Consider the following 57,671-nt stretch of genomic DNA (forward strand, 5'->3'; position numbering starts at 1 on the left):
AATCGCAGTAACCGATCTTTATACAAAACAACAACCTTTTCAACCTGATTTTGAGATATTCGCCTGATCAATTCCTGGAGCCCTTTTTTCTTATAATTAATTCCGGAACCGATATCACTTATTATCTCAAACGGCTGTCCTTTTGCCAGAAGATATGTTTTAACATTATCAATCTGTCGTTCCAGATTATCTTTCTGTTTATGACTGGAAACACGACAATACCCAATTGTAATGCGGTTTTTAGGCTTTACATTTATTACCTGGTTGAGTTGCTCATCAGAATAATATCTATAGCCACTTACTGTAGTATGATGCGGATGAAGTTTTCCATTGGCATCCCAATTTCGTAATGTCTGGGCAGATACGCCTATAATTTTTGAAAATTCATGTATAGAATAATATTTACTCAAAGAATCAACTCCTTTCAATAATATTCTACTCTAATATCTTATAAAACTCAACATATACTTATATGATTTTATAATTTATATTTAACTGTTAATTTCCTCCATCCATAAAAACATATCATTAATAATATAATCCAAAGAAATCAGAGGAAAATAACTTCACCTCTGATTCCGTTCTGTCAATCCTATATATTAATACACCTTCACAATCTCATCCAATCCTTTACGTCTAGGCCTCTTTGGCTCCTCTGCTGCCACACCCACAGCAATCACTGCCACTACCGTTTCCTCTTCCGGAATATCCAGCACCTTCCGAAGCTGCTCTCCATCTCTCAAACCCATGATCAAAGTTCCATACCCCAGTTCTGCTGCCTTCAGAACAAAATTTTCATTCTGCAATCCCAGGTCATAGCATCCCCAACCATTGCCCAATTCATTATCCGCAGTTTTGTCATTCTGGAAACCAGCTTTATCTTTTACAAAAGTAGTTACAACCAGTACTGCATTTTCAGCCTTACGGGCATTTCCCTCAGGCAGACATTCTCTGCGTACTCTCTCTGTCATCTCCTCAGACAATACACAATAATATCTCCCTGTCTCAGTATTCTTCCAGGAAGGAGCCTCCTGTGCAGCGCCAATCATCTCCATCAGTTCTTCTTTTGTGACCTTTTTGTCTGTTGCATATTTTCGAATACTTCTTCTTACTTCTATCAATTTCTGAAATTCCATCATCCAGTTCCTCCTGTTGTATTTTGGATTAAGCTGTTTTTAATATATAATAATGGGATATCCACCGTCAATATTTTCATAAATAATTGCAGCCTCTTCTTCCGGCAGATTGATACATCCATGACTTCCGTTTCCTGTCTTATAACGGTTTCCTCCAAAAGCCGACTGCCAGGGCGCATCATGCAGCCCCTGCCCGTAGACAAAGGGCATCCAGTATTTTACCTTGATATCATATCCGTATGCATCGCTGGTGAGCGTAAAAGGACTTGCTTTATAGGCAATGGGCCAGGCTCCCGTATAGGTATGTCTTTCCTCTGTAGGCGCCCCACTGACAATGTCTGTTTCCGTCACCAGCCCTCCATCTTTGTACAGCCAAAGGTGCTGTGCATCCAGACTTACCTCTATATAACTGCCTGCCAGATCATCCGTTCCGTTTCTCTGCATCCCCTTGCTGCTGTATACCGGTTCACGGACCACATTCTTGCCGCTTTTCAGATCAGAAAGCAGCTGGCTTAGCTCTCCGCTCTGATCAATCCTGTAACCATATTCATTATCCTCCACAGTCACATCCGTACCCATAGAGGTATGAAAGGTTCTGGGAACATAAATGGTATTGTATTTATTGGCAAGCTGTGAAATAAAGGTACCTGCCTGCTCCTGATCAATTATGATCTTTGTTCCCTGAATACTGATCCAGGAATTTACAGTTTTGGAATCCAGAGTCTCTGTCGTATTTCCAAAGGTATAGGTTATGGTAGCCTTGCGGTATTTTTTCAATTGTCCGTTTAGGCTTTTCAATTCCTTTTTCAATTCTTTTGAAGCCTTTACAGAAGGCTGCTTATATGCCTGCTGGTTCAGATCTATCTTGACTTCACCGGTGAGCAGCTGATCCTGAAACTCTGCTTCCAGCGTCTTGTCCACGTAATTTCGAAGACGTTCTTCATCAATCTGTGTCCCTGCCACCTGCTTTACTATAACAAATTTCTTGTTCTTCTTGCTATATCTGATCTCAGCATTTTGGGCTTCCGTTCTTTCTTTCTCTCCAAAATGATCTTCTGTCAAAGCAGCTTGTTCTGCTATCTCATCTTTGTTTACCTGATATTCTATTTCGTAATTTTTCCAAGAGGCCAGAAACGTCCTTGTCTGGTCACGCTGCTGTTTCAAAGCTGTAAGTGCAGACTGAAGTGTTCCCTCATCCAGAGAATATCCCAGTTCCCCTACAGTTGTCTGATATACCTGACTGCCATCCTCCCGGAAAACAACCTTTTTATCCTGAAATGCTTTCCGGATGGTCTGTCCGGCCTTCTCCACATTCTGACCGGATACATCCAGACCATATATGGTAATTTTTCTCCCCAGTGTGTCCGTATCCACTTTATGTATATAAGCCAACAATCCTCCTCCCAGAAATAAAAATACTGAAATACATATCCCCAGGATAACTTTTATCTTTTTCTTTCTGTTTTTTTCTTTATTATCCATTTCCCGCCCCTGTTCTTTTGTACTCTTTTTGAGCCTAATAAGTTTCAGGCAGGCTATAAAAAATGTTTTACAGTCTGCCTGAAAAATTATACCAGAAAAATATATGATTTTGTAATTTTTATTTATACCAAAATATTTGCATTACCTGGAATCCTCCCGGATTGCTTTTACCAGTTGATCCCCTCCCTGTTCATACCATTTGCTTACGAATTCATCAAAATAGGATATGGGGCGCTTCCCCATAATAATCTGGATAAAAGTATTCTTCTCCAGAGTACCAAGAGTCTGAGGAATTTCCAGATTTGAAGTTTGCAGATAGATTTTCTCAGGAGTCCTGTAATCCGATTTCACCAGAAGACCTACTGCAGAAATGCGGGACTTGTAAGCTGCCCAGTCCTCCACTGTCACATTCTGCCCCTCCATATAATTTCTGCAGGCCTGATAGTAGGATTTCTCAATAGCACTGAGTTTCTCTTCTTCCATATCTCCTGCAATTACCTTCTGAATATGCTCTGTCACACGATAAGTGGCTTCATTGTAATCCACATTGATCACCAACGGCCTTGCTGTAGGATCCACATTCAGGGCAAAATAGCTGTTCATTTCATCTGCATCCTTTGCTTCATACCTGGTATAATCAAAAAGTACACTCAAAATCTTCATTACAATTTCAGGATGCTCATAACCTTTTCGCACCACTACATATTTGTTGTCTCTGAATGTAGAATAGGTTTCTGCCGTTTTCTGTATTTCTGCCGGAAAATAATATGGCTCCCAGTCAGAGTCCGGATCTTCTTCATACTCATCCATAAGAGGATTATTAGGCGTCCACCACAATCCGAAAAACGCCCCGCACTTTCCGCTGACTACCAGATCCCTTAGATTATTCTGGGCCCGCAGTGCAAAATTCTCATCCAGAATTCCCCTTTCATAAAGCTGGTTCAAATATTCCAGTGCATTCTTCGTCTCTTCTGTAAGAGAACCATATACCACTTCTCCATTCTCACCCTTTTGCCATCTCTGGGGATTGGCTCCGAATTTCTGAAAAATAGGGTCAACAGAATAACTACTACTCGTAGTTCCCACCAGTGAAGTATCACATACCAGTCCGATAGAATCTTCTCCAGGTGCTGCACCCATTCTGTTTTTCTGAAAAGCTTCAATAACATCAAAAGCTTCTTCCAGAGTCTGCGGTTCTTCTAATCCCAGCTTATCCATCCAGTCCTTACGAAGCCAGAGCAGGCAGGGACCATGATCAATAACAGTCTCAGGCATTGCCATCAGCTTCCCGTCATATTTCACAGAATCCAGAAGCTCGGTTCCATAACTGGAATACATAGCTTTGATTCTGTCTGTAGTACAGGATTCATACACCTCTGTCAAATCTTCTATCAGATCGTTTTCCACCATTTCATCCAGCATTTTCTTGTCCGAGATCACCATGACATCAGGGAGCATCCGATCTTTCACAATCACATTGACAAATTCATCATATCTGTCTTCACTTTCCATGTATGTGTTCTCATTCTGGATATTCAGCATCTTTTTCAGATAACGGGTATATTCATTATTTTCATAAGTCTGTCCCTGGGGCAGATTAGAATTATTGGCACCATTCATCTGGGCAAGAGTATAGGTCACAGTTTCAGGATACTTTCCATAGGGAGTTGTCCGGGCTTCTTCCCAGTCCCCGGATTCAGTTTTTTTCTTTTCCTCAACCCCATCCGCTTTTTCTGCTTTCTGCTGTGTCTCCTTTGTTGCTTTATTACATCCGCTTTGAAGCAAAGTTATTCCCAGAATCAGAATTACAAAAAGCTTTTTTCCTGCCTTTGTCACACTCTGTATCATCATGATGTTTCTCCCTTTGGAATCCGCATTTCTACTACTGTTCCCTTACCTACACTGCTGGTGATACGAATTTTATATTCCTCTCCGTAAAGCAGACAGATTCGATCGTTCACATTTTTCAGCCCATACCCTTCTGCCTGGTAAGTAACCAACGATTCTGCCACTGACTGTTCCATTCCCATTCCATTATCTTCTACCCGGAGAAGTACTGCATCCCCGGCATCCAGAAAGGACAGCTGCAGGATTTTATCTCCTTCTTCTTTTACATCCAGTCCATGCTCTAATGCATTTTCTACCACTGGCTGCAGGATCAGTTTAGGGACTTTTTCTGCTTTTACCTGCGGATCAATCTTCCACTCTACTGTAAAATCATTGTCATGCATCACCAACTGAATAGACAGATAAGCTTCAATATTACGGATACAATTCTCCACAGTTACCATATCCTCTCCCTTGCTCAGAGCTGTACGATAAAAAGTAGATAAATCCAGAGTCACCTTACTGATTTCTTTCTGACCGCTCTTAATAGCCATCCAGTTAATAATGGAAAGAGAATTATACAGAAAATGGGGATTGATCTGTGCAGTAAGCGCTTTCAGCTCAAATTCCTTAAGAGCTATTTTGTTTTCGTAAACTTCACTGATCAGACGGTCAATCTCCCCCATCATCCTGCGGAAGCTTCTGATCAGAACCCCCACCTCATCCTCTGCATCGCTGGTAACCGTAACCTCTCTGCTTCCATGATTTACCTGATCCATATTTTCCGTAAGCATTTCGATCTTGCGGGTAAATAATCTGGAGAAAGCCATACCCAGAATAAAAATGATCAGTACACAACCTGCGATCAGCGGAATCTCAGCAAACAACATCTGATAAACTGATTTTTCTACAGATTTTTTAGTTTTATACAGATAAAACTTCCAGCCCGTATTCTGACTGGTACTATTTACTGCTACATATTCTTTGCTGATCTGCTCTAAAATTTTATCCGATTCCCCTAAATCTGCCAGGTCATTATCCTGAATGTTCTCATCGCGGTACACAATATTCTGGCTCTGATCCAGCACCATAGTTCCAGATTCTTCTGAGATAATATTTTTCAACGGTTTGAATATTTTATTGTAATCCAGAGTAATACACAGAACCGCCGTGCGGTTTCTTCCGTCGTAAATATTTCTCACTGCCGCAATCTCCGGTTTTTCCGTATTTACCAGCCACTGTACCTGCACTTCATCATTCAGCTGGCTGCTCCACCATTCCTGTCCTATCTCATCCATAGGTACAAGAGTATATTCATGTCTCACTTTAATACTGTCTGCAAAAATCTGTATCTGATTGATAGCATCATGATAGGATTTAGGCACTGTGAGAAGAGGATCCACAATCTGGGTATATTTGGCATATGCCACATAATTATCCATGTTTTTCTCATTGATCATTTCTTCAATATCCGGAGAATAGGTAAGATAATTGATCAGTCCTGTATATACTTCGATCTGGCTGTCAATACTTTCTCTGGTCTGTTCCAGGATGGATGAGGTATCCTCCACTTCATTATGGCGCACCAGCCTGCTCATACTGTTATGGCTGTACAGAGCAAGCATCGTCATAGGCACCAGACTGGATGTCACCAGCAGGATTGTAAGCTTATGACGGTATTTCATATCTCTAAATTTCTTTCGGATTCTCTTCATCGTCACCTGTTCCTTTCCTGTAGGACTCAGGGCTGCTTCCGTAATATTCCCGGAAGCTTCGACAAAAATAGGATACATTGGAGAATCCTACTTTTTCACTTACCTGTGCCACCTTCATATTTGTGCTGCACAGAAGCTCCTTTGCCTTCTCCATACGGAATACCCGGATAAAACGGTTCAGGTTCATTCCTGTTTCCTTTTTGAAAATAAAACTCAGATATCCTGAGGACAAATATACCTTTTCTGCCAGCATCTCCAGGCTCAGATCCTCTCCGTAGTGCTGATAGATGTAATTTTTCACTGCAGCCACCTCATTTCTGGATTCACTCATAGAACGTTCCAGAAAATTTTCATACTCCCGGATATTCTCCTCAGTAACCTGAAGAATCTGTGAAATATCACTGCAGTTGTACAGTCTGTCAATCTCCTTATCCAGGCGGCGTTCCTCTGAAAACTGTGTTTCCTCAAACAATGCCTGGATCACATTGGAAAATACAAATTTAATATACATAGCCGAAAACTGGGTACTGCTTTTGTATTTGTCCGTAAGGCACTGAAAATGGACTTTCAGCTGCTGAATGTCCTTTCTGCTGATGTCCTCAGAAATTCTCTGCATCAGCTGGGAATCCTGGACAGCCTTGTCCACATGACTGTACTCTTCCTCCTCATTGGAGAATACATGATTCTCCGGATGATAAAATCGCTCCTCCATCTGCTGTTCCAGCTCTGTCATGATCTCAGGCAATGCTTCACAGCCCTCAAACTTCCTGCTTACTGCCAGATGAAAGCTTCCCGGATACTGGCGCTTCATCACAGTATACAGCTGATTAGCTACCAACAGATAATCGCAATATACATCGTTAAACAAAAACAGAGACTGTCTGGCATTCAGATTCAGATAGAAAAATATTCTCCGCAGTTCCTTGCGCATATCCTCTGCCAGATTCTCATCTGCAGTATCAAAAAAATTCTGGGAGGATTCCACCAGAATGGCACAGTGCCACTGATTCCAGGTATCCAGGTTGATCATTTCTCCGGCTTTTTCCAGAATTTCTTTTTTTCCTGTGTAAATATAATTCTGGAGAAAATACTGCTGGAGAAAATCCTGTTCCTTCTGATCTCTGATCTTGCGGTTTTTATTTTTGTCAATTTCACTGCGTACCTTTTCCAGTGTTTCACTGAAAATATCAGGATCCACCGGTTTTAAAACATACTCCTTCACTCCATAACGGATTGCCTCCTGGGCAAAGGAAAAATCGTTATAGCCACTAAAGATCACGATCTGCAGCTCCTCTTTTTTCTCTTTTGCCTTCTTTGCCAGTTCCAGGCCATCCATATGAGGCATTTTAATATCTGTCAGTAGTATATCTATCTCCTCATTTCTCAAGATTTCCAATGCCTGGCGCCCGTTGGAAGCCTCAGAAATCTCAAATTCTCCCTCTTCCCTGGAAAGCAGAAATTTAATTCCCTCTCTCTCTATTTTTTCATCATCAACCACTAATACACGATACATAGCTTCTAACCTCCTACCCCCTTATATATACAAATAAAGATAGTTCCTGCAATTATGGAACTATCTTTATTTTCAGTCACTTATTATCCATATCAGCCTGCGTCTGATACTATTTTATCATCCTTTTACTGCACCTGCAACAACACCTTCAATAATATATTTCTGGCATACCAGGTAAACAATAACGATCGGGATAATATCGATCATAATACTTGCCATCATCGGTCCCATCTGTACATGACCGAAGCTTCCGCGGAAGTACTGTACTGCCATAGGAATTGTACGATATTTCTTAATATCCAGTACCAGGGTCGGCAGAAGATAGTCATTCCATACCCACATCAGCTGAAGGATTGCAGTGGAGATAATGGTAGGCTTCAGAATCGGGATCAGGATCTTGAAAAATACCTGTAACGGATTACATCCATCGATCAGGGCAGCCTCTTCAATTTCCAGCGGGATTCCCTTTACAAAACCGGTGAACATAAATACTGCCAGTCCTGCACCAAATCCCAGATAAATAATACAGATATTATAAGGAGTGTTCAGTTTCAGTGTATCTGCTGTCTTTGCCAGAGTGAACATAACCATCTGGAAAGGAACTACCATACTAAATATGAACAGATAGTATAAAATCTTGGAAAGCACTCCATTTACACGGACAATGTACCATGCACACATAGAGCAGCACAGCAGGATCAATACTACTGACATAACTGAGATTACAAGGCTGTACCAGAAAGATTTCAGGAAATCCATCTGTGTTACGCTGGCTACATAGTTTGTAAATCCATTCCATATTTCACCCAGAGGAAGTTCAAATACTCCTGTAGTTGTAATGGCTGATTCCTTTTTTAAAGAGTTTAAAAGGATCAGTATAATAGGATAAATCCAGAAAAGGGACAGTATGGTTAATATAATTGTAGGAATAATACTTTTCTTTTTATTGTTTTCCATTACTGCTGCACCTCCTTAGATGATGTTGCTTTAAGCTGAATCAGAGCAATGGCTACAACCAGAATAAAGAATACAACTGCTTTTGCCTGACCGATTCCCTTCCACTGTGGTCCGCTTCGTGCATAGAATGTATCATAAATATTCAAGGCAAGGAGCTGAGACTGCTTGGCAGGATCTCCACCTGTAAGAGAAAGGTTCTGGTCGAACATTTTAAATCCATTTGTCAGTGTAAGGAAAGTACAGATTGTAACAGACGGCATGATCATCGGTAATTTAATCTTGAACAGAATCTGTCTGGATGTAGCTCCGTCAATCTGTGCCGCTTCGATAAGGTCAGGTGAAACATTATTCAGACCTGCCACATAAATGATCATCATATATCCGATCTGCTGCCAGCACAGAAGGATCAGCATACCGATAAATCCGTTCTTTGCAGACAAAGCCAGCAGCGGTTGTCCCCATTTGGATAACAGACCATTTAATAAGGTCTGCCAGATGTATCCAAGAACAATACCACCAATCAGGTTTGGCATAAAGAATACAGTTCTGAATGCATTGGTGCCCTTGAATCCCTTTGTCAGTGCCAGTGCAATGGCAAATGCCAGAACATTGATCAGAATACTGGATATAAAGGCAAATATCACAGTCAGCCAGAACGCATGACTGAAAGTATTGTCAAGTAATATTTTCTGATAGTTTGAAAATCCTACAAAAGTAACATCCTGCACTGTGGTAAATTTACAAAATGAAAGGTAAATTCCCCAGATAAACGGCCATAAAAATCCGATTATAAATGCAGCCAGTGTAGGCAGGACGAAAATCGGCCACCACTTTTTGATTGTTTTTCCTACCATGGTAAATCTCTCCTCTTCTTCCCATTCTCTGCTTAGAATCTATAAAAGGGAGACAGGAATCTCTGCCTCCCTTATTTTTTTATTCATTATTCGGAAAGTGCCTTCTCTGTTGCCCAGTTGTCAACAAACGCACTCTTAACATCATCCCAGGAGCCAGATCCTGCTGCATATGCTGTAAGAGCAGATCCAAGAGTATTTTTCCACTCTTCAGATGGCATTGTTGTAAAGTTCCATGATACAGGTGTCAGACCAGCTTCTGTATATTCTGCATCCTGTTTTACAAATACATTGCTTGGTGCCTCTGCTGTTTTGAAAGGAATTGTGAATCCCATGTCTTCAGCCATGGATTTTGTTCCTGCTTCAGAGGTTACACACCAGTTCATGAAATCAAGTGTTGCTTTTACATCAGCTTCAGATGCATTCTTATTTACACACCAGTAATTCTCTGTACCGGTTGCAAGACCTTCGTTTGCATCATCTACACCAAAGTAGATTGGGATCATAGCCAGCTCGTCATCTTTGAATGTTTTGGAAAGTTCACTATATTCCCAGGAACCATTCTGATAGAATACTGCTTCACCATTTACAAATTCATTTCTGGAGTCATCTGCTGTTTTTGCAGAAAGCTCAGAACCGTCACAGGTAGAATCTGTAATGTAAAGATCAAATACGTTCTTGTAGTTATCAAGGTATGTACCTTTAATCGCATCTGTATCATCGATTCCGTCTTCTTTATACTCATAGTAGATTGGAAGGTTTGCAAGATGTGTTTTAAATCTCCAGTCAGAGGATCCGTCCATACCTGCAGAAGTAAATGCTCCCTTAATTCCCAGATCATCTTTTTTGCTCTGGATATCATCAGCAACTTTCTTTAAATCATCAAAGGATTTAATATCGTCCAGAGTATATCCTGCTTTTTCAAGTAAGGTCTTATTTACGATCAGACCATAGGATTCGATTACATATGCGATTCCGTCCACTGCATCTCCATCCTTTAAGCTGTAGGAATCAGATGTCAGCTGTGAGTAAATATCGGAATCTTTCAGATCATAGCAGTAATCTTTCCAGTTTTTCAAACCAACCGGTCCGTTTACCTGGAATAAAGTAGGTGCATCACTCTTTGCCATTTCTGACTGAAGTGTTGTCTCATACTGTCCGGAAGCTGCTGTAACAACAGTTACCTCTGTACCAGTTTCCTCTGTGTATTCTTTTGCCAGGTTCTGCCAGTCTTCATCCTGCTCTGGTTTGAAGTTTAAGTAATAAACCTTTCCGGCGTCATCAGCCATTGCCGGTACTGCCGGGATCATAGTTGCTGCCATAAGTACTGCCATTCCCATTGCTGTTACTTTCTTCATCTTCATAATCGTTTTCTCTCCTTTTCCTATGATGTTTTCTGTTTCTTAACTTGAGTATATTGTAAATTTTTCAGCAGGATTTCGCCATGATAAAAAATCAAGAAACATGATAAATTTTTCAGATATTGATTTTTTTATATATACATTTTTTTATATCATAAAAAAGAAGAAAAAAAACAGACCCCGTCAGGTCAATCCTGTCAGAGTCTGTTCTCTCTTTATGCCTTTATGTCTCAGGCTTTGTTAACTGATCCGAATAATTCCATTTTTTCCTTAACAGTAGCTTTGATTGCTTCGAAGCCAGGTGCAAGAAGTTTACGCGGATCGTATCCTTTACCCTGCTGATCTTTTCCTTCTTCGATGTATTTACGTGTAGCTGCTGCGAAAGAAAGCTGGCATTCTGTGTTTACATTGATCTTGGATACGCCAAGGTCGATAGCTTTCTTGATCATATCTGCCGGGATACCTGTGCCACCGTGAAGTACCAGAGGCATCTCTCCTGTCAGTTTCTGGATTGCATCCAGAGTTTCAAAGCTTAAGCCTTTCCAGTTAGCCGGATATTTTCCATGGATGTTACCGATACCTGCTGCAAGGAAATCAATACCAAGGTCTGCGATCATCTTGCATTCCTGAGGATCTGCGCATTCGCCCATTCCTACAACACCGTCTTCTTCACCACCGATGGAGCCAACTTCTGCTTCCAGAGACATTCCGTGTTCAGCAACGATCTTAACCAGTTCTTTAGTTTTTGCAACGTTTTCTTCGATCGGGTAATGAGATCCGTCGAACATGATGGATGAGAATCCTGCTTCAACGCATTTTAAGCATCCTTCATAGCTGCCGTGGTCAAGATGAAGAGCTACAGGAACAGTGATGTTCAGTTCTTCCATCATTCCGTTAACCATACCAACAACTGTTTTATAACCTGTCATATATTTACCAGCACCTTCGGATACACCAAGGATTACAGGAGAGTTCAGTTCCTGAGCAGTTAAAAGGATAGCCTTTGTCCACTCAAGGTTGTTGATGTTGAACTGTCCAACTGCATAATGACCTGCTTTTGCTTTTTTCAGCATTTCTGTTGCATTTACTAACATGATAAATTCCTCCTAATCTGTAGTAACTGTGTTCATTCTCAGTTACCCTAATCAATCTCCGATATGGAATTACATCTATATCCAGATATGGTTATATTACCAGATTTCTGCTTTTTCGTCTACTCTTTTGCCAAAAAAATGACAAACAAAATTCCCCGGAAGATATGCAAAAAAGTCCGGCAATACACAATATATAATAATTTTCTGCAATTTATAAAAAAGTGCTTGCATTATTTAAATATTTCATATATAATAAATTTCGGTTTAAGGATGGATTCCCGAGTGGCCAAAGGGGGCAGACTGTAAATCTGTTAGCAACGCTTTCGAAGGTTCGAATCCTTCTCCATCCATCAAAAGGTTCAGACATTTGTCTGAATCTTTTTTTTGTTATATTATAAAGCGGCAGCCCCTTCTTCCGCAAGAGGCTGCCGTCCGGGTCAGGCGGATAAGATCATCCGCTTCGCATTTTGTTAATTTTTATGATGTAAGACCACTGCGCCAAATGCCGGCATTGTGATCTTCAGAATTCCGGCTGCTGCTGTGTATTCTTTACATTCTTCCGTAAATCCCACTGCAGATGTCATGACAACACGTTTCAGCTTTGTATCTTCCAGACGGCTGATTCCTGCCTGTTCTAACCGTATCTCCACTTCCCTGCCTTCTTCCTGATTATTTACGATCACAATTATCTGTTCATCATGAGAAAATCTCGCATAACAAAGTCCCTGATAATCATTCCAGAGAAATCCCAGTGATCCCGTTTTTAACACTTCATATTTCTTATGGATACGGATCATTACCCTGTGGAAGTCGATCATCTGATAATCCTCACGTCCCCAGGGATAAGTACGTCTGTTATCCGGATCTGTGAATCCACAGAGTCCTGCCTCATCTCCGTAATATACAGTCGGTGCGCCCGGCCAGGTCATCTGGATGGTAACCGCCTCACGCATAACTGCCGGATTTACTCCCTCAGATGCCGCCTCCGGACCTGCATAGGAAATTCGTCCTACCCTGTGATTGGTTCTGGTCAGGAATCTGGAATGGTCATGATTTGACAATTCATTCATGGCTGTCTGAAGTGCAGACATATGAAGCGCTCTCATGTGCGTTTTCATAGCTCCGATAAAAGCCTCACTGTTTCCTAACAGGTCTTCACGATACTCGTCACTGTGCTTCTCCATACCTGTCAGGAACCAGGTCAGCGGCTCCATAAATGCGTCATAGTTCATGACTGTATCCCATTCATCACCTTTCAGCCAGCCTTCCGGATTACCGTAATGCTCTGCCAGGATAATGGCATTTGGATTGGCAGCTTTCACTGCCTTCCGGAAATCTTTCCAGAACTGATGGTTAAAATCATTGCTGTGTCCCAGATCCGCCGCCACATCCAGTCTCCAACCGTCTACATTATAAGGAGCAGATACCCATTTCTGTCCAACACGAAGAATATAATCATAAAGTTCTCTGGAACCCTCATAATTTAATTTAGGCAGTGTATCGTGTGCCCACCATCCATCATAGGAGGTGTTATATGGCCATGCATTAGGATCATTAAAGGAAAAGAAATTACGATAGGGACTGTCCGCAGAAACATAAGCTCCTTTCGGATATCCTTCCTGATTCTCATAAATACGTTCTCTGTCCATCCACTTATTAAAAGAACCGCAGTGATTGAACACACCATCCAGAATGATCTTCATTCCTCTTCTGTGGATCTCTGCTGTCAGTTTCGCAAAAAGCTCATTACTTGCTTCCAGATTCTTCTTATCTGTCACACGTTTGATATATTTCCATGCATGGGAATTATCATCGTCATCTCCAAGAAGGATTCCCTCATTACAATCTTCTACAATCCTGCCGTAATGTGGATCCACATAATCATAATCCTGACAGTCATACTTATGATTACTTGGAGAAACAAAGATCGGATTTAAATAAATAACCTCGACTCCCAGATCCTGCAGATAATCCAGTTTGTTCATAATTCCCTGCAGGTCACCGCCGTAAAATTCACGCACACCCATCACTGCCGGAATCTTATTCCACTGTTCTACCTGTACACTCTTATCTCCAATATAATGATATTCTCCGGTCACAACATCATTGGTAGGATCTCCGTTAAGAAAACGGTCTACATAAATCTGGTACATTACCGCACCTTTGGCCCACTTTGGAGTATCAAAGCCCGGATAAATCTCAAAATCCATCCTGCCCTCATGTTTCATACAGACTCCCTGATTATTGTAATAACAGGTTACCCATCCATACTGTATCTCAAAATAATAACGGAAGATGTCCTCTCCAATCGTCACCTGGGCAGAATAATAATCAAATCCGTTCTCTGTCCCGCAAATCTCCATCTGCACACGCTGCTCCTGGCTTACCAGATATACAGAATCCACATTATTTCTCTGGGTACGGAATTTGATCGTTACTGTATCTCCTGCCTTTGGTTCTGCAGGTATTCTGTAATATTCTGTTCCGTCACTGAAAAGCGCCTCTTTATTAAACACAGGACGCATATTCAGGATGTACTGCATTCTTTTTTTTATATCTGCTTTTTCATGTTCCATTTCCGTCCAGTCCTCTCTGTCATTTATCATTTTATTATTTTATCCTAAAATAAACCATCTGACAACCATCTGTTTTTCCCAAAAATACTTATATATTCAGTGATTCTGCACAACCATTCATTCTGTCACAGTATTTCGGACTGCCGGATTCCGGCGAAGCAGATATTTCATTGCTGAAAATAACGTAAACAGTAATGATATTTTAAGACAGTAAAAAAGCCAGCGGGATAAGCTGGCTTTTTTGGAGAAGGTATTTCTTCTTATGGGGTGTAGCAAAAACTATATAATGTATTGGGGGGTTTTTACGGTTTATATAATACCATGAGGCAAGAGAAAAGTGTGCACAAACTTCACAAAATTTGGCACACTTTTTTGTATACATTATATACTGTTGTTTTCTGTTTCCGGATTTTCTGTTGTAAAAAGTGCTTCAAATTCGTCTCTGTGCACCTTTTCCTTCTCGAGAAGAAGACTTGCACACTTGTGCAGAACATCCTCATGTTCCAGAATAATTTTCTTTGCCTGGTCATGACATTCACTGATAATACGGCGGATTTCTTCATCAATGGACTTGGCAACATCCTCACTGTAACTTCTGGTATGAGCCAGGTCTCTGCCGATAAATACCTCGTCATCGTCATCACCATAACAGATAAGACCAAGTTTATCAGACATTCCGTATTTCATAACCATACTTCTGGCTGTCGCAGTTGCACGTTTGATGTCATTGGATGCACCAGTCGTAATATCTCCGAAGATAATTTCCTCTGCTATGCGCCCGCCTAACAGTGTCATAATATCCTGAAGCATTTTTCCTTTGGTATTAAACATCTCATCATTATCCGGAAGAGGCATGGTGTAACCTGCTGCTCCCATTCCTGTCGGGATAATGGAAATCGTGTAGACAGGATCCATATCCGGAAGTACATGAAACAGGATCGCATGTCCGGATTCATGATACGCGGTGATCTTTTTCTCTTTCTCAGAGATCACCTTACTCTTCTTTTCTGCACCGATGCCTACTTTGATAAAAGCACCTTTGATATCAGACTGAAGGATAAATCCTCTTCCCTTTCTCGCTGCTTCAATGGCAGCTTCATTCAGAAGATTCTCCAGATCTGCACCTGTAAATCCTGCTGTTGTTCTGGCAATCTGAGCCAGATTTACATCCTCTCCAAGAGGTTTGTCCTTGGCATGAACGCGGAGAATTTCCTCTCTTCCCTTCACATCCGGACGTCCCACTGCAACCTTACGGTCAAAACGTCCCGGACGCAAAATTGCAGGATCCAGGATATCCACGCGGTTAGTCGCTGCCATCACAATGATTCCCTCATTCACACCAAAGCCATCCATCTCTACCAGAAGCTGGTTCAGTGTCTGCTCTCTCTCATCATGTCCGCCGCCCATACCGGTTCCACGCTGTCTTGCAACCGCATCGATCTCATCAATGAAAATAATACATGGTGCATGGCGTTTGCCTTCTTCAAAAAGATCTCGCACACGTGATGCACCTACACCGACAAACATTTCCACAAAGTCAGAACCGGAAATGGAGAAAAACGGAACTCCCGCTTCTCCTGCCACTGCCTTTGCCAGAAGTGTCTTACCAGTTCCGGGAGGGCCTACAAGCAGCACACCTTTCGGAATCCTTGCGCCTACTTTTGTATATTTCTGTGGAGATTTCAGGAAATCTACCACCTCTACCAGATCTTCCTTCTCCTCCTGCAGACCTGCTACCTTGTCAAAAGTAACTTTCTTATTATCATCCGGAGATGACATTCTTGCGCGGCTCTTGCCGAAATTCATCATCTTGGCATTTCCGCCGCCACCGCCACCTGCCATCTGGCGGTTCATCATCATGATCAGAAAGATCACAAGGGCACCTGTGAGAAGAACCGGAAGCAAGGTTGTCAGAAATACATTGTCTCCGGGTACATCCTGAGTTGTAATATCAATATCGTATTTATTCAACAGTTCGATTGCCTGATTGACATCTGTCACATAAACCTTCTTCTGACCGGAGTCAGTAGTATCTACGATCACAGAACCTGTAGGCACTTCTCTGTTCTGTTGAATTGTCGCATCAACCACTTTGTTGTCTTCAAGAGCCTGCTCCAGTTGCTTCTGTGTGTAATTACTCTGGGAAACCACCTGGTTATTCAGATAAAAATAACCGGCTACCAGTGCAATGATCAGCACCAGATACAGACCAATTCTGCTTGGCTGTTTATTCACTTACTTAAATCTCCTTTCAGTCTTCCCCCAGTTCCACTACTCCTATGAATGGAAGATTCCTGTATTTCTGTGCATAGTCCAGACCATAGCCAACTACAAACTCATCCGGGATGTTAAAGCAGCAATAATCAACTCTTACATCTCTGACTCTTCGCTCCGGTTTGTCCAGCAATGTACACAGACGGATGCTGTTTGGATTTCTCTGCTTCAGAATTTCGATGAGATAACTTAATGTTCTTCCTGAGTCAATGATATCCTCTACGATCAGAACGTCCTTTCCTTCCAGTGGCTGGTCAAGGTCTTTGACGATCTTTACAACACCGCTGGACTTGGTGTCATCACCATAACTGGATACAGACATAAAGTCAAGAGAAACCGGCACTGTGATTCTCTTTGCAAGTTCACAGGTAAAGAATACACCACCTTTTAATACACAGATTAAATGGATTTCCTTGCCTGCATAATCCTTGCTGACCTTTGCTGCGATCTGCTTAATACGGGAATCTACTTCCTCTTCGCTGAGTAAAACTTTGATTTTCTCACTCATTTTCGTTTCCTCCTTGGTAATTTAATACTAACACCTTCCTGGTTTGGGGGTTAATTTTATACCTCTCATTCATCCTGCTTCCCACCATCCAGAGGATTTCTTTTCCACATGCGATCAGCGGAATGCTGTCTCTGTATTCCGACGGGATTTTCTCATCAATCATACAGCGGTTCAGCTTCTTTGTGTTCCCCTGCGCATTGATAACCATATAATCTCCTGTCCGTCTGGTGCGAATATACGGATTCTTTTCTATTTTATCATAATCCATCCATTTCGTATACTTTTTTTCTTCAATCTTCTGACCTTCATACAAAAATATTTCTGCCGAAAAAATTCCCAGCGGACTGGTCACAGTCCCCGGAATTCTGATTTTCCATTCCCTGTCTGATATATTTTTTCCGCAAACTGTTTTTCCGTTTTGGATATCTGAACCTTTATGCTTTTCACCGATCATCCCGGCTGACTTCTCCTCTCCGTACCGACAAAGTCTTACTCCCTCGTAATCTCTTCTGGCTTCCATGTGATAAGGAAGGCTGATCCGTCTTCCAGTCTGCATTTCATAAAGTTCCAGAACCTTCTCATAGTGAACAGCCGCCAGATCCTTCCGTCTGCCTGCCAGCTGTTCCATCGCCTGTTGTAATGCATAAACCTGAATGATCTGAGGCTCCATAAAAAATTTTTCAGTAAAGTAATATTCCTTACCTTTCTGAAACTCGCCCAAAACCAGGCAGCTCTGCTGCGTAAGATATTCCTCTGCCTGGGAAATCCTTGCCGCAGTCTCTGCCATATGTGCCGCTGCCTTTCCATTGACCTGCTGTTCCAATATAGGAAGAATATGATGTCTGATTCGGTTTCTGGTATATTCATCTGACAGATTGGTGCTGTCCTGAATATGAGAAATCTTCTTTTCTTTCAGATACTCTGCAATTTTGTCCCGGCTTAAGCACAGAATCGGGCGGATAATCTCTCCGTCTACAGGGCGCATGGTGCATAGTCCCCGCAAACCTGTTCCTCTGCACAGATTATGAAGCATAGTTTCCGCAAGATCCTCCTGATTATGCGCTAATGCAATTTTTATCTCACTGTCCTTTCTCCCACAGACGGCAGCTTCCCTCTGAAAAGCTTCTTTTCTTACAATCCTTCCCGTCTCTTCCTCGCCCAGCTTCCACTCCCGGCTCAATCCCGGAACATCATAACAATAAACAGTACATGGAATCTGCCACTTCCGGCATATGTTTTCCACAAAGCTTTGGTCCCTGTCCGCTTCCTTTCCACGTATTCCATGATGTATATGGACCACTCTCAATGTAAAATCCAGTTTTCCCTGAAGCTCCTTTAAAATGCGGAGCATTGCCATAGAGTCACTTCCGCCGGACACTCCTGCCAGGACCACATCATTTTTTCCGATCATCCTGTTTTGCTTTATATAAGCAAGAATTTCTCTTTCCATTTTTATCCTGATTTCCTTTTCTATCTTAGAGCATGTCTGAAAAATCATTCCCGCAATCTGCACGCCCCACTTTGCGGGATATTTCACCCGAATTCAGTTGCCGTAGCCCGCTACGGCGCCCTCATCCGGGCAAAATATCCCACAAATTGTGACGCACATCTTGCAGAAAGCCTTTTTCAGACACGCTCTAGTATCCGCAGCATTATTTTTTCCACACGCCTGCCACCAGCACTGTCATATCATCCCGTGCATGATAATCGCTGTATCCCAGCACCCGTTCCAGTATTCCCCTGCCGAAATCTTTCGGTGATTCCTCATGAACATCCATAATGATTTCTTTCATGGTTTCCTCCTCTTTCTGGTCAGGCAATGCATCCAGGACTCCATCTGTCATCATGATCAGGTAATCCCCATGGTACAGCTTTCTGGTAGCTGTCTCAAAATCAATCTGCTGTACAAGCCCTGCGGCCAGACTTTCAGAAGTAATAGATTCCACCCAGTGATCTCTTTTGATAAATGTAGACGCTGCCCCCGCCTTCAGAAAATTGCAGATTCCTGTATACAGGTCCACTGCGCAGATATCCACTGTAGAAAACATACCCTCCTCTCCTTTGAGTACCAGAGCAGAATTTACCATCTTTGCTGCCGTTTCCTGGGAAAATCCTGACTCCATAAACTGTTCCAGAAGTTCCACAACTGTCTCGCTCTCCCTGCATGCTTCCATCCCTGAGCCCATGCCATCCGAAAGGCACATAACAAACCTGCCGCCATCCTCCTGTCTGCATATATAATTATCTCCGGAAACCTTCTCTTCTTCTCTGGTAAGCCTGGCTGTTCCATAGAGAACCTGATAGCTTACATCCTCAGCAAAATGTACAGTGTGATATTCTCCGTTTACAATACATCTGCTCCCATTTACAGGTACCATGGAAATTTCACAGTATTTTGAAAGAAGCTGTGCGATCTCTGTCATGGAAATACACTGACCGCTTCTGGCACGCATGGTGAGAAAAATCTGTTTACGTCCTTTCACCTTATTCATCATCCATGCCCTGCGAAGGATCACATGGCTCTTTCTCAGTCCCTTGCGAAGTTCTTCTTCAAACTGCGGCGTTACTCGCTCCAGGTCATACAGATCACTGGCTACGTTCTCCATGATATGTGAGACTTCCATAAGCTGCTGTGCTACTGCCAGCCGATTCTCGATCATACGGTTATCCCACATCAGGTTCTGCCTTTCTTTCTGAAAATTCTCTGCAACCGTCTCATAATACTGTACGGAACGGGGACATATGCCTGTCCAGTCAGCGCGGATGCCTCTGACATTTTCCTCGTTTCCACTCTCCATGGAACGTACCAGTGCCTCCACTCCTTTCACCAGTTCCTGACTGTGTTCTCCCCAGCAGATTTCCCTCTGATAGCATCTGCTGCATACCTTTGCATTTGTATCCTCAATGATCTGCTCAACCTGCCTGCTGCTCAGATAATCTTTCCGATAAGGCATCCCGTAGAAAGTATCTGCCAGTTTCTGAAAAGATGCCGCATACTTCTCCACCCTCTCTTTCTGAGGATGGCCCTCCTGCAGAGACGGCAGTTCTTCTGTATCCGGCAGATTTTCTGCTAAAATAGTTTTTGCCATGTCCCGTATGATCAGCATAATGCTGATAACGAGCATGGCAATCATCCATTCCTGCATATTCTCCCCTCCCCTTATTCATTCCCTGTATATAGCAGACTACTGCATTTTTATCAGAGAATTTCAATAACTGTTCAACAGTCCTCTCTTTCACAAAGTACTAAACAGTTACAGATATTATATGGAAGGGTTTCTGAAATATCTGTCAAACGCAGACGAATCCTTCGCAAAAGTTTTCGACATTTGTTACTGCTGTTTCTTAAAAACAGTCTCATTGTCCTTCACAAGTCCCAGTTTCTCTCTGGCAACCTCTTCTGCATATTCGTCTGTCTCCATATATTTCTTTAATTTATCAATTTCTTCTGTACGTGTCTGCTCATCTTCAATCTGTTGCTGAAGAGTGGCGGCCTTAGCATCATATCCTGTGAGGCGTTCCTTAAGGTCATTACTTTCTAGCATCAGTCCTCCCAGAAGGACTAAAACAACCAGCGCAATCGCAATCATTCCAAGAGAGTTATACCCTACTTTCTTTTTTTTCTTCCTTTTCTTAGAATTACCCAATTTGCCAGCCTTCCTTTTTTAGCACATTTATACGCTTTATACCACAGAAGTTTACATCTTTTGACCGGAAATAGCAACCATTTTATCAAAAATTTAATAATTATTACAGGAATCTCCATAAGTTTCGTACAGCATTTTACAAAAATATCTCCGAGGACCCTGTTGCAGATATACGCTCCGGATAAAAAGCCTAAAACCATAAAAAAACGCAGGATTCCTTCATTGCTCCTGTAAATCTCCGAAAAAACAAAAAAGGCACAACAAAGCCAGTACAAAATATCTTCCGTCCCGACAGCTTTATCCGAATGTGCAAAAACATTCCTGAATGCAGCCAGCAGATCATAACACAAAAGGAGAACAGCACCCACAGCTATTGTCCGGAGCAGCAGAAGTAATTCATGATGAATAAATGCACTCATCTCTCACCGGAACATCCTTTTAAATAAGGATTCATCCCTGTTATCTGTATTCTTTGACAGATAAGTAAGACTGTCCACTTTTCCTTCCAGATCTACTTCTCCCTTTTCCAGATCAAGCTGCTTCACATGAAGCTGTTCTCCCTTTATTACAAGTTTCCCTGCCTGTGTAAAAAGCAGGATTTCTTTTTCATCAAAGGATTTAATATCCTTTACCCCGGTAATTCTCCCGTTCTGACGGTTTTCCAGCATCAGGCTGTGAGTTGAAAGTATCTTCTTCTCTTCCACAGACGCCTCCCGGTCACAGCCTCCGGAAACTATGACCTGCCAATCTATTACTTATCAGTAGTTTATGTGCCGGAAAATGGAAATAGACAATAAAATGTTAAAAATTTATATGTTCCCACTGCATAAATGCAAAAAGCTGCAAATTACCATCCGGAATCAAAGATATTTGTACATACTCTCTACATCTTCTTTTTTGACAGTTTCTTTTACATCCAGTACTTCTACTTTGACATTCTTACTTCCGAACTGGATTTCAATAGTATCTCCCATCTTTACCTGTACAGATGCCTTGGCAGGCTTATCGTTGACAAGAACTCTTCCTGCATCACATGCTTCGTTTGCCACTGTACGGCGTTTGATCAGACGTGACACCTTTAAGTATTTATCTAATCTCATATTCTACTCCTGTAAATGTTCTGTAATGGATACTCACGAATTACTCCTCCGGAGTATCAAAAAAGGGGAACTTTCGTTCCCCCGGTTATCGCCTTTATTATTTACCGTTAACCATATCTTTTAATGCTTTTCCAGCTTTGAATTTCGGTGATTTAGAAGCTTCGATTTTCATAGTTTCACCAGTCTGAGGATTTCTTCCCTCGCGAGCAGCTCTTTCACTTACTTCAAATGTACCAAATCCTACTAACTGGATTTTTCCGCCATTTTTCAGTTCTTTAGAAACGACATCAACGAAAGATTTCAGAACGTCTTCTACGTCCTTCTTGGATAAGTTTGTCTCTTTCGCCATAGCTGCTACTAATTCTGTTTTATTCATGGTGTTTCCTCCTCTAATGATCTCTTTCTTGTTTGGTGGCATCTGCCAAAAGCGACAGAGCTCTATCCTCTATATATATACCTTTTTCCCCATATTGTCAAGGTTTTTCGTAACTGTTCAGCTCTGTGTTACTGAGGATAATCCCTGAAACATTCCTCTGCAAAATTCTCCCAGATTTCTCTCTGTCTGATAAGATTCTGAAGCTTTTCCACATTTTTCTCTGAAATCCACACCTTTTTGTGTGAATAATAATAATTTGCCAGTTTCCAGTATTTTTCAGGATAAGTGAAACGTACACGCAGATTTTTCCACTCTTCTGCCGAGATTGGACGGATTTTATGATATTCCCTGAGCATTTCCCCTGCCAGTTCCAGATTCCAGTTATATTTCTCCAGTATTTTTCTCATAAAACGATACAAATCTGCTACCTGAATATCAAAACTCCAGTGACCAAAATTTGTGACTGCCGTCCCCAAATGATCACCTTTCAGCATCAGAATATTATGCTGATTATATTCTCCATGACATACCTGTCCTTCCCGCCATGCCCTTTCCCTGAGATCATCATAATCCGTCTCGTCCAGAAGCTTTACTGCATACTGTGCCCTTTCAAGAAACTGCTCCACACTTGCCAGATAATTTTTCTCAAATACATTGGATGCTCCTTTGTTCCGTATAAATTTGCGTATCTTACGAAGCTCCTGATTGTGCCGAAGATATTCCTCCCTGAGAGATCTTTCCCTGTATTCCTCCACAGGTTCCATTTTCATTAAAATATGTAACCTTGCCAGTGTCCGGACACTTTTTAAAATATCTTCCCGGGATTTTGTGTCACACTCTTTTCCTTCATACCAATGCTGGAGTGTAAACCTTTGTTCAGTTTTATCTTTGCTGACCAGACTTTCCTGATTATTCCGCAGAAAATAATCGGTATTTATACCATTTTCCTGAAGTTTCATCAAAAGCTCCTGCTGTTTTTCCAGCTTTTTTTCAGAACCGTGAAATTCCCTCAGGATCAGAAGTCCCTGAGCTGTATAGCAGAGTAAAGCTCCTCTTGTCCTTGCAGAACGGTCTGCTGTCAGCTCATACTGAGCCAAAGTGCCAAGTCCGTAATCATACAATGACATATCCCCCTCTTAATCATCTTAATTCTTTCTATACATATGAAGAAAATCCGGTGGATATACCCCCGGATTTTCATAGAGCCACTGTTATTTACTATATTCTGATATACTGACCATTCCATAAAACTGCACTATTTCTCATCAAGCAGACCCAATAATATCTCTTTCTGATTCTTCTGTGGATCGGCAAGCACTACTTCCAGAAGATGGTTCAGCGTTTCTCCTATTTCACGCCCCGGCTTATAACCGGCTTCAATCAGATCTTTCCCTGTCACTGCCAGAGTTTTTAAAGATACACACTGATGTTCATTAATGATCGTCTCATAAGCCTCTTTCACCTTATCCAGACGTTCCTGCTTCTCTGTGCGTCTGTAATCACTCTGTGCCAGCATATCTGCCTGCTGCACTTCCAGATAATACGGGAAGAGATCCTCACCGATACGGTTCACTGCCCTGCGCACTGCCTTTGTCGTTCCATCCGGTCTGTCATCATGCCATTTTACCAGACGGGTTACCTTGCGGATCGTATCATTATCGAATTTCAGCCTGCGCAGGATCTGTGCAGCCATCTTTTCTCCCGCAATCCCATGCATCTTGAAATGATCTCTTCCATTCTCATCTGTTTTCCGGACAACCGGCTTTCCAATATCATGAAGCAGCATGGTAATCCTGAGAACTTTATCTGCGCGTACATGACAGAGACTGTGCAGGATATGCTCCCCTACTGTGTAACAGTGGTGCGGCGTATTCTGGGATGTTGTCATACATGCATCAAACTCCGGAAGAAATTCAGCTGTGATCCCGGCTTCATAAGCCACCCTGAGATAATCCGGATGAGGAGACATCAGAAGCTTCACAAGCTCTACCTGAATCCTCTCTGCACTGACATGCTTCAGATTCGGTGCCAGAACCTTCAGTGCCTTACGAGTCTCTTCTTCAATAGTAAAGCCCAACTGCGCACTGAAACGGACTGCACGCATGATCCGCAGTGCATCCTCTGTAAAACGCTCCAGCGGGTTTCCCACACAGCGGATGATTTTTCTTTCAATATCCTCCAGTCCGCCGAAAAGGTCCACCAGTCCTGAAGAAGGATTGTATGCCATTGCATTGATGGTAAAATCCCGGCGTTTCAGGTCTTCCTCAAGGCTTGCTGTAAAGGTGACCTCTTTGGGATGTCTGCCGTCCTCGTACTCACCATCTACACGATAAGTCGTGACCTCATATCCTTCTTTTTCCATAAGAACAGTCACTGTTCCATGTTGCAGACCTGTATCCACTGTTCTGTGAAACAAAGCCTTGACCTGCTCCGGCTTTGCGGATGTGGTGATGTCCCAGTCATCCGGGCTCCGTCCCAGAATGGAATCACGCACACAGCCGCCTACCACATAGGCTTCATAGCCTGCTTTTTCCAGTATATGCAAAATTGTTTCCGCGTTTTTCGGTATTTCCAGAATCATATGACCATCCTTATCTTCTTCTATTTATTCTTAACCCCGAAAACCGGCACTCAGATATCTCTGCTGCCGGTTTTCTTTATTTTCTTATTGATTAGTATGCTCTTCCCCAGTAAACCATCTTCTTGGCAGGTTTTCCACAGCATACGCAGACATCACTTAAATGTTCCTGCTCAAACGGCATACATCTGGATGTAGCCTGAACATCCTCTTTAATCTTGTCCTCACATGCGCGGTCACCGCACCACATAGCTTTTACGAAGCCTGGTTTGTTAACAATAGTATCTTTGAACTCTTCATAGTTTGTAGCAACATAAGTATGGGAATCTCTGTGCTTACGTGCACGCTCCAGCATATCTTTCTGGATTGTTTCCAGGATTTCCTGTACTTTTTCCACAAGCTCATCAAATGTAACAGTATATTTCTCTCTTGTATCACGACGGCAGATCACAGCCTGACCATTCTCGATATCCTTCGGACCGCACTCGATACGGATCGGGATACCACGCATTTCCTGCTCTGCGAATTTGAATCCCGGGCTCTTGTCTGTGTCGTCTACTTTTACGCGGACTCCTGCTGCTTTTAATGCTGCAAACATCTCATCTGCTTTCTCAAGAACGCCTTCTTTTCTCTGCTGGATCGGAATGATCACTGCCTGTACAGGGGCGATTCTCGGAGGCAGCACCAGACCACTGTTATCACCATGTACCATGATAATAGCACCGATCATACGTGTTGTCATTCCCCAGGATGTCTGATGTACATACTGAAGTTTATTTTCTTTATCTGTATACTGGATGCCGAATGCTCTTGCAAATCCATCGCCAAAGTTATGGCTTGTACCGGACTGAAGAGCTTTTCCATCATGCATCAAGGATTCAATTGTATAAGTAGCTTCTGCACCGGAGAATTTCTCCTTATCTGTTTTCTGTCCCTTGATAACCGGGATTGCAAGTACTTCCTCACAGAAATCTGCATACAGATTCAGCATCTGGATAGTACGCTCTTCTGCTTCCTCGGCTGTAGCATGAGCTGTATGGCCTTCCTGCCATAAGAACTCACGTGAACGAAGGAACGGACGTGTTGTCTTTTCCCAGCGCACTACAGAACACCACTGATTGTATACCTTCGGCAGGTCTCTGTGGGACTGGATTTCTTTTGCATAGAAATCACAGAATAATGTCTCTGATGTTGGACGTACGCACAGACGCTCCTGAAGCGGATCCAGACCACCATGAGTTACCCATGCAACCTCAGGTGCAAATCCTTCTACATGATCTTTCTCTTTCTGAAGAAGAGATTCCGGAATAAAGATTGGCATGTACACATTCTGTACGCCAGTCTCTTTAAATCTTCTGTCCAGTTCATGCTGGATATTTTCCCAGATTGCATATCCTGCAGGTTTGATTGCCATGCAGCCTTTAACGCTGGTATAACCGCAGAGTTCAGCTTTCTTTACAACGTCGGTATACCACTGGGCGAAATCCTCTTCCATGGATGTGATGGCTTCTACCAGTTTCTTGTTGTTTGCCATAATTGTTTCTCCTTTTTATGTGATATGTTGATCCTGACAGCGCATCAGGATATAGTCGCGGCGGAATGCATATTCTTCTTATTTTTCTTCTATAAATAAATTTCCTTATCTGCTTCACAGTACAAAAATCTGCTTTTTTATAATCCGGCAAAATCTGTCATATTATAAAAAACGAAAAAAAGAAGCCCAGCATCCCTCACAAGGGACCGAAAGGCTTCGGCGGTACCACCCTAATTAGCACTGTGCCCAAATGCCTGCACATTACTCGCTCTTCTTCCGATAACGCAGGAAAAACGCCGTACTTCAATTGTACGGAGCTCCGAGGCCGGTTCCATAATTCACGCACAGAATCCTTCCACCACTGTTTCACAGCCAACCGGCTGTTCTCCGGGACTCTTCTCTGGGATTGCTCCTTATGTACTATTCTCTTCATCGCTATATATATTTCGCATTTGATTATATTCTATTTGAAATAAATTGATGTGTCAAGAGTAAAATCGTTACTGTTCACACACCACTATTCCGCGAGGTGTTTTGGCATGAATATGCCAAAATCACACTTCTATTGTAATCTTACGTCCTGTCCGGTTATATTTATAATAACGGACCCCGGCTGCATCCAGCATTCTCTTAGAAGCGATCACTGCCGGCGTGTCTGCATATTTATCGCAGTCATAGACAATTGTCTTAATACCTGCCTGAATAATTGCCTTGGCACATTCATTACATGGAAAAAGGGAAACATAAAGCTTTGCACCTTCCAGACTTCCTCCCCTGTAATTAAGAATCGCATTCAATTCACTGTGGGTCACATAAAAATATTTCGTATGAAGACTGTCACCCTCTCTTGCCCATGGAAATTCATCATCTGAACAGCCCTTTGGAAAACCATTATAGCCCATGGACAGGATTTTATTATCCTCACTCACAATACAGGCTCCTACCTGAGAATTCGGATCCTTGGAACGCATCCCTGACATCATGGCAACTCCCATAAAATATTCATCCCATGATAAATAATCTGTGCGTTTATGATTTACATCCATTTCCCCAACCTCCCCTTCACATACTTCACCATTCATCCGCTTCATAAAATCAGCACATTGTCTGTTACTGTGAACGGAACGAACAGTAACCATTATCTGCTTATAACTGACACAGCCAGAACTTCACACTTTACTCTACAGTAATTCCCATTCATCATACATGTGAGAGAATTACTATAATCATGCAGGCTCTGGCTGTTTTATCATTTTTCTTATTTTATGACTTATTCAGTCTCTATCTGATTAATTCTTCTGATATGTCTCTCATCATTGGAAAACGGTGTATTCAAAAATGTATCCACAATCTTCAATGCCAGCCCAGGTCCTACCACTCTTCCGCCAAGTGCAAGGATATTGGCATCATTGTGAAGTCTTGTAGCCTCTGCTGTAAAACAATCTGTGCAGACTGCAGCTCTGATTCCTTTAAACTTGTTTGCTGTAATGGAAATTCCGATACCTGTTCCGCAGATCAGGATTCCCTTCTCACATTCGCCGTCAAGAATTGCATGTGCAACCTTCTTTGCATATACCGGATAATCTACGGAATCCAGACTGTCACATCCATAATCTTTATATTCAATTCCTTTCTCATCCAGATATTTCTTAATCTCCTGTTTTAATTCATATCCACCGTGATCACATCCTAGAGCTATCATTAATCTTCCTCCTGAAATTAATTTATTTTCTTTACCTCTTCAGCAGACTATTTAAATGAATCTTCATTATCCATCTGGCCATTACTGCTGATAAGATTATATAGTCAGGCATATATCTGCTTCACTACCTGATTATATCATACCACCTGTATGATCTTATGTCCCGCTGCTTTCAGCAGACGATTCATAATAGCCTGTCCCATTCTTGGTGTATAAAACGCTTCTGAATAAATAGACCTGACTGCACTCTGGTCAAAGTCTCGCAACACTTCATACAGATGATGCGCTATCGTCTCTTCTTCCTTCCGGCTTCCAATGCTGACTACCAGACCTTCCGAATATCTGTCCTTTGTCTCGTCCGTTGCAATAATTCCAACCTGCTCGCCGTGTGCTTTCGCCTCCGCAGCCAGCTCATTGATCTTCTTCACAACAGCTTCCTCCGGTCCCTCAACAATTGCCAGATCTGCCTTCGGTGCATAATGGCGATATTTCATACCCGGTGCTTTCGGACGCACTTTGCTGTCAGCCGCAATCAGCCCCTTGTCCATCCTTACATCCCCCAGAGTCTCCTGAAGCATCTCCAGAGAAATATAACCCGGACGCAAAACCACCGGCACATCCTCAGTAAAATCAACGATCGTAGACTCAAGACCGATTCCCACCTGGCCTCCGTCAATAATCATCTCAATCGCCTCGCCAAGATCCTCCTCTACATGCTGTGCAGTAGTCGGACTGGGTCTGCCTGAAGTGTTGGCACTGGGTGCTGCCACATAGCCGCCGGCAGCCTTGATCAGCTCCTGTGCAATCCTGTCGCTCGGAAACCGAACCGCCACACTGTCCAGACCACCCGTAGTCTCCTGTGGTACAAGATCCGACTTCGGAAGAATCATAGTCAGCGGACCCGGCCAGTACTTCTCTGCCAGGATCTTCGCCTTCTCCGGAACCTCCGCTACAATCGGAGCCAGCTTATCAAACTCTGCAATATGCACGATCAGCGGATTATCCGAAGGTCTTCCCTTCGCCGCATAAATTTTCATAGAAGCCTGCGGATTCAACGCATCTCCTCCAAGGCCATAGACAGTCTCCGTAGGAAATGCAACCAGACCACCCTGTTTCAAAATATCTCCACCACGCCGGATAGCTTCCATATCAAGCTTGTCCGCTTTCATGGATACAACTTCTGCTTTCATTATATTCCTGCCTTCTTTTCACTTCGTTAATTTCTTTTATTTATTACATTTTTACTATTCTACAACTGCTATTGTACACGATTTTTCAGGTTTTGTCTCTATATTTATTCATCTTTTACAAAGCTTGCAAATGAATCATAAAAGATTATGGATTTCTGTATCTGTAAATTTTACTTTTCTTCTCTTTACCGCCTAATAATTACTCTCCCAACCATTCCAACCAATAACCAGCGTAAAAAAATATTTCATTTCCTGTGCATTTGCAGGGTACTTAGATATTCTTAGCCGGCAAAAATCTGCGTTATGAGAAATCAGAGACACTGTCTGAGCCGCAGGCGAGTTTGGCTCTGATTTCTCATGCTTTTAGCAGATTTTTAGCGGCTTAGAATATCTTAGTGCCCGAAACCGCACAGGAAATGAAATATTTTTTTACGCGTCCCTTTTTGACCCAAACAAAAAATGGCGACACAAACTGCCGCCATTTTTCACTCCCTTACTTATTAACCTTAAGAATATAAGTACTATACACCTCATCCTGGAACACCACTTCTCCAAGTGACTTCAGCACATCCTCATTCAATGCCTCCCCATATTTCTCCCGTTCTTTCGATCCCACAAAAATATAAGAAACATCATACTCTTCCAGCAGCTCCTTCACATACTCCGCATCCAAAGAAGTATAAATACTCTCAATATCCGCGCTCTTCTCATTCAAGTCCGCAGTATCATCTCTCCACAGCCACTCATGCACATACCATCCCAGCACAGTCGGAAGCCCTGTCATAGCAGAAACACGCTCATAACCACTATAGCTGTCCCCGTTCGCCTCAAGCACAACCGGTGACCCTTTCACATTCTTCTTCAGCCATTTAATACCAGCCACATCCTCTGTGAAATCATTTGACAGGAAAGATGTCGCATTCAATCCTTTATATTCAGAAGGCTCCCATACCTTTCCAAACCACGCATACACACTGTTTCCAAAATAACCAAAGGTCCAGCAAAACAATACCAGGCCGATCACTGACACAACCTTAAACACTTTCTTACGTGCAGCCACCAGCATACGGAAAATACCATATCCCATGGTCATCCCAAACAGCATATACGCCTGATAAGTCAGCTTAAACATAGTATTCGCCCTGGCGTTTCCATTTTCGTAAATATCTCTTACATAAACCAACTCCGGAATCACGATCAGCCCGATTGCACAGAATCCCATGACAATCGCAAACAGATCCGGCACAGAGATTGCTTTCATCAGTTTATACAGACTTCTGTTCGCACCACCACGAAGCTTCTCCCAGATGATACAGATGATCAGCAGAACTGTCAGAACCACAGGCAGTCCCCACAAAATCAGCAGCTGATGGATCATAGAATGATTCTGCGCAATTCCCACACCTTTAAACATACTGTCAAACTGCAAAGTAAACGGCAGAGAAACAACGTATGAGATCACAATGATCTCCACTGCCTGAACCGCAGTCACTGCCAGAGTCCTCTTCACTTTACCATCAAACTGAACAATATTGGTAAACAACACCACTCCGCCGGTCACCACGAAATAAATAATAAAATCCCAGAAATTCGTAAACCGGAACATACCGATCATCACTGCAGCCAGCAGGATATGCGGAATCAACAGCTGTTTTTTCCAGAACTCTTTTCGTCCAGATTTCATGATCACTGCTTCTCTCATCCGCACACTTCGCATCCACGCATAAAGAAGTCCCACCAGAAACAGCACAAACATTACATTTACCACATGGGCATGGAGATCTCCCAGCACAAAGGAATAACATGGAAATTCATGGATTGTCTTGTCCGGCACATCCGGATTGTATCCAATATAACGGGTCGCATCCGGGAACCAGTAGCTGTCCGCTTCTCTTCCCTGCAGCTTCTGGAGCCATGGAATGATCTTACTGTAAACCACATAATGCATATTTCCCGCAATTGATACAGAAAGTCCTGCTATGATCCCGGACACAGCCGGCACACAACGTTTCTTTCCTGTCAGGCTTCCCTTAAGCCTGTCCACAGACATCTGGTGAACCAGTGAAAACGGAAGCACAAACGCAAATGCAGCCACAAAAGTACGCATCAGATTGTAAGTGAGTTCTACTTTACTGCCAGTCAGCTTCGTCAGAAATACTGCAAAATACTGTCCGCCATAATAATAATTGATCGTACCTTCTGAATACCACAGATCTCTTGCAGGAAGTGTCGTACTTCTCATCATGGCTTCCATGAAACCATAATCCATAAATTTCTCAGTTCCGTATGCCTGCGGACGGAATCCTGCAAAATAAGTCCACATCAGGAAAAATATAAAGAACAGAATTTCCTCTCCGTAAATCAGATCTACCTTTCCGGACGGAAAGCAGTCAATTCCATTTTTTCCCTGAAAATGATATAAAACCCCACAGCCAACAGCACATACAACAGACACACCGATACATGTCGCTGCAGTAAATGGCAGTATCTTCGCAGTTACCAGAAACCACGTAAGAAAACCTGTCACAGTAATCGCCAGCACTTTTGAAAACATCCAGCCTTTGTCCTCAAGTCCGGCAAACAGTCTCCCTGTCACAGGCATGGCAACCATTCCCATCAGAAATGCCAACAGCCACCAGGTCCAGAATGTCCATACATCTCCCTTTAACAGAAATGCAGACAGCCCTGCAAGAGCTGCTGCAAGAAGCACTCTCGGTGCCCATTTCTTCATCCGTACGTCCTCCTTAATCATTTATAAAATCATTGTGGTTACTATAATCTTACACATTCTCTCTTATCTCTGTAAATCTGTGATCACCCGGCTCATAATCATAAATCCGGAGTAATCCCCGTAATAATGCATTTGAGGATTATTCTGTTGTTTTATAGATCCGTATCCGTCCATCCTGAGTCTCATAAACCTTTTCATATGCTGCAGCAATTGTCTCCTCACGACATTCCTGCTGTTCAAATTCCGAACCTTCTTCAAACAGGATATATGTTATTTTTTCCTGTTGTACTGTTTTTTTCAATGTTTCACTGTCAGATGTAGTGTATATCGTTACAGCCTGTGCAGCCCTGTAATTCGTATCATAGCCTGCAGACCATGCGTAATATGGCCATCCACAGTAAAGCATAGCTCCGGACATCGTCACTTCATTCATGCTGTACTCAGGAGTAAGTAAAAGATCGTTTTTCTCCAGATTCTCCTCCAGCCATTGGGTCAGCTCGCTGTTCATATTTACAGTCACACGTCTGCCCGGACCATTTCCCTTTATGATCACCACAAAGTCATAAATCCCGGTCACACTCAGAGATATCACCAATACTATTGCCAGTATCTTTCCCATAGTTTTCTGTATCCCGGACTGCCCATTTCTCCCTTTCCAAAGACTGCATACTGCCCATGCCCAGAAAATCGTCAGAAACGCATATGATATCATGATATATTTATGGTTTACATTAATATCCGGTGTCATCAGAAGCACAAAAGCAGAAATCGCCGGAAACAGGAAACTCACAAGGATTGCTCTCTCCCGTCTTCTCATAAACCATACCATTAGTACCAGCCCAAGGAAAAAAACTCCACTCATCCAGAACAGATATTTCACAATTCCCGGGACAGTCTTATCCTCTGCCAGAAACCCCAGATAAATCTGAGGACTCATAGCACTTCCAACAATAAAAATCTTTGACTGAAGCCAGGAAAAGAAGATGGATACCCCCGCCATGACAGCGTAATCCACTTTTCCATCCGAGAAAATCGCAAAGCCACACAAAATCAGCAGACCACCGATCACTGCTGCCCCATTCCAGAACGCACACAGACCCAGAAACATTCCCATAAGCAGTGCCTGATCCAGATTTCTGCTTTTCCATCCTTCCTTCGAAAAGATTCTGTTTTTTATCCAGAGTATTCCTTTCTCTTCATGTGCCGTCCCGGCTTCCAGCCAGTCCATAAACAGATATAGTGCCAAAGTCACCATCAGAAGTCCAAATGCCAGATGCCTCTGATTAAGATAAACATTAAAGTTCCACAATCCCCAGTTCTCATTGACAGTATATCCGATAAAGGAAGTATTTTCTTCCAGGGTTTCCACAAGATTCCCTGCCTGGATATGCTCCCATACAAATCTGAAAAAAGCCATTCCGCTTCTGAAAAAGAACAGAAACAATGCCAGTACACCGCAGCACATTTTGCCTGTGATCCTAAGTGCAAGCTGATATAACAGCATAAGAAATCCCACAAGCGACAAGGTACTTACGATATTATAGGCAAAGTCCATACGCATTCCAAGATATTCCAGATTTCCTGTGAGAAACTGAAACATAAAATGATACTTTACATCTGCACCTCCATAATGAGGATACTGTGTGGGAAAATTATTTCCTGCAGAAAAAGAACGCATCATCGCCGTATGTGGTGCATAATCTCCATACACAGTCAGGCCGGAATACAGGATTCCGTCTTTTATATAGAATACATAAAACATCATATATGTAATAAATACAGTCAGCAGACCAAAGAGTAATATTTCCTTTTTTAATCTGCGCTTATCCTGTGTTTTATCAATATTCCATATCCTGTAACTTCCCTGTTTTCTGTATTTCTGTACGCTGAGCAGTATCATAATAACTGCTGCACCTGTCATCCCGATAATATTTCCATACAAAAGTGGATTTTCAGCTTTTCCCACAACACTGAAAAACCAGGAAATAATATATACCATCCAGGTCAGTAAAAGTGTTCCAACTCCAAAAGAAGCCGGAAGCATGAGCCAGATACGATTAATGCCTGACACACTCCTTCCCTCTCCTGTCAGCATTTTCGATGCTTCACAGCCCAGCATTCCTGCCAGAAGCAGATAAATAATTCCAAGCATAATTTCTCCCTGTACATTTCCCCGCCATGCAGATACTTCTATCCTCCCGGGGGATTTTATCAAACAAGTATCAGTATAGCAAAAATCCCTACTTATTAAAAGCAAGTTCACATAAATTAAACATTTTAAATTTTTTGTTGCTTCAGATATTGTTCAATCCCTTTCACTATAGCTTCCACTATTTTATTCTGATATTCTTCTTTGCAGAGAAGTCCGGCCTCTTCCGGATTTGTCAGAAAACCACACTCTACAATATTCAAAACACTTTCACTTCTTTTTAACAGATAATAGGTTTTATTACCTTTTGCCACACGAGGGCGTTTTACTTTCAGTCCCAGATTCAGTTCTTCCTGGATAAACTCTGCCAGATTCTTTCCCCGGACAGAATCTTCATAATAAAACACCTGGGGACCGCATACAGACGAATCCTGATAGCTGTTCTGATGAACACTTATGCACAGCACAGGTCTGTATTTCTTTATCATAGCAATCCTGCACTGCATATCCTGTGCTTTCTGATTTCTGCTGTCCTCCTCATAAAGGCCCTTATCTTCTTCCCTTGTCATGATTACAGAAAATCCTTGTTTTTCCAGAGAATCCTTTAATTTTACGGCAATCTGAAGATTTATCCCCTTTTCTTCCAGTCCGTTCACTCCGATCATTCCCGGATCCGCTCCACCATGTCCTGCATCTACCAGAATGGTTTTTGAATTTTCTGTTGAACTCATGGTCTCTGAAACTTCAGCTGCCTGTTTTGACAGAATGAGAAAACTGACAAGAAGCAGACACCCTAACATTAATTCCAGTCCATATTTTTTCAAACTAAAAACACCTCCTGAGACATCTTTTACAGTCTACGGGAAAATTCACTGTTCCTGTAGATTGGCTATAGCAATTCCATAAAATAATGCAATCAGTATTTCATAAAATTCTATATTAATATATGTTTCAGAAGATGTTTTTATAGCCTGCTGATGCAGAACTTTTAATTATTCAGATTGTCCGAAATTACCTGCCAGATTCCGCTGTTTTCAAATCCAAGCTTCCATGCAGAAACTCCTGCAAGGTCATATTTGGATACCAGCTTTACTTTCTCAGCAACTGACTGAGCATCCTCAAGCCAGATCTGATAGGTAGAATTATCTATATCATATTTTCCATAATTCTGGGAAGTGTTCTTATCCCAGTAGGTTTCCACATTATTATCTGCAATTGTCTGCTGTGCCTGATCCATACCGATTGCTTCACTGGTTACATTTCCCCCTGTGGTTCTCCACAGTCTGGTATAAAACGGAATAGCATTGATCACACGTTTAGCCGGAACCTCATCCAGTGTATCCTGGATTCCCTGTTCCACCCATGGAAGAGATGCCACAGAACCGGCTTCAGATCCTACATAATGCTCGTCATATCCCATGATGATCACATAATCTACAACCCTTCCCTGCTCAGCCCGGTCATAATGGCTTGTAAAATCCTCAGGAACCGGATTATCCACTGAAAGAACCAGATTATTCTTATGACACTCTATAGAAAGTTCTCTCAGAAATTCCAGAAAATGGATTCCCACATCCTCACTGAGAGATTCAAAATCCACATTAATGCCATCCATTCCCACATCTTTGGCTGCCTGAATCAACTGACTGATAATATTCTGTCTCGCCGCAGTGCTGGAAAGTGTTTCAGTTGTGCTTACTTCCTGTGTAAAGTTATCGATCAGCCCCCATACCTGAAGCCCCTTTTCATGAGCCTGTGATACATAATCTGCACTTGCGATGCTTGCAATGTTTCCTGAAGTATCTGTCAGATAGAACCAGGTAGGCGAGATCACATTCACACCTGTCATATTTGCTGTCGCATCCGCAAAATAAGCATTGGCATCTGTGGAAGTCACCTGATGCCACACCATATTAACCTTGCTGTCCATAGTAAGATAGGAGTACTGTTCCCTCTTAAAGCTTCGTTCAAATTTTGTCTTCTCTGCTTCTCCCACTTTCTTCTTATCTATATAACCGATATATCCGTCATCCGTAGCTACCTGATCCCAGTTCTCCATTTCTTCAATAAGACGAAGCTTTGTACCTTTCTTTACAGAAGTAAGAATAGCCGATTTAATTCCACCGCGGTAACGTATGCTTGTATTCTTCTTAACTGTGACTGTTTTTACATTTTTGAATTTATACTGTATGGCAATCCTGTATGGATCTTTTGTGATGTATGCATCAAGATCTGTAAATTCCTGCACATAAGTAAGATTCAGATACACTTTGTCATCTTTCACCCATACCTTATCTCCTGCCTCAGATGATGCACTCACAGAAGTCAGCTCCGAAGGTGTTGCATAAAGTATCTGCTGATTGGCAGAATCCCAGTAATATCTCTGGTTCAGATAAGTATTCACCACATCCAGTGGTAAATAGACTCTGTCTCCGTCCACCAGACCACGTTCTTCCAGTTTCTCAGTTCCAATGACCAGGGCAATCTCCCCATCTGCCATTTCTCCATAATATTCATTCAGATCCATTTTCTCAGAAGATGGTATGTACTTCATTACTACATGAGTGACAATTCCAAGAATCGCAACAAGAATGACCAAAACGGCAACTGCGATAACTGGTTTATACTTTTTATTCATAGTATTTTTCCTTTCAGTAAATATTGTGTTACCGGAAACAAAGCAGACAGTAACACGATCGCTATTGATACATCAGCTCACAGAAAGGTATTTCATATAGTTATTTTGAGTATGATGTACCAGTATTATCAACTGTATCGGTAACTTGATGATACTGGCTTAAGTATACCATAAAATATTACAATTGTATTGCAAAATCGTATTTTTCACAAATTTTTAAGATATGCGTAATTATATTCTTATGCTGCCCGAAGGCATTATGAACATCGGGGGGACTGGTTCAGAATCTGTTCGGGCAGCTTTCTCTTTTGTTATTTTTCTTTGACGAAATCAAAATCCACACGAGCGATCCGTCCTTTTTCATCTTCAACGTAATCACGCATGTATCCACCACCTTCTGCAATCTGACAGGCTTTTGCAATTGTTTTCGGATTACTGAGTATACCATTCAGATACAGAGAAATTCCCTGTTCACGATAACTCTTCAATTCTTTTTCCAGTGGTTTACGCATGCTCTTTTTGGTTGCCCGTGATATATTTTCCGTAAGCTTACCTCCCTTCTTTCATAAGATTTTTTAGAAAGCACCTTATCGGCTGTTGAAAAAACAATATCCCTGCACCTGTTTTATCGTTACTGTGAACGGAGTGAACAGTAACGTTTCAACTTCTTATCATCATGGAAATTTTACCTGTACATTGCCACAGCAGGAACGCTGCATGAAAAACGGCAATGAAGTTTAGAAATAAAAGATCACTTTGGTTAATGTTTCAGATCTTCGCTTATGTGAACCGCAGGTTTACTGCTTCTTCTGTTTTCATTATATCCATCTGGCAAACAGATGCAAGTGTTTTTCTTCATTTATGTATTTTTTTCTGTTTTGTTTCTAAAAATTTAATATTTTGGTTGATTACTTATCTTTACATTTTGCAGTTCTGTGTTATATAATATAGTGTATAAAATTTTATAAATTCACAGTCAGACAATAGAATTTTTGAAGTTACTTACAGCAATTTTCCAAAGACAGCGCATCTATGGCAATCCTTTAAAATTGCTGTTCAAAAAAACAATAGTAACTTTTAATTTATCCGTAATTGTCCGCAGCTTTCAAAAGTTAAATTTTCATTATCAGAAACACTTTTAATGGATTTTCACAGGCAATTATGAAGCTGCCAGATAATTCAATGTTATTCAGAATAGGATGTGACAACATGAAGATAGAAAAGATCAACGACAACCAGATACGCTGCACACTGACAAGAGAAGACCTGGAAAACCATCAGATCCGTATCAGTGAACTGGCTTACGGCACTGAGAAAGCCAAGAAACTTTTCCGCGATATGATGCAGCAGGCACAGATACAGTTTGGTTTTGAGGCAGATAATATTCCATTAATGATCGAGGCCATCCCGGTGAGTACCGAGAGCATCATCCTGATCATTACCAAAGTAGAGGATCCTGAAGAACTGGATACCCGTTTCTCCAAATTTGCTCCATTCAGAGGGAATGATAAGACAGATACTCTTCAGCTTGACGGTGCAGACAATATTATTGATATCTTCCAGAAGCTTTACGAAGCAAAGATGAAGAGTACTCAGACAAAAGATGGCAAATCTGCTCAGAATACCGGAGCAAAGGAAAATGACGATACTCAGGTTCCTGATGTAAATCTTATCCGTCTCTATGAGTTCGACACACTGGACGATGTGATTGCGGCCGCCCATGGACTGAACGGCTATTTTACCGGTACAAACACCCTGTACAAAGATCCGGCCGATGAGCTTTACAAACTGGTACTTCACCAGTCATCACTTTCTCCGGAGGATTTTAACAGGGTATGTAATATTCTTACGGAATATGGACAGGGAAAGGCTTTCTCTCTTTCAGGAGAAGCTTATCTGACAGAACATGGAGAACTGATTTCCGATTCTGCCCTTCAGCAGCTGATTCAGCTGTAATAATTTTCATAATTAAAAGAGCATTCAGTTTTCATCTGAAAGCTCTTTTCTTATACCATAGTAAATTACAGATTTCTCAAAAAAGGATGTCCTGAACTTATTCAGAACATCCTTTTTACATGTCAGTCTATGACAATTCAACAATTGTCATAGTCCATCATATGATTACCTTTCAGGAAGATTATTCTCCAAGAAAATCATTGATCTGGTTAACCAGTACATCAACATCCAGTCCATGAACCATAGCTGCTTCTTCGAGAGATTCCATCTGGGAAGATGGGCATCCAAGGCAATGCATTCCTGCTCTCATAAGAATCGGTGCGATATTTGCATCAATCTGAAGAAGCTGACCGATCAGCATGTCTTTTGATACTTTAGCCATTGTATATTTCCTCCTTAATTTTTCTTCATACTACTCAGCTTTTATAGCTTCTGATATTATAATACTATTTTACTCTGGAATCAACTGCAAACTTTTAATTTTATCGTTCCTCCCTGAAATACGGAAGTCCCAGCGCAGCAGGCGGCTGGTGTTCCTTTTTCTTTCGGAAGCTTGTGAATACCAGTACGATAATCGTTACCACATAAGGCAGTGCTTTAAATACTTCCTGCATGCTTCGTCCAAGTCCCGGGATATAAAGATACAGAATATAAAGAGCTCCGAACAGGAATGCTCCCCAGATTGCATTCAGTGGTTTCCATAATGCAAAGATTACCAGTGCAACAGCAAGCCAGCCACGATCTCCAAAACCATTGTCTGTCCAGGTTCCTCCTGAATATTCCATTACGAAATAGAGTCCGCCCAGACCTGCCAGACCTGCACCGATACAGGTTGACAAATATTTATATTTGATAACATTGATACCTGCTGCATCTGCAGTTCCCGGATTTTCACCGATTGCCCTGAGATTCAATCCCGCTCTTGTCTTGAACAGAAAAAACGATAACAGGACTGCTATAATAATACAGAGATATGTAAGAAAACCATAATTAAATAAAATACCTCCGATAACCGGAATCTTAGACAATCCCGGGATTTTTGCCGTATAGGCACTTCCTGTTACTTTTACGGAAATCTGTCCTACACCGCCTGCAAGCTTGGAAATAGAACCGCCAAAGAAGTTACCAAAACCTGTACCAAAAATGGTAAGTGCAAGACCTGTTACATTCTGATTTACACGAAGTGTGATAGTCAGGATACTGTAGATCAGACCACCGATTGCAGCACATGCAAATGCACACAAAAACGATATCAGTACACCCACAAGTGCATTGGGATCAGGATTATCCTTCTCATAGAGGAAAGCTCCCATCAAACCTGAAATGCCGCCCATATACATAATTCCCGGAATACCAAGATTCAGATTACCGGATTTCTCTGTCATAATCTCACCAAGCGCCCCATACAGAATACAGATGCCCTGGACAATTGCTTTTTGAATAAAAACTATCAGTACACTCATTGCCGCTACCTCCTATTTCTTTGCACGCTTTACTCTGTAGTTGATAAAGAATTCTGCACCGATCAGGAAAAACAGAATGATTCCCAGAAGAACATTGGAAGCATTCTCATTCAGTCCATACTGTGTTGCGATCTGTACGGCACCCTGGTTCATAAATACGATGCCAAAGGAAACTGCAACCATAATAAATGTATTAAACTTGGAAAGCCATGCGACAATGATCGCAGTAAATCCACGACCGCCTGCTGTTGCAGTGGAAATCGTATGGCTGGCTCCGCTGACAATAACAAAACCTGCAATACCACAGATTGCACCGGAAATTGCCATTGTACGGATAATAACCTTTTTCACCTGGATACCGGCATATCTGGCAGTATTCTCGCTCTCACCTACTACTGCGATCTCATAGCCCTGCTTACAGTATTTCAGATAAATAAACATTCCCACTGTCAGAATCAGGACAATGACTACATTCCAGCCATATTTCTGTCCGAACAATTCCGGAAGCCATCCGCCTTTTGTAGCCTGATTGATGATACCGACTGTATTGGAACCTTTCGGATTTTCCCAGAATACAATACAATAAGTTACTACCTGCATGGCAACATAATTCAACATCAGAGTAAACAGTGTCTCATTTGTATTCCAGTTTGCTTTAAATACAGCCGGGATCATTCCCCAGATCATTCCGCCAAGTGCACTTGCCACAAACATTACGATCAGGAGTAACCCTGTAGGCATCTTATCTCCTGCATAGATCATGACGGCAGCAGAGCAGGCACCACCGATCAGGATCTGACCTTCTGCACCGATGTTCCAGAATTTCATTTTAAATGCAGGTGCCAGACCAATGGAAATACACAGCAGTACCATTGTATCTCGTATAGTCTGCCACAGACGGCGATCCGAACCCATTGCTCCATCCCAGATTGCCTTATAGACATCCACCGGATTCATCTTTACCAGGGCAACGATCACCGCTCCGCACACGATCAATGCAAGGATCAATGCAATGAAACGGATCAGAAGACGTTCCTGCCATCTGGCTTTGTTTCTTCTTTTACTTACCTGTAAGAAAGGTTCTTTCTTCATGCCTGTGTCCCTCCTTTTTCATGCTTCGTCATAAGAATCCCGATTCCTTCTTTCGTTGCAGTTCTTCCATCCTCAATTCCGCTGATTTTACCTCCGCAGAACACTGCAATCCTGTCACACAGTTCAAGAACTACATCAAGATCCTCAATAACACAGACTACTGCAACCCCTTTTTTCTTCTGTTCATTCAGAAGACGGTAGATCACATGGGAGGTATTGACATCCACCCCTCGAGTCGGGAAAGCTACCAGAAGCACTTTCGGATTCTGGGCGATTTCTCTTCCTACCAGAACCTTCTGTACATTTCCTCCTGACATCTGACGGACAGGTGCAGAAATACTTGGAGTCATGACTTCAAGCTGTCCTTTAATTTTTAATGCCAGTGCCTTTGGACCTTTTCGATCCAGGAATGGACTTTTGCCATTGCGATAGCTTCTGAGCATCATATTATCGGTCATATCCATATCGCCCACAAGCCCCATACCAATACGGTCTTCCGGAACAAAAGCAAGACTGATCCCTGCTTTATTAATGGAGATAGAATCCATCCCTGCAAGCTCTATTCCTTTTCCATTATCATCAAGCAAGGTAATCGAACCACTCTCAATTGCCTGAAGTCCTGCAATCGCCTCCAGAAATTCTTTCTGACCGCTTCCTGAAATGCCGGCAATACCCAGAATCTCTCCTGCATTTACTGTCAGATCAACATCATCCAGAGTTTTTACCTCTTCTTTGTTTTTACAGTTCAACCCTTTGACCACTAATCGTTTCTTTACATTCTCCGGTTCAGGACGGTCAATATTAAGATCTACTCTGCCGCCTACCATCATCTCTGACAGACTCTGCGCATTCGCCTGAGCTGTTTCTACTGTATCAATATACTTTCCTTTTCTGAGGATTGCCACACGGTCTGATAATGCCAGAACTTCCTGAAGTTTGTGTGTGATGATCATAATGGAACATCCATCTTTTCTCATATTTCTTAAAATATCGAATAACCGGTCAGACTCCTGTGGTGTCAGAACTGCGGTCGGCTCATCCAGAATCAGAATCCTCGCGCCACGGTAGAGCATCTTTATGATCTCAACTGTCTGCTTCTGGGAAACGGACATTTCGTAGATCTTCTGTGACAGATCCAATTCAAAGCCATATTTATCTGCCAGCTTCTGAATATTCTCTGTGATCCTCTTCATGTCCAGCTTTCCCTTTCCCGGAAGTCCCAGAACAATATTCTCTGCTGCTGTCAGTACATCTACCAGTTTAAAATGCTGATGTACCATACCGATTCCCAGTTCATAGGAATCTTTCGGTGAACGGATCGTTACTTCTTTTCCATTTACAAAAATATGTCCTTCATCCGGATAATAAATTCCATAGATCATATTCATCAGAGTTGTCTTTCCGCTTCCGTTTTCCCCCAGAATTGCAAGAATCTCCGATTTTCTCAGTGTGAGATCTACATGATCATTCGCCTGGACCGAACCAAAACTCTTGGAAATATCTCTAAGTTCAAGTGCATAGTTTTCTCCCACTATCGTTTCCTCCTTTTATCTAATGATATCCAATCTACAGTAAAAGTCCTGTCTCTTTGACTGCCGATATCATTTAATCCTACTTCTGAATTATGGAATTGCTCTCCTGTATACTCCATAATACAGCAAAAGAAACCTTCTGTCAGAAGACTTCAAGACTTCTTTTGCACGTACGATATGAAAACAGCAGAGCTGCCGCCCGGGCAGCCCTGCTGTCGTAAATTGCTCCGCGCTTTGCAGCTCCAGCAATTTTCTTATTCTGTAATAGATGTAATTCCATCAATCGCAATATCAAATGCAGGTGCGGAACCATATTCAGATTCATGGAAGTATCCGTCAGAAATGTACTCTGTATCACCCTTCTTATAAGTATCAAGTTCCTTGCCGTCTACTGTAAATGCAGATGTATCAAATACATGAAGGGAACCATCAATGAGCGCATCTTCCACTTCTTTGACCTTTTCTTCTGTACCCTCTGCTACAGTTTTGTCATTGAGAGCTGTGATCTTATCTGCACCTTCCGCAAATCCTTTACACCAGTCAGTATCAATTGCTGTGCCGTCAAGCATACACTGTACTGCGTATGTATAATATACACCCCAGTCCATAGATGCAGAAGTAAGTGCTGTGTTCGGAGCAACAGATGTCATATCAATATTATAACCTACACATGGAACTCCTGCTGCTTCGCATGCTGTAGGAGCACCTGTTGTATCTGCATGCTGGCTGATCAGTACACAGCCGTCAGAGATCAGAGCATCTGCGCACTCTTTCTCAAGGTCAAAGCTTGCCCAGCTGTTTGTATATTTTACTTCCATTGTTACAGACGGGCATACGCTCTTCGCGCCAAGATAGAAAGCTGTATAACCGGAGATAACCTCTGCGTATGGGAATGCACCTACATAACCCATCTTGCATGCGTCTTCTTTTACTGTGCCGTCCTCGATCATTTCATTCAGTTTCAGACCTGCAACTACACCTGACACGTAACGTGCTTCATAAATATTTGTAAAATAGTTATGCATGTTGGAAAGTCCGCTGGATGCAGCCTGTGTTCCTGTTGCATGACAGAACTGAACCTCCGGATATTCCCCTGCCGCTTCCAGTATATAAGTCTCATGTCCAAAGCTGTTTGCAAAGATGATCTGACATCCCTGATCTGCAAGGTCTGCTGCCGCATCATAGCATCCTTCATCTTCACCGATGAGAGTTTTCTCAATAATCTGAGAATCGTCAAGCCCAAGCTTCTCTTCCATCTCATCAATTCCTTTCATATGAGCTGCTGTGTAACCTTCATTCTCATCACCGATATAGATCACTCCTACTTTCAGGTCCTCTTTTGCAATCCCTTTGCCTTCATCTTCTGCAAATACCGGTGCACTCATGGAAACCGCCATTACTGTTGCAAGTCCAATTGCCAATGCTTTCTTCATTCTTCATTCCTCCATTCTTTCTATTTGTTTTCTGATTCCTGCTACGGAACAAAAGAGGCACAACTTTCTGTGTTATGCCTCCTTGCAAGTATCTTTACTATAACCGTTTATGTCTGAATTGTCAATAAATTCAGCAAAAACGCACTTTCTTTTTGATACTCTTATTTTTTTTGTATATTAACAGACTATTTTCCATCACACAAATGCCTGTATTTTGGCAGGATAATTTCTCTGCTCGGACAGACATTCACATGTCCGTCAGCTATTTGTAATCTGCAGGTAAAGTAAGCAAATACTAACTTAATATTATTTTATAATGTATCTGATTTTATACTTGTAATTCAGACAAAGATATATTAAAATGTATGCAGAACCCCGAAAGGGGCCTAAAACGTTATTACGATAAGGAGGATTCTAATTATGGCATATGTAATTTCAGACGAATGTGTAAGCTGTGGAACATGCGAAAGCGAATGTCCTGCAGAAGCTATCTCTCAGGGAGATGAGCATTATGTAATCGACGCTGATGCATGCTTAGACTGCGGAACATGTGCAGATGCATGTCCAACAGAGGCTATTCATCCAGCAGAATAATTCATGATTTCAAAACAGCTTCATCTCTGTTTACCGCAGAGACGAAGCTGTTTTCTTTATGGATAACTTTTACAAATGTTTTCTTCTGATCCTCCTGCTTCTTTTTTCCAGTGCTGCAGCAGCCTCTTTTCTCGCAAGCTGTCTGTTACGGATCGTTTCATCCAGATCCCGACACTGGTCTTCTCCCTCTTTTTTCATATGTAACTCCTGGGCGATCAGACGTTCCATGATTTTCTGAAATTCAAGTATTTTTTCCCTCTCAGGCTGTTCATCTTCAAGAAGCTTCACTTTGCTCGCAGTAGTCCCGGGTGCAGTCCTTGAAATTCTTGGAACCAGTTCTTTGATTGCTCTCAGGGCAAGTCCTCTTTTCTTTAGTTCCTTTATATTAGCCAGAAGCGTAATATCATTTCCTGTATAGTAACGATGTCCCTGCTCATTCCTGCATATCCTCAGTTCCAGTTCTTCCTCCCAGTACCGGAGGACCGATGCCCTCACGCCAAGGATTTCTGCGGTCTGAGTCACAGTATACCGCTGCTCCATGCTGCCCCTCCTCCTTTTGAGTCCATTTTTTCATCAGAAACCACTGATGCATATCAACAACTCAATCTATCACCTGATATCATTGAACCACTGCACTGTAAAAACAGCTGTCGTAATCCTGATATCATGTATATTTATTATAAAACGCCATACCGAGATTGCAAGAAGTTTTGATTGACAAACTTCCCTATAAAACTTTATTTTGACACAAAAAACAGGGAAACAGTACCGGATTCTCCCCCTGATACTGTTTCCCTGTAAAATTTTTCTATAGCAATCCTCGTAAATAATACATTTAAGACAATTCAGCAGGATTTCACACTCTGATGGGCTGGATTAAGATGCATTATTTTAGAGGATTGCTATAATATTATTCCAGTCAAAGATCAAACTCCTCTGAGATAGCTTATTTCTTCATATTCACAAACTGTGTATATCTCGGCAGCCATACCAGTTCTACTGTTCCGATGGGACCGTTTCTCTGTTTGGCAATGATGATCTCTGCAATGTCCTTCTTCTCTGTATCCTTATGATAATAGTCATCTCTGTAGATAAACATTACCACATCGGCATCCTGTTCAATGGCTCCGGATTCTCGAAGATCCGAAAGCATTGGTCTGTGATCCGGACGCTGTTCCACCGCACGGCTGAGCTGAGACAATGCGATCACCGGCACATTCAACTCTCTGGCAAGAGCTTTCAGAGAACGGGAAATATCTGAAATTTCCTGCTGTCTGGAATCACTTTTTCCACTTCCGCTCATCAGCTGCAGATAGTCGATCATGATAATCCCGAGATTATGTTCCAGCTTATATTTCCTGCATTTGGAGCGCATTTCCGCAATAGAAATACCCGGCGTGTCATCAATGATCAGATTAGATTTACCGATAATATCTGCTCCTTCTACCAGTTTTGTCCAGTCCTCATCTTTCAGATTACCTGTTCTCATATTCTGGGAATCTACATGAGATTCCATTGCCAGAAGTCGGTTCACCAGCTGTTCCTTTGACATTTCCAGACTGAATATGGCAACTGTGACATCCTTTCGGAATGCCATATACTGTGCAATGTTCAGTACAAAGGCTGTTTTCCCCATGGAAGGACGGGCTGCGATCAGCACCAGATCAGAAGGATGCATACCGGATGTTTTATAATCCAGATCCATAAAGCCTGTGGGAATACCTGTTACAGAACCCTTAAGCTTAGACGCTTTCTCAATGTTATTAATGGCATTCAGAACTACCTGCTGGATTGGAACATATTCTTCATTGTTGCGTCTCTGGAGAATATTGAACAGTTTTTTTTCTGCTTCTTCCAGAATAATCTCTGTATTCTCCTTCTCCAGATAGCAGGTGTTGGCAATCTCTTCATTTGCCTTGATAAGTCTGCGAAGGACTGCTTTCTCACTGACGATCTTTGCGTAGTACTTCACATTTGCAGAAGTAGGAACCGCTGAAATCAGATCTCTTACATATTCCATACTGCTGATATCCGGCGGGAGTTCTTTCTCCTTTAAACGATTCTGAAGGGTCACCAGATCTACCGGTTTCCCTTCATTACACAATTCCACCATTGCATCAAAGATGATGCCATATTGTTTCTGATAAAAATCATCGCTGGTAAGTATCTCAGATGCCACAAGGATCGCATCTCTGTCCAGGATCATTGAGCCGATTACAGACTGCTCTGCCTCTATACTGTGGGGGAGTATTCTTTTAATCAGCGCTTCTTCCATTCTTTATCCCTCCGGAAGACTTATGCTTCTTTTACCCATACTTTAAGAGTTCCTGTTACCTTAGGATGTAATCTGACAGGCACCTGGGTAACACCAAGTGTACGGATTGGCTCAGGAAGCTGCAGTTTCTTTTTATCAATGTCAAGATTCAACTGTTTCTTTGCTGCTTCAGAGATTTCTTTGGAAGAAACGGAACCAAAGGTTCTTCCGCCTTCTCCTGTTTTCAGTGTAAGGATGATTTCTTTTGTCTCGAGATCCTTTGCAAATGCCTGTGCTGCTTCATATACTTCTTTTGCGACCTTCTCTTCGTTTGCTTTCTGAAGTTTCAGATCATTTAAATTCTTAGGAGTTGCCTCCAGCCCCAGTTTCTTAGGAAGGATCATGTTTCTTGCATATCCGTCACTTACATTTACAATCTGTCCCTTTTTTCCAAGTGCTTTTACGTCTTCAAGTAAGATTACTTTCATTTTGTGTTTTCCTCCTGATATTCCTGATCTATGATGTCTTTAAGCATTCTCTCCACCTCATCCGGAGAAGCCTTGACCTGGGCACCGGCAATATTCATATGACCGCCTCCGCCCATCTTTTCCATCATTACCTGTACATTGACTTCGTCAATAGCCCTGGCACTGATATAAACTTCATTATTGTACTGAGTCAGTACAAAGGATGCCTTAACCCCTGCAATATTCAGAAGCTCATTGGCTGCCTGTGCTCCTATAACTGTAGGACTGTCCAGATTTTCACTTGGACATCTGGCAATGGCATAGCATTCTCTGTAAATCTGTGCAGTTCTCACTGCTTCTGCACGTGCCTGATAAGATTTCAGATCATCCCTTAACAGTTTACGTACTCTGGTCACGTCTGCTCCACTCCTTCTTAAGAATGCAGCAGCCTCAAAGGTACGTACACCTGCTCTTGTAGTAAAATTGTTTGTATCGATCATAATTCCCGCATAGAGACAGTCAGCCTCCATATTGCGGATACGCAGGTCATCCGAGAAATACTGCAGGATCTCTGCTACCATCTCACAGGCTGAGGATGCATAAGGCTCCACATAGGAAAGCACCGCATTCTCTATCACTTCGCTTCCCCGCCTGTGATGATCCAGCACAACAATTGTCTTTGTCATGTGCAGAAGCTCCTCGCATTCCGTATAGCTTGGTCTGTTAGTATCAACTACAACCACCACTGTATTGTTATCTACCATATCTTTAGCCTGCTCGCTGTCCACAAACATAGATGGCTCGTAGTCTGGATTATTCACATATCCTGCGATCAACGGTCTGATAGATTTTGTCGGATCATTCACTACAATACTGACAGATTTTCCAAGTGTTTTACCTGCACGGAAAATACCGATTGCTGCTCCCAACGCATCCACATCTGTGATTTTATGTCCCATGACAACGACTCTGTCTTTCGTACTCATAAACTCTTTCAGTGCCTGCGCTTTTACCCTGGCTTTTACGCGGGTATTCTTCTCCATCTGCTGAGTCTTTCCGCCGTAATAGGTAATATTATTTCCATTCTTAATAACAACCTGATCACCGCCACGTCCAAGTGCCATCTCTATAGCAATACGTGAATACTCATAATTTTGAATATACGTGGAGGCATTCAGTCCCACACCAATACTCAAAGTGATTGCCATCTCATTTCCGATATTAACTGTTTTAACCTCGTCCAGAATATGAAATCTCTGTTCTTTCAGAGCCTCAAGCGAACTCTGGCGCATGATCAGGAAATATTTGTCCTTCTCAAGTTTCTTTACAAGACCATCGAAATTGGAAAAATATTTCGTAATCTTCCGGTCAATCAGAGCAATCAGAAGTGAACGTCTCACATCCTCTACACTCTCAAGTGCTTCCTCATAGTTATCCAGATAAGCCAACGCTACAACAAGCTTATTGTCTTCATTCTTTTTAATGTAAGACTTCAGTTCTGTATCGTCATACAGATACATGGCGATCAGGCTGACATTCCTGTTTGGATTCTCCAGAAACTCACTTTTGGCAACCACTTCACCAAGAGACACCCTCTGCATGGAAATACGATAAGTCTTCTCTCCAAATCGAGTACTGATCTCAGCAGTCTCTTTCTTATCTGCAACCGGTAATTTGTCAGCTGTTACATCCGGAAAAACAGTGCTGACATTTTTCTTATAAAACTGATCTTTACCTGTAAGCTCCGCAAATACTTTGTTGGACCAGATCATTCTGCCATTCATATCCATAATGGCATAGGGCAATGCCAGTTCTTCAAGGATTCTCTTTTCAAGCGAATCATACTGATTGGCAAAGGCTATCAGTTCATTTACAATGAACGGTCTGTGGCATCGGAGTATTATTACTGCACATCCCACATAAATCAGGATTCCACCTGACACAATAATACCAGCCTTCACGCTGACAAAATATACCCAGATATTAAGTACGATCAGTAAAGCCGAGAGAATCAGAGGCCACCGCATGAATGCTTTCATATGCCCTTTTAATTTCAGTTTATCACTCATATCTTTCTTTCCGTTCTTCATCATTCTATTTGTTTCGCCTGTACACAGCAAATGTGCTGCATATAGGCAGGTTCTGTGAAAAGCGCCCTTTGAATCATATTATAACAGATTTGAACAGAATTTACCATAGCAACAGAAGAACGCACAAAAATAATGGTTATTGTGTTACTGTTCATTCTGTTCTATAGCAATTCTCGTAAATGCAAAAATGCTGCTCCGCCAAATGCGGAGCAGCATTTATCATCTTCAGAATTAGTCCTGGATGTATGGCATCATAGACATATGACGTGCTCTCTTGATAGCAACTGTCAGTGCTCTCTGATGTTTTGCACAGTTTCCTGTGATTCTTCTTGGGAGGATTTTTCCTCTTTCAGAAACATATTTTCTTAATTTTGCTACATCCTTGTAGTCGATCTCGTTATTCTCTTTACCACAGAATACGCAAACTTTTTTTCTTCTGCGGCCGCCTCTTCTCTTCATTGGAGAGTCTGGTCTTTCGCCTCTATTGTAAGCCATGATTGCTTTCCTCCTATTTTATTCTATCAGTTTGTACTAATTAAACGGCAGTTCTTCATCAATTCCATCCGGAATGTTCATGAAACCGTCTGCACTGGCTGCTCCCGGAGCCGGCATGGATGGTGCAGGTGCTGATGTCTGAGGATGGGAAGCTACGTAATTATCGCTGGCTGCCTTGCTCTCAGCAAACTCCTGTTCCTCAACTACTACCTCTGTGGTGTAAACCTTCTGGCCATCACGATTGGTGTAGCTGCCTGTCTGAATGCGTCCTGAAACAACAATTCTAAGTCCCTGACGGAAATACTTCTCTGCAAACTCGGCTGTACGTCCAAAGGATACACAGCTGATAAAGTCTGCTGTTGCTTCACCGTCACGGCGGAATCTTCTGTCTACTGCCAGTGTATATCTGGCAATTGCCAATGCATTCTCTCCTGCGGAATATCTCACCTCAGGATCTCTTGTTAAGCGTCCCATTAAAATTACTTTGTTCATATAAATACCTCTTCGTTTCTGCTTTGAATGGTTGAACGGATCAATTAATGGTGCCTTCTAAAATCCACCCTGTATAAGATTATGCGTCTTTTCTTACGACTAAGTATCTTAATACATTGTCCATGATGCGAACGTGTCTTTCAACTTCCGCCGGGCACTGTGCGTCTGCTTCAAACTGAATGAAATAGTAGAAGCCTTCATGCATTTTCTGAATTTCGTAAGCTAATTTTTTCTTACCCCATTCTTCTACTTCTGTGATAGTGCCGTTGTAACGTGTGATGTATCCTTTTGCTTTCTCAACAACTGCATCACGTACTTCGTCTTCAACTTTTGCACTAACAACTAATGCTAACTCGTACTTGTTCATGTCTTGCTTTACCTCCTTATGGTCTGTTGGCCCTTTGCCTGTCAAAGAGCAAGGATATAAAATATATCACGAGTGTTGATTCTAACATAGTTTTTCGTGTCTGTAAAGTACTATTTTTCTTTTTTTATCAAATTTTTAGTATTTTTCTCAACCATCTTGCGCGGTACCATGATCTGATGTCCGCATCCTGTACATTTCAGGCGGAAATCAGCACCTACCCTTAAGATTTCCCAGTCTCTGCTTCCACAGGGATGGACTTTCTTTAATGTAACAATATCACCAACTTCATAGGGAAGTCCCATAATCTCTTACTCCTCTTATATAACTTTGACAGTAACTGTCCTGTACTTCGCCAAATAGCGAACCGCTGAACAGTTACCCTTGATTTTTCAGACACGCTAGCAATGAATCTGTGAAAATACCTGTCCGATCGGCTCCTGGATCAGAAGGTCTGCATATCTGTCTCTCGGAGTCGGGGATTTGTTGATCACTACAAGGTGCTCTCCCCGGAAGTAATCGATCAGTCCTGCTGCCGGGTAAACAGCCAGGGAAGTTCCCCCTATAATCAGCACCTGTGCCTCTGAGATTGCCTTCACTGCTTCATTGATCGTCTGATTGTCCAGACCTTCTTCATACAATACCACATCCGGCTTGATAATTCCACCACATTCGCATCTCGGAACACCTGTGGATGCTTTCATGTGGGCAAAATCATAAAATCTGTGACACTTCATGCAGTAATTGCGGTATACACTTCCATGAAGCTCCAACACCTTCTTACTGCCTGCCATCTGATGCAGATTGTCGATATTCTGGGTAATAACTGCTTTCAGTTTGCCTGCCTGCTCCAGTTCTGCCAGCTTCAGATGTGCTGCATTTGGTTTTGCAGTGTCACAAAGCATCTTGTCTCTGTAGAATTTGAAAAATTCTTCCGGCTTTCTCATAAAGAATGTATGGCTTAAGATCGTTTCCGGAGGATAGTCATATTTCTGATGATAAAGTCCGTCCTGACTTCTGAAATCCGGGATTCCGCTCTCTGTGGAAACACCTGCGCCGCCGAAGAAGACAATATTGTCATATTTGTCTACAAATTCCTGTAATCTCTCAACTTCTCCTGCCATTTAGAATTCCTCCTTTATTTTTTCCAAACACTGTTACTGCAATTTTATCATCTGCTTTTACAGCAATACACCTTTCTTCTGATTCAGACAACTGTTCTTTAACCGAATCAAGTAGCAAAGCGGATGATCTTATCCTCTTAACTTCTACTTTTCAACATCAAGTGTATCTACACGTTTTCCCTGGACAACATAACGGGTTGCCTCGTTTCCTGTACAGGTAGACAGAGTAATGATCTTGTCCTTTATGTTCATTCCTTCTGCATCTGTCCGGATCTCGGAATATCCTCTGATCTTTTCCAGATATTTTTCAAATTCCTCACCCGGTCCCTTAAACAGGGTATAGGTATCACTGTTCACACCTGTGGTGTACGCAGAAATAATCTCATACCTGTAGTTTTTCTCAGGTGTAAAGATCCAGAAATATTTGCTCTTCTTATAAGTCTCTTCATCCTGTGTAAACTTCTTAAGCTGAGCAAACATGGAACCATTTTTCATATTATGGCCATACACGATCGTATTACAGTCACTGAAATCACCTTTGTTTTCATAGTCCACAAAGATAGTACCTGCAAAATTGTAATTCTTCTCATAAGTTCTGTGAAGATAAGTTTCATTGTCTTTGCCATGCACAATGGGATAATTGATATCCGGCACTGCTTCCACATAAATCCATCCCACTACATCATCATTTACACTTTTAAGAGATGCAAAGTCAATATCCATAGGTGCTTTCAGCTCACTGCCGGCTTCCGGTCCTGCCGCTTCTCCATCCGGATCTCGTTCTGTTACCGCCATCTGTGTGATCGAATTGTACTCATCCGTACCTTTCTTATATTCTGTATAAATATGAAACAGATTATATCCTGCATAACAGAATACACAGATTGCTGCGATCAGAACAACCGTCAACACAACATCCCCTGCTGTCTTCTTTTTTTTAGGCTGTTTTTCTGACATTCTTCCTCCATTTCCGCAGCACATTGCTGCTATGTATCAGCTGCTGTCTGATTGACTTCTATATAATATACAGACATCCGTTTCCAACCGCTGTCTGTGACAGACTATTATACCCGGTCACATCATTCTTCCTGTAATCCATCATGCACTGCCTCCAGACACGCTTTTCGCAGTTCATTTTCTTCTTTATTATATAAAAGCATCTCACTGTGTTCAAAATATGCCGGACAGCCATTTCCGGCAATAAACGAAGTCATTGCCTTATCCGCTGTGATCCCTGTCACGAAAAGCAGCATTTCCTGATTTTCGCCAAAGCTCTCTTTAATAAATGAAAAGGCATTCTGCAGCTCTCCCTGAAGTTTCTGTATCAGATCTTCTCTGCATACTGCTTCTTTTTCAAAACATTTACTGATCCGCTTAAATCCATTTTCAGCTGATCGCACATGATCTTGCTTTGCTGTCAGAATATATTTCCTCAGCCTGCGGATCGCTGTCTCCTGATATTTCTTTTCTCTTACTGAGATCAGTTCCATCTTTACTTTGATCTGCAGACTGTTTTCCTGTTCCTGCGCAAATTCTTCAAGCAGTGAAATCCCCAGCTTCTCCTCCTCAGCATTCTTTCGCACCTGATTTCTCAAATGCAGAAGCATTTCATGGAGTACCTCAAGCTGATAATCTGCCTGTCCGTATTCTTCTGCTTTTTCTCTCAAAGCCCCCAAAATCAGATTTACAACTGCAAAACGCTCCTCAAAAGCTCCGGCTGCAGCCATCTTTTTCTTTTGCTCCAGATTCTCCAGACTCAGATTTCCGGACAGGATTGATGGAATTTCATAATCCTCCCCATACTTTGTATATAACTGATAAAATCCTGCAAAATCTCTGGCTGTTTCCTCTTTCTGGAGAAATTCCTCCACCAGTTCCTCACTAATCCCGATTCCCAGCTTTTCATAGCTTTGCAGAAGTCTTGAAAGATCCTCCCATCCCCTGGCAGTCACAAAGAATTTACCGTCTACTGTATTCTCCACCGCATAGAAATTGTTTTTCTTCACAGACAGATAAGAAATGATCGCCTGGTGCACATTCTGCTGTCCTGCATATTTCAGCCAGATATCGCAGTCAGGCTCAATTGTAAGCTTACGGACACGGTCGAGTGTGACAATATCAAATTCCCTGACAGATTTATTATACTCCGGTGGATTTCCCGCTGCTACCAGAATCCAGCCTTCCGGAATCTTATGACTTCCAAAGGTTTTATTCTGGAGAAGTGCCAGCATTGCCGGTGCCAGGGTTTCAGACACACAGTTGATCTCATCAATAAACAGGATTCCCTCTTTCCTGCCTGTATTCTCCATACAATCATAGACAGATGCCACGATCTCACTCATTGTGTAATCTGTCACCATCATTCCTTTTCCACCGTAATTCCGTTTAACGATCTCCGGAAGACCGATGGCACTCTGACGGGTGTGATGGGTAATGGTGTAGGCTACAAGTCCCACACCGCACTCTGCTGCCGCCTGTTCCATAATGGCAGTTTTGCCGATTCCCGGCGGACCGATCAGCAACAGCGGTCTCTGACGGATCAGAGGATAAGTATAATATCCATTCTCATCCTTCGCCAGATATGCGCGAAGTGTATTACAGATTTCTGTTTTTGCTTCCTGTATGTTCATTTTATTATCATACTCCTGCTAATTATTTAGTTACTGTTCACTCCGTTCCCAGCAACACGCTTCGCGATGCACAGAATTTATGCTAATCGCATAAATTCGCGCAGTATGTCTCGGGTTTTCTGTGACCTTCGCTCACAAAAAACACCTCGCGGGATATTACCAGTGAACAGTAACATTATTTACTCAAACTGACATCTGCTCCGCAGTTTGCCCCATTCCTGTGATCAGACATTTCGCCCATGGCGGCACCAGTTTCATCTTGTCCGTCCGTTTCAGAAATACAAATGCAGTCTCATAATCCGGCTTTTGTCCCGGATAAATCCCGTCACCATCTGTAAAATAGATCAGTGCTCTGAGATTCTTCAGTTCTTTTCTCTCTTTTTCCTGACGGATCAATTCAAATACAGGGCGGAAATCTGTACCTCCCCTGCCCTGGATCTTAACGTTCCGGATGTGTTCCTTCCACTCTTCCTCAGAATGGATCACATCCACTTTCTGGATAAAACAGTCGCACTGGACGATATATACCTTCATCCTGCTGAAAAAATTCTCTTTTTCACTTAAAATCCCATAGGTTTCACCCAGAAATCTCTGTACAGTTTCTCCTGAACATGAACCGGATGTGTCAATGGCGATCACCAGCTCCTCCAGACGGTTTACTTCTTTATACTCCAACGGTTCTATCAATGGAATATTTCCATAATGTTCCATTCCAAAGCTGTAAAAAATATAATCAAAGCTCTCCGTATCCAGCTCCACTTCCTCCCGCAGTCTGCAGAACTGCTTCAGAAATTTCCGGTAATCATATTTACTGCGGTAGATCTCATCCAGTTCTTCCTGCTGATCGTTTGTCTGAGTCCCTGCCCTGCTTTGCATACCGGTCTTATTCTGTGAGGTATAAGCAAGGATATGTTCCCATTTTTCCTTTGTTCTCCTGCCTCCTGATGCCTGTCCGGCAGTTCTCTGCCAGAATATGTGATCATCAAAAGTATTTGTGTTCACCTGTGTATCATCTGATTTTCTTTTCTTCAGGCTGATTTTGCCTTCTCCGACAGCCTTGTCGATCAGCTGCTCTACAAAACAGTCGCATTCCCTGTCCCATTCACCGGAATCTCTGTCAGGTTCCATGAAAATATGAAGGTACAGACAGTGAAGCAGCATGTGCAGATATCCTCTTCTTACTGCTGCCGGATCTTCCAGATATTTTTTCATAAGAAATACCGGATTAAAATAAATCAGCTCCCCGTCTGTCCCAATTGTATCAATGCTGCTGTCTGCTTTGTATTCCAGACTTGTAAATGCCCCATCCAGATAGGGAAAGTCCAGATATAATTGATTTCTGCAGTTTTGCAGGATTTTTTTTCCGGTAAGTTCCTGCTCTGTTGTTGTTTTACAGTGAAAAGTCTTTTTTTTGGTATCCATATTTTTTATCTTTCAGATGAAGCAGCCATACCAGAGAACGCAGCTTTGCTTTTTCCTGTGCACATCTTATAAAATTCTCCAGCTCATTTGCGGAAAACCATCCGCATTTCTCGATCTGCTCCATCCTTTCTGTATCCTCATTCTCTATCAGAAGCTCCATTACAGAACGTATTCTGAGCTTCAGGTATTTCTGTATCTCCTGATATTTATCGGACTCTCTGTCCGGATTTTCCTGAAAATAAATCTCCAGAGCCTGTTCAAGCTTTCTGTCCTGCATCAGATCATCTTCCTCTCCTGTGAAATTACCATAACCACAATATAACACAAAAAAGCTTCCTTTTAAAGTCCTGTTCCTGCCCCTCTATTGACTTTCCTTTCTGTTATGTTACTATAAAATCACATATATTCTATCACAGATGAAAGGATTTTATCTTATGAATACTATCAAAAAATTCATCCACTACTATGGTCCGTATAAGACGGTCTTTTTTATTGATCTGATATGTGCTGCCGTGATCAGTCTGATAGATCTGGCATATCCTCAGATCCTGCGGACTATGACAAAAACACTGTTCACTCAGGATCAGTCAAGGATTCTTCATGCACTGCCTGTGATTGCAGGAGGACTCTTTCTTATGTATGTGATCCAATGTCTCTGCAAATATTATGTAACCTGCCAGGGACACATGATGGGAGCAAATATGGAACGGGATATGCGACAGGAATTATTTGATCATTACCAGCAGCTTTCATTTTCCTATTACAGTCAGAATAATTCCGGTCAGATGATGAGCAAGCTGGTCAGTGATCTTTTTGATATTTCCGAGTTTGCACACCATGGTCCTGAAAACCTTTTTATCTCTCTGGTAAAGATCATCGGTGCTTTTGTCTTTCTTTTCTTTATCAATAAGAAACTGGCATTTCCACTGATCATCCTCGTTATTGTTATGTTTTGGTTTTCCTTTAAGCAGAATGCCCGAATGCAGGCAACTTTTATGGAAAACAGACGTAAGATCGGGGATGTCAATGCAAGTCTCCAGGACACACTTTCCGGTATCCGTGTGGTACAGTCCTTTGCAAATGAGGATATTGAACATAACAAATTCAAAAAAAGCAATGAAGCTTTTCTGCTTTCAAAGCGTGATAATTATCGCTGTATGGGAAGCTTTATGAGCTCTAATCTGTTCTTTCAGGGAATGATGTATCTGGTCACTCTGGTGTATGGCGGTTATCTCATTGCCAACGGAGAAATGCAGACTGCAGATCTTGCCATGTATGCACTTTATATCGGAATCTTTATCAGTCCGATCCAGATTCTGGTCGA

At 42.1% G+C, this 57,671-nt stretch carries 51 protein-coding genes, 1 tRNA gene and 3 pseudogenes (1 of these 55 running past the window's edge); 5 read left to right on the forward strand and 50 right to left on the reverse strand.

Features of this window, described 5'->3' with window-relative positions; genetic code table 11:
* From I4V44_RS11025 to fba, 10 genes are all read right to left on the reverse strand, one after another.
* The coding region (locus I4V44_RS11025; protein ID WP_196002716.1) for an IS607 family transposase at window positions 1-410 on the reverse strand (410 nt) is incomplete at its 3' end.
* Between the two features lie 189 nt (window positions 411-599).
* Window positions 600-1,139, reverse strand: coding sequence for a nitroreductase family protein (locus tag I4V44_RS11030; RefSeq protein ID WP_330597736.1), 540 nt, complete (start codon window positions 1,137-1,139; stop codon window positions 600-602).
* A gap of 36 nt (window positions 1,140-1,175) precedes the next feature.
* Window positions 1,176-2,528: a L,D-transpeptidase family protein gene (locus tag I4V44_RS11035; protein ID WP_243280267.1), complete on the reverse strand. Its 1,353-nt coding sequence runs from the start codon at window positions 2,526-2,528 to the stop codon at window positions 1,176-1,178.
* Between the two features lie 231 nt (window positions 2,529-2,759).
* On the reverse strand, window positions 2,760-4,469 hold the full coding sequence (locus I4V44_RS11040) for an extracellular solute-binding protein (protein ID WP_055200842.1): 1,710 nt from the start codon (window positions 4,467-4,469) through the stop codon (window positions 2,760-2,762).
* Complete coding sequence (locus I4V44_RS11045; protein WP_242859410.1) at window positions 4,466-6,238, reverse strand: cache domain-containing sensor histidine kinase; 1,773 nt, start codon at window positions 6,236-6,238, stop codon at window positions 4,466-4,468. Before I4V44_RS11045 ends, I4V44_RS11040 begins: the two co-directional genes overlap by 4 nt.
* Window positions 6,135-7,673 carry a response regulator transcription factor gene (locus I4V44_RS11050; protein ID WP_022379942.1) on the reverse strand — a complete coding sequence of 513 codons (1,539 nt, stop codon included), beginning with the start codon at window positions 7,671-7,673 and terminating at the stop codon, window positions 6,135-6,137. Before I4V44_RS11050 ends, I4V44_RS11045 begins: the two co-directional genes overlap by 104 nt.
* Window positions 7,674-7,790: 117 nt before the next feature.
* Window positions 7,791-8,630: a carbohydrate ABC transporter permease gene (locus tag I4V44_RS11055; RefSeq protein ID WP_022379941.1), complete on the reverse strand. Its 840-nt coding sequence runs from the start codon at window positions 8,628-8,630 to the stop codon at window positions 7,791-7,793.
* Window positions 8,630-9,484 (reverse strand): carbohydrate ABC transporter permease, encoded by an 855-nt coding sequence (locus tag I4V44_RS11060; RefSeq protein WP_022379940.1) that lies wholly within the window; start codon window positions 9,482-9,484, stop codon window positions 8,630-8,632. Before I4V44_RS11060 ends, I4V44_RS11055 begins: the two co-directional genes overlap by 1 nt.
* An 86-nt stretch (window positions 9,485-9,570) precedes the next feature.
* Window positions 9,571-10,845, reverse strand: a complete 1,275-nt coding sequence (locus I4V44_RS11065) for an ABC transporter substrate-binding protein (protein WP_019160912.1) — start codon at window positions 10,843-10,845, stop codon at window positions 9,571-9,573.
* 227 nt (window positions 10,846-11,072) lie between these two features.
* On the reverse strand, window positions 11,073-11,936 hold the full coding sequence (fba, locus tag I4V44_RS11070; RefSeq protein WP_008707962.1) for a class II fructose-1,6-bisphosphate aldolase: 864 nt from the start codon (window positions 11,934-11,936) through the stop codon (window positions 11,073-11,075).
* Between the two features lie 268 nt (window positions 11,937-12,204).
* Between fba and I4V44_RS11075 the strand changes: the two genes are divergently transcribed.
* A tRNA-Tyr gene (locus tag I4V44_RS11075) sits at window positions 12,205-12,286 on the forward strand.
* A 120-nt stretch (window positions 12,287-12,406) separates the two neighbouring features.
* On the opposite strand, the gene I4V44_RS11080 is transcribed toward I4V44_RS11075, so the two are convergent.
* The 5 genes and pseudogenes from I4V44_RS11080 to tilS (I4V44_RS18270) all read right to left on the reverse strand — a co-directional run.
* Entirely contained in the window at window positions 12,407-14,542 is a 2,136-nt protein-coding gene (locus I4V44_RS11080; protein ID WP_082433233.1) for a glycoside hydrolase family 13 protein, read from the reverse strand.
* 351 nt (window positions 14,543-14,893) lie between these two features.
* Window positions 14,894-16,747, reverse strand: coding sequence for an ATP-dependent zinc metalloprotease FtsH (gene ftsH, locus I4V44_RS11085; RefSeq protein ID WP_118614831.1), 1,854 nt, complete (start codon window positions 16,745-16,747; stop codon window positions 14,894-14,896).
* Window positions 16,748-16,763: 16 nt separating this feature from the next.
* Entirely contained in the window at window positions 16,764-17,294 is a 531-nt protein-coding gene (gene hpt, locus I4V44_RS11090; protein ID WP_020993437.1) for a hypoxanthine phosphoribosyltransferase, read from the reverse strand.
* Complete coding sequence (gene tilS, locus I4V44_RS18265) at window positions 17,287-18,081, reverse strand: tRNA lysidine(34) synthetase TilS (protein WP_319017522.1); 795 nt, start codon at window positions 18,079-18,081, stop codon at window positions 17,287-17,289. The genes hpt and tilS (I4V44_RS18265) overlap by 8 nt, the downstream gene beginning before the upstream one ends.
* A gap of 51 nt (window positions 18,082-18,132) precedes the next feature.
* Window positions 18,133-18,903, reverse strand: a pseudogene (gene tilS / locus I4V44_RS18270) (tRNA lysidine(34) synthetase TilS); the annotation flags it as partial.
* Here tilS (I4V44_RS18270) and I4V44_RS18275 point away from each other — a divergent pair.
* A pseudogene (locus tag I4V44_RS18275) lies at window positions 18,841-19,074 on the forward strand (DUF6783 domain-containing protein); the annotation flags it as partial. The pseudogenes tilS (I4V44_RS18270) and I4V44_RS18275 sit on opposite strands and share 63 nt — an antisense overlap.
* Here the strand turns inward: I4V44_RS18275 and I4V44_RS11100 are convergent.
* The 17 genes and pseudogenes from I4V44_RS11100 to I4V44_RS11180 form a co-directional block, all read right to left on the reverse strand.
* A pseudogene (locus I4V44_RS11100) lies at window positions 18,974-20,440 on the reverse strand (SpoIIE family protein phosphatase); the annotation flags it as partial. The pseudogenes I4V44_RS18275 and I4V44_RS11100 sit on opposite strands and share 101 nt — an antisense overlap.
* A gap of 186 nt (window positions 20,441-20,626) precedes the next feature.
* Window positions 20,627-20,941, reverse strand: a complete 315-nt coding sequence (locus I4V44_RS11105; protein ID WP_022380528.1) for an FtsB family cell division protein — start codon at window positions 20,939-20,941, stop codon at window positions 20,627-20,629.
* The gene (yabQ, locus tag I4V44_RS18280; protein ID WP_055200848.1) at window positions 20,902-21,360 is read right to left on the reverse strand and encodes a spore cortex biosynthesis protein YabQ; all 459 of its coding nucleotides are present in this window, start codon (window positions 21,358-21,360) and stop codon (window positions 20,902-20,904) included. Before yabQ ends, I4V44_RS11105 begins: the two co-directional genes overlap by 40 nt.
* Window positions 21,361-21,363: 3 nt before the next feature.
* Window positions 21,364-21,645, reverse strand: coding sequence for a sporulation protein YabP (yabP, locus tag I4V44_RS11115; protein WP_025580783.1), 282 nt, complete (start codon window positions 21,643-21,645; stop codon window positions 21,364-21,366).
* 156 nt (window positions 21,646-21,801) lie between these two features.
* A complete protein-coding gene (locus tag I4V44_RS11120) occupies window positions 21,802-22,041 on the reverse strand; it encodes an RNA-binding S4 domain-containing protein (protein ID WP_055200851.1) in 240 nt (79 codons plus the stop codon).
* Between the two features lie 97 nt (window positions 22,042-22,138).
* Window positions 22,139-22,417 (reverse strand): HU family DNA-binding protein, encoded by a 279-nt coding sequence (locus I4V44_RS11125; protein ID WP_008707945.1) that lies wholly within the window; start codon window positions 22,415-22,417, stop codon window positions 22,139-22,141.
* Window positions 22,418-22,545: 128 nt separating this feature from the next.
* Complete coding sequence (locus tag I4V44_RS11130; RefSeq protein ID WP_172679324.1) at window positions 22,546-23,544, reverse strand: phosphotransferase; 999 nt, start codon at window positions 23,542-23,544, stop codon at window positions 22,546-22,548.
* 128 nt (window positions 23,545-23,672) lie between these two features.
* On the reverse strand, window positions 23,673-24,998 hold the full coding sequence (locus I4V44_RS11135; RefSeq protein WP_196002717.1) for a CCA tRNA nucleotidyltransferase: 1,326 nt from the start codon (window positions 24,996-24,998) through the stop codon (window positions 23,673-23,675).
* A gap of 91 nt (window positions 24,999-25,089) precedes the next feature.
* Window positions 25,090-26,529, reverse strand: coding sequence for a proline--tRNA ligase (gene proS, locus I4V44_RS11140; protein WP_008707939.1), 1,440 nt, complete (start codon window positions 26,527-26,529; stop codon window positions 25,090-25,092).
* Window positions 26,530-27,083: 554 nt separating this feature from the next.
* Window positions 27,084-27,575 (reverse strand): deoxycytidylate deaminase, encoded by a 492-nt coding sequence (locus I4V44_RS11145; RefSeq protein WP_008707937.1) that lies wholly within the window; start codon window positions 27,573-27,575, stop codon window positions 27,084-27,086.
* 224 nt (window positions 27,576-27,799) lie between these two features.
* Complete coding sequence (gene rpiB / locus I4V44_RS11150; protein WP_008707935.1) at window positions 27,800-28,231, reverse strand: ribose 5-phosphate isomerase B; 432 nt, start codon at window positions 28,229-28,231, stop codon at window positions 27,800-27,802.
* 137 nt (window positions 28,232-28,368) lie between these two features.
* Window positions 28,369-29,421: an L-threonylcarbamoyladenylate synthase gene (locus I4V44_RS11155; RefSeq protein WP_196002718.1), complete on the reverse strand. Its 1,053-nt coding sequence runs from the start codon at window positions 29,419-29,421 to the stop codon at window positions 28,369-28,371.
* A gap of 493 nt (window positions 29,422-29,914) precedes the next feature.
* Complete coding sequence (locus I4V44_RS11160; RefSeq protein WP_196002719.1) at window positions 29,915-32,152, reverse strand: DUF2298 domain-containing protein; 2,238 nt, start codon at window positions 32,150-32,152, stop codon at window positions 29,915-29,917.
* A 139-nt stretch (window positions 32,153-32,291) separates the two neighbouring features.
* A complete protein-coding gene (locus I4V44_RS11165; protein WP_119253275.1) occupies window positions 32,292-34,304 on the reverse strand; it encodes a hypothetical protein in 2,013 nt (670 codons plus the stop codon).
* 125 nt (window positions 34,305-34,429) lie between these two features.
* Window positions 34,430-35,125, reverse strand: coding sequence for an N-acetylmuramoyl-L-alanine amidase (locus I4V44_RS11170; protein WP_055054061.1), 696 nt, complete (start codon window positions 35,123-35,125; stop codon window positions 34,430-34,432).
* Window positions 35,126-35,289: 164 nt separating this feature from the next.
* A complete protein-coding gene (locus tag I4V44_RS11175; protein ID WP_196002721.1) occupies window positions 35,290-36,939 on the reverse strand; it encodes a glycosyl hydrolase family 18 protein in 1,650 nt (549 codons plus the stop codon).
* A gap of 311 nt (window positions 36,940-37,250) precedes the next feature.
* On the reverse strand, window positions 37,251-37,451 hold the full coding sequence (locus tag I4V44_RS11180; protein WP_008707925.1) for a hypothetical protein: 201 nt from the start codon (window positions 37,449-37,451) through the stop codon (window positions 37,251-37,253).
* Window positions 37,452-38,148: 697 nt separating this feature from the next.
* Here I4V44_RS11180 and I4V44_RS11185 point away from each other — a divergent pair.
* Window positions 38,149-38,895, forward strand: coding sequence for an adaptor protein MecA (locus I4V44_RS11185; protein ID WP_020993442.1), 747 nt, complete (start codon window positions 38,149-38,151; stop codon window positions 38,893-38,895).
* Between the two features lie 181 nt (window positions 38,896-39,076).
* Here I4V44_RS11185 and I4V44_RS11190 read toward each other — a convergent pair whose 3' ends face one another.
* The 5 genes from I4V44_RS11190 to I4V44_RS11210 all read right to left on the reverse strand — a co-directional run bounded on the left by I4V44_RS11190 (window position 39,077) and on the right by I4V44_RS11210 (window position 44,367).
* The gene (locus I4V44_RS11190; protein ID WP_008707923.1) at window positions 39,077-39,277 is read right to left on the reverse strand and encodes a DUF1858 domain-containing protein; all 201 of its coding nucleotides are present in this window, start codon (window positions 39,275-39,277) and stop codon (window positions 39,077-39,079) included.
* Between the two features lie 100 nt (window positions 39,278-39,377).
* Window positions 39,378-40,358 carry an ABC transporter permease gene (locus I4V44_RS11195; RefSeq protein WP_008707922.1) on the reverse strand — a complete coding sequence of 327 codons (981 nt, stop codon included), beginning with the start codon at window positions 40,356-40,358 and terminating at the stop codon, window positions 39,378-39,380.
* Window positions 40,359-40,370: 12 nt separating this feature from the next.
* The gene (locus tag I4V44_RS11200) at window positions 40,371-41,450 is read right to left on the reverse strand and encodes an ABC transporter permease (protein ID WP_008707921.1); all 1,080 of its coding nucleotides are present in this window, start codon (window positions 41,448-41,450) and stop codon (window positions 40,371-40,373) included.
* Window positions 41,447-42,982, reverse strand: coding sequence for an ABC transporter ATP-binding protein (locus tag I4V44_RS11205; RefSeq protein WP_196002722.1), 1,536 nt, complete (start codon window positions 42,980-42,982; stop codon window positions 41,447-41,449). The genes I4V44_RS11200 and I4V44_RS11205 overlap by 4 nt, the downstream gene beginning before the upstream one ends.
* A gap of 254 nt (window positions 42,983-43,236) precedes the next feature.
* A complete protein-coding gene (locus tag I4V44_RS11210) occupies window positions 43,237-44,367 on the reverse strand; it encodes a BMP family ABC transporter substrate-binding protein (protein WP_370792857.1) in 1,131 nt (376 codons plus the stop codon).
* Window positions 44,368-44,835: 468 nt separating this feature from the next.
* On the opposite strand from I4V44_RS11210, the gene I4V44_RS11215 reads away from it, so the two are divergent.
* Window positions 44,836-45,009: a DUF362 domain-containing protein gene (locus I4V44_RS11215; protein ID WP_008707918.1), complete on the forward strand. Its 174-nt coding sequence runs from the start codon at window positions 44,836-44,838 to the stop codon at window positions 45,007-45,009.
* A 69-nt stretch (window positions 45,010-45,078) separates the two neighbouring features.
* Here I4V44_RS11215 and I4V44_RS11220 read toward each other — a convergent pair whose 3' ends face one another.
* The 13 genes from I4V44_RS11220 to I4V44_RS11280 all read right to left on the reverse strand — a co-directional run bounded on the left by I4V44_RS11220 (window position 45,079) and on the right by I4V44_RS11280 (window position 56,672).
* Entirely contained in the window at window positions 45,079-45,549 is a 471-nt protein-coding gene (locus tag I4V44_RS11220; RefSeq protein ID WP_008707916.1) for a MerR family transcriptional regulator, read from the reverse strand.
* Between the two features lie 406 nt (window positions 45,550-45,955).
* Window positions 45,956-47,284, reverse strand: a complete 1,329-nt coding sequence (gene dnaB / locus I4V44_RS11225; protein ID WP_008707914.1) for a replicative DNA helicase — start codon at window positions 47,282-47,284, stop codon at window positions 45,956-45,958.
* Window positions 47,285-47,304: 20 nt separating this feature from the next.
* A complete protein-coding gene (gene rplI, locus I4V44_RS11230; protein WP_008707912.1) occupies window positions 47,305-47,751 on the reverse strand; it encodes a 50S ribosomal protein L9 in 447 nt (148 codons plus the stop codon).
* Window positions 47,748-49,799, reverse strand: coding sequence for a DHH family phosphoesterase (locus tag I4V44_RS11235; protein WP_118610580.1), 2,052 nt, complete (start codon window positions 49,797-49,799; stop codon window positions 47,748-47,750). The genes rplI and I4V44_RS11235 overlap by 4 nt, the downstream gene beginning before the upstream one ends.
* 252 nt (window positions 49,800-50,051) lie before the next feature.
* On the reverse strand, window positions 50,052-50,315 hold the full coding sequence (rpsR, locus tag I4V44_RS11240; protein ID WP_008707906.1) for a 30S ribosomal protein S18: 264 nt from the start codon (window positions 50,313-50,315) through the stop codon (window positions 50,052-50,054).
* A 36-nt stretch (window positions 50,316-50,351) separates the two neighbouring features.
* A complete protein-coding gene (locus tag I4V44_RS11245) occupies window positions 50,352-50,807 on the reverse strand; it encodes a single-stranded DNA-binding protein (RefSeq protein ID WP_055200869.1) in 456 nt (151 codons plus the stop codon).
* Between the two features lie 79 nt (window positions 50,808-50,886).
* Window positions 50,887-51,174 carry a 30S ribosomal protein S6 gene (gene rpsF / locus I4V44_RS11250; protein WP_020993443.1) on the reverse strand — a complete coding sequence of 96 codons (288 nt, stop codon included), beginning with the start codon at window positions 51,172-51,174 and terminating at the stop codon, window positions 50,887-50,889.
* 110 nt (window positions 51,175-51,284) lie between these two features.
* On the reverse strand, window positions 51,285-51,476 hold the full coding sequence (locus tag I4V44_RS11255; RefSeq protein WP_008707901.1) for a DUF951 domain-containing protein: 192 nt from the start codon (window positions 51,474-51,476) through the stop codon (window positions 51,285-51,287).
* A gap of 96 nt (window positions 51,477-51,572) precedes the next feature.
* Window positions 51,573-52,295 (reverse strand): NAD-dependent protein deacylase, encoded by a 723-nt coding sequence (locus I4V44_RS11260; RefSeq protein ID WP_119243342.1) that lies wholly within the window; start codon window positions 52,293-52,295, stop codon window positions 51,573-51,575.
* 144 nt (window positions 52,296-52,439) lie between these two features.
* Window positions 52,440-53,252, reverse strand: a complete 813-nt coding sequence (gene srtB / locus I4V44_RS11265; RefSeq protein WP_118610570.1) for a class B sortase — start codon at window positions 53,250-53,252, stop codon at window positions 52,440-52,442.
* Window positions 53,253-53,374: 122 nt separating this feature from the next.
* Window positions 53,375-54,925 (reverse strand): AAA family ATPase, encoded by a 1,551-nt coding sequence (locus I4V44_RS11270; RefSeq protein WP_196002723.1) that lies wholly within the window; start codon window positions 54,923-54,925, stop codon window positions 53,375-53,377.
* A gap of 183 nt (window positions 54,926-55,108) precedes the next feature.
* Entirely contained in the window at window positions 55,109-56,347 is a 1,239-nt protein-coding gene (locus tag I4V44_RS11275; RefSeq protein ID WP_196002724.1) for a vWA domain-containing protein, read from the reverse strand.
* Window positions 56,316-56,672 (reverse strand): hypothetical protein, encoded by a 357-nt coding sequence (locus I4V44_RS11280; RefSeq protein ID WP_008707895.1) that lies wholly within the window; start codon window positions 56,670-56,672, stop codon window positions 56,316-56,318. The genes I4V44_RS11275 and I4V44_RS11280 overlap by 32 nt, the downstream gene beginning before the upstream one ends.
* 109 nt (window positions 56,673-56,781) lie before the next feature.
* Here I4V44_RS11280 and I4V44_RS11285 point away from each other — a divergent pair, with 109 nt between their 5' ends.
* Window positions 56,782-57,671, forward strand: partial view of an ABC transporter ATP-binding protein gene (locus I4V44_RS11285; RefSeq protein ID WP_118610572.1) — the 5' portion only. It continues 832 nt past the right edge of the window; 890 of the gene's 1,722 nt are visible here — the first part of the coding sequence; it begins with the start codon at window positions 56,782-56,784; its stop codon lies beyond the right edge, outside the window.

Source organism: Blautia sp. 1001283B150304_161114_C9, assembly GCF_015668165.1.
Lineage (GTDB): Bacteria > Bacillota > Clostridia > Lachnospirales > Lachnospiraceae > Blautia_A > Blautia_A wexlerae.

Coding starts and splice junctions, on each gene's coding strand:
- I4V44_RS11030 (WP_330597736.1), bottom strand. CDS start 1,139: ATGATGGAATTTCAGAAATTGATAGAAGTAAGAAGAAGTATTCGAAAA.
- I4V44_RS11040 (WP_055200842.1), bottom strand. CDS start 4,469: ATGATGATACAGAGTGTGACAAAGGCAGGAAAAAAGCTTTTTGTAATT.
- I4V44_RS11045 (WP_242859410.1), bottom strand. CDS start 6,238: ATGTATCCTATTTTTGTCGAAGCTTCCGGGAATATTACGGAAGCAGCC.
- I4V44_RS11050 (WP_022379942.1), bottom strand. CDS start 7,673: ATGTATCGTGTATTAGTGGTTGATGATGAAAAAATAGAGAGAGAGGGA.
- I4V44_RS11055 (WP_022379941.1), bottom strand. CDS start 8,630: ATGGAAAACAATAAAAAGAAAAGTATTATTCCTACAATTATATTAACC.
- I4V44_RS11060 (WP_022379940.1), bottom strand. CDS start 9,484: ATGGTAGGAAAAACAATCAAAAAGTGGTGGCCGATTTTCGTCCTGCCT.
- I4V44_RS11065 (WP_019160912.1), bottom strand. CDS start 10,845: ATGAAGATGAAGAAAGTAACAGCAATGGGAATGGCAGTACTTATGGCA.
- fba (WP_008707962.1), bottom strand. CDS start 11,936: ATGTTAGTAAATGCAACAGAAATGCTGAAAAAAGCAAAAGCAGGTCAT.
- I4V44_RS11080 (WP_082433233.1), bottom strand. CDS start 14,542: ATGATAAATGACAGAGAGGACTGGACGGAAATGGAACATGAAAAAGCA.
- hpt (WP_020993437.1), bottom strand. CDS start 17,294: ATGAGTGAGAAAATCAAAGTTTTACTCAGCGAAGAGGAAGTAGATTCC.
- tilS (WP_319017522.1), bottom strand. CDS start 18,081: ATGGCAGAGACTGCGGCAAGGATTTCCCAGGCAGAGGAATATCTTACG.
- yabQ (WP_055200848.1), bottom strand. CDS start 21,360: ATGAGTGCATTTATTCATCATGAATTACTTCTGCTGCTCCGGACAATA.
- I4V44_RS11120 (WP_055200851.1), bottom strand. CDS start 22,041: ATGAGATTAGATAAATACTTAAAGGTGTCACGTCTGATCAAACGCCGT.
- I4V44_RS11125 (WP_008707945.1), bottom strand. CDS start 22,417: ATGAATAAAACAGAATTAGTAGCAGCTATGGCGAAAGAGACAAACTTA.
- I4V44_RS11130 (WP_172679324.1), bottom strand. CDS start 23,544: ATGTCATTGTATGATTACGGACTTGGCACTTTGGCTCAGTATGAGCTG.
- I4V44_RS11135 (WP_196002717.1), bottom strand. CDS start 24,998: ATGATTCTGGAAATACCGAAAAACGCGGAAACAATTTTGCATATACTG.
- proS (WP_008707939.1), bottom strand. CDS start 26,529: ATGGCAAACAACAAGAAACTGGTAGAAGCCATCACATCCATGGAAGAG.
- I4V44_RS11145 (WP_008707937.1), bottom strand. CDS start 27,575: ATGGATGTAAATCATAAACGCACAGATTATTTATCATGGGATGAATAT.
- rpiB (WP_008707935.1), bottom strand. CDS start 28,231: ATGATAGCTCTAGGATGTGATCACGGTGGATATGAATTAAAACAGGAG.
- I4V44_RS11155 (WP_196002718.1), bottom strand. CDS start 29,421: ATGAAAGCAGAAGTTGTATCCATGAAAGCGGACAAGCTTGATATGGAA.
- I4V44_RS11160 (WP_196002719.1), bottom strand. CDS start 32,152: ATGAAGAAATGGGCACCGAGAGTGCTTCTTGCAGCAGCTCTTGCAGGG.
- I4V44_RS11165 (WP_119253275.1), bottom strand. CDS start 34,304: ATGCTTGGAATTATTTATCTGCTTCTGGCAGGAATGCTGGGCTGTGAA.
- I4V44_RS11175 (WP_196002721.1), bottom strand. CDS start 36,939: ATGAATAAAAAGTATAAACCAGTTATCGCAGTTGCCGTTTTGGTCATT.
- I4V44_RS11180 (WP_008707925.1), bottom strand. CDS start 37,451: ATGCGTAAACCACTGGAAAAAGAATTGAAGAGTTATCGTGAACAGGGA.
- I4V44_RS11185 (WP_020993442.1), top strand. CDS start 38,149: ATGAAGATAGAAAAGATCAACGACAACCAGATACGCTGCACACTGACA.
- I4V44_RS11190 (WP_008707923.1), bottom strand. CDS start 39,277: ATGGCTAAAGTATCAAAAGACATGCTGATCGGTCAGCTTCTTCAGATT.
- I4V44_RS11195 (WP_008707922.1), bottom strand. CDS start 40,358: ATGAGTGTACTGATAGTTTTTATTCAAAAAGCAATTGTCCAGGGCATC.
- I4V44_RS11200 (WP_008707921.1), bottom strand. CDS start 41,450: ATGAAGAAAGAACCTTTCTTACAGGTAAGTAAAAGAAGAAACAAAGCC.
- I4V44_RS11210 (WP_370792857.1), bottom strand. CDS start 44,367: ATGAGTGCACCGGTATTTGCAGAAGATGAAGGCAAAGGGATTGCAAAA.
- I4V44_RS11215 (WP_008707918.1), top strand. CDS start 44,836: ATGGCATATGTAATTTCAGACGAATGTGTAAGCTGTGGAACATGCGAA.
- I4V44_RS11220 (WP_008707916.1), bottom strand. CDS start 45,549: ATGGAGCAGCGGTATACTGTGACTCAGACCGCAGAAATCCTTGGCGTG.
- dnaB (WP_008707914.1), bottom strand. CDS start 47,284: ATGGAAGAAGCGCTGATTAAAAGAATACTCCCCCACAGTATAGAGGCA.
- rplI (WP_008707912.1), bottom strand. CDS start 47,751: ATGAAAGTAATCTTACTTGAAGACGTAAAAGCACTTGGAAAAAAGGGA.
- I4V44_RS11235 (WP_118610580.1), bottom strand. CDS start 49,799: ATGAGTGATAAACTGAAATTAAAAGGGCATATGAAAGCATTCATGCGG.
- rpsR (WP_008707906.1), bottom strand. CDS start 50,315: ATGGCTTACAATAGAGGCGAAAGACCAGACTCTCCAATGAAGAGAAGA.
- I4V44_RS11245 (WP_055200869.1), bottom strand. CDS start 50,807: ATGAACAAAGTAATTTTAATGGGACGCTTAACAAGAGATCCTGAGGTG.
- rpsF (WP_020993443.1), bottom strand. CDS start 51,174: ATGAACAAGTACGAGTTAGCATTAGTTGTTAGTGCAAAAGTTGAAGAC.
- I4V44_RS11255 (WP_008707901.1), bottom strand. CDS start 51,476: ATGGGACTTCCCTATGAAGTTGGTGATATTGTTACATTAAAGAAAGTC.
- I4V44_RS11260 (WP_119243342.1), bottom strand. CDS start 52,295: ATGGCAGGAGAAGTTGAGAGATTACAGGAATTTGTAGACAAATATGAC.
- srtB (WP_118610570.1), bottom strand. CDS start 53,252: ATGTCAGAAAAACAGCCTAAAAAAAAGAAGACAGCAGGGGATGTTGTG.
- I4V44_RS11270 (WP_196002723.1), bottom strand. CDS start 54,925: ATGAACATACAGGAAGCAAAAACAGAAATCTGTAATACACTTCGCGCA.
- I4V44_RS11275 (WP_196002724.1), bottom strand. CDS start 56,347: ATGGATACCAAAAAAAAGACTTTTCACTGTAAAACAACAACAGAGCAG.